Origin of the sequence: Streptomyces sp. CB01635 (assembly GCF_002803065.1) — a bacterium.
In the GTDB taxonomy this organism is placed as follows: domain Bacteria; phylum Actinomycetota; class Actinomycetes; order Streptomycetales; family Streptomycetaceae; genus Streptomyces.
The window spans coordinates 35,781-91,105 of the sequence record NZ_NNBL01000023.1 but is presented as its reverse complement, the minus strand read 5'-3'; the positions used below and the strand labels follow the sequence as shown (position 1 = coordinate 91,105).

Genomic DNA, 55,325 nt, shown 5'->3' with positions numbered 1-55,325 from the left:
CCCGTGAGGCGGACGGTGATCTGTTCGGTGGGCAGGTCGCCGGTGTTGCGCAGGACCACGGGGTAGCCGACGGACTGGCCGGGCGTCAGGCCGGACCTGGCGGGCAGTGCGGCGACCTGGATCTTCGGGGAGCCGATGACGACCTTGGAGGTCTCGGTGTCGGGGGTCGCCTTGTCCGCCGTGACCTCGTAGCGCAGCGTTCCGGTGTCGCCGGGCTTCGTGCCGGCGACCGCGCTGAGCGTGAAGGGTTCGAACGGGCCGTGCAGATTGCCGTTGTCCAGGCACGTGACGACGGCGCCGACCGCCGTGCACTGGTCGTTCTCGGCCTTGATCGTGGCAATGCCCTTGAGGCCGCTCGCGTCGATCACCAGCTTGGCGTTCTCCGGCAGCGGGAGCCCGTCCACGCCGTCGTCGGCGAAGCCGTAGCCGACCCCGGGGGCGATGGACGTACCCGACGCCGGGACGGCTATCTGTGCGGGCGCCGTGATGACTGCGTAGGACTGCGTGGGAGGCGTGGGGTCCGCGGCCCAGGCCGTGGCACCGGTGAGACCGACCCCGGTCAGCGCGATGGCCGCCGTCGCAGCCGCCAACTGTCTGCCCTTACGCCACATTTCGCCCCACGTCCATCGCATGCCGACTCGTGCCCCGTCTCTGCGGAGACGAGCGAAGCGTACGAACGGTTGCACCCTTCGCGCACGCCTTGTCGAAAGTCCGTGCGCGAAGGGGCAGTTGGGGCGCAGCCGAAAGGGCGCGTAGCCGAAAGAGGCGTCAGGAGCGGGAGACGTTCCGCTCGTAGACCAGGCGCAGGCCGATCAGGGTGAGCCACGGCTCGTGCTCGTCGATCACCGCGGCCTCACCGAGCACCATGGGCGCAAGACCCCCGGTGGCGATGACGGTCACGTCGTCCGGGTCGTCGGCGAGTTCGCGCGCCATGCGGGTCACGACGCCGTCGACCTGGCCCGCGAAGCCGTACAGGATGCCGGACTGCATGGCCTCGACGGTGTTCTTGCCGATGACGCTGCGCGGACGGGCGATCTCGATCTTGCGGAGCTGGGCGCCCCTGACGCCCAGCGCCTCCACGGAGATCTCGATACCGGGGGCGATGACGCCGCCGGCGTACTCCCCGCGTGCGGAGACCGCGTCGAAGGTGGTCGCCGTGCCGAAGTCGACGACGATGGCGGGCCCCCCGTAGAGCTCGACCGCCGCCACCGCGTTGATGATGCGGTCGGCGCCGACCTCCTTGGGGTTGTCCATGAGGATCGGGACGCCGGTCTTGATGCCGGGTTCGACCAGGACGGCGGGGACGTCGCCGTAGTAGCGGCGGGTGACCTCGCGCAGTTCGTGCAGGACCGAGGGGACGGTCGAACAGATGGCGATGCCGTCGATGCCGTCGCCGAGCTCGTCGCCGAGCAGCGGGTGCATGCCCATCAGGCCCTGGAGGAGCACGGCGAGTTCGTCGGCGGTGCGGCGGGCGTCGGTGGAGATGCGCCAGTGCTCGACGATCTCCTCCCCGTCGAACAGGCCGAGGACGGTGTGCGTGTTGCCTACGTCGATGGTGAGCAGCATGGCGACTACTCCGCCGCGCGCAGGTCGAGGCCGATGTCCAGGATCGGCGACGAGTGGGTCAGCGCGCCCACCGCGAGGAAGTCGACGCCCGTCGCGGCGTACTCGCGCGCGTTCGCCAGGGTCAGCCGTCCCGAGGACTCCAGGAGGGCGCGGCCGGCGACGATCGCGACGGCCTCCTGGGTCTCGGCCGGCGTGAAGTTGTCCAGGAGGATCAGGTCGGCGCCCGCCTCCACGACCTCGCGCAGCTGGTTCAGGGTGTCGACCTCGACCTCGACGGCGAGGTCCGGGAAGGACTCCCGTACGGCCTTGAAGGCCTGTGCGACGCCGCCGGCGGCGACCACGTGGTTGTCCTTGACCAGGGCCGCGTCCGAGAGCGACATGCGGTGGTTGACGCCGCCGCCCATGCGGACGGCGAACTTCTCCAGGGAGCGCAGGCCGGGCGTCGTCTTGCGGGTGTCGCGGACCTTCGCCGTGGTCCCCTCCAGCGCGTCCGCCCACGCGCGCGTGGCGGACGCGATGCCGGACAGGCGGCACAGGATGTTGAGGGCGCTGCGCTCGGCGGTCAGCAGGTCGCGGGTGCGGGTGGTGACGCTGAGGAGCTTCTGCCCGGCGGTGATCCGGTCGCCGTCCTCTGCGTGCCGCTCGACCTCGAACTCGTCGGTGCAGACCACGGAGAGCACGGCCTCGGCGACGCGCAGGCCCGCCACGACGCCGTCCTCACGGGCGGTGAAGTCGGCGGTGGCGACGGCGTCCTCGGGGATGGTGGCGACCGTGGTGACGTCCACGCCGCCGTCCAGGTCCTCGGCGATGGCCATGTGCGCGATGTCCTCGACCTCCACGGGGTCGAGCCCCGCGTCGGCCAGGAGCTGGGCGAGGGCGGGGTCGAGGCCGCACTCCATCATGTCGGCGTCGGCTCCGCCGCAGCCGCAGCCGTCGCCGCAGCCGCCGCTCTCGGCGAGGGGGAGGTCGGGGGTGCTCACGTCTCTCACTGCTCCTGCTGGTGTGTACGGCACTCGGGGCGGGTCGGGGGGAATTCTGCGGTGGGCGTGGTGTGCGCGGCCAGCGTCCGGTCGGGATTCAGCCGTACGACGATGTGGCGGCGCCATGCCGCGTCATCGCGGTCGGCGTGGTCCTCGCGCCAATGGCAGCCGCGGGTCTCCTCGCGGCGGCGGGCCGCGGCGACGAGGACGCGGGCGACGCACAGGAGGTTGGTGGCCTCCCAGGTGTCGACGCCGGGCTCCGCGGTCTTGCCGTTCTCCGCGAGGGCGCCCGCCGCCTCGGCGTGGATGCGGCCGAGTCCCGCGGCGGCCTCGGCGAGGGAGTCGGCGGAGCGCAGCACGCCCGCGCCCTGCGTCATGACGCGCTGGATGGCGAACCGTGCCTCGGGCGGCATCAGAGGGTGGGTCGGGATCTCCGGGTGCGGCACAGGGGCCGGCACGCGCGCGTGGAGGCCGTTTTCCCGGTGGCTCGCGGCGATGTCGTCCGCGATGCGCTCGGCGTAGACCAGGCCCTCCAGGAGGGAGTTGGAGGCGAGCCGGTTCGCGCCGTGGACGCCGGTGCAGGCGACCTCTCCGCACGCGTACAGGCCGGGGACCGTCGTGCGGCCCTGGAGGTCCGTGCGGACGCCTCCGGAGGCGTAGTGGGCGGCGGGGGCCACGGGGACGGGCTCGGTGACCGGGTCGATGCCGTGGGCGCGGCAGGCGGCGAGGATCGTGGGGAACCGGTTCTCCCACATCTCGGCGCCGAAGTGCCGGGCGTCCAGGTACATGTGCTCGGCGCCCTGCTCCTGCATGCGGCGCGTGATGCCCTTGGCGACGATGTCGCGGGGCGCGAGCTCGGCCAGTTCGTGCTGGCCGACCATGAAGCGCACCCCGTCGGCGTCGACGAGGTGGGCGCCCTCGCCGCGTACGGCCTCGGAGACCAGGGGCTGCTGGCCCTCCGCGTCCGCGCCGAGGAAGAGCACCGTCGGGTGGAACTGCACGAATTCGAGGTCGGACACCTCGGCGCCCGCGCGCAGGGCGAGCGCGACGCCGTCGCCGGTGGAGACGTGCGGGTTGGTGGTGGCCGAGAAGACCTGGCCCATGCCGCCGGTCGCGAGGACCACGGCGGGGGCGAGCGCCGCGCCGACGCCGTCGTGCTGGCCCTCCCCCATGACGTGCAGGGAGACGCCCGCCGTGCGGCCGTCGGCGTCCGTGAGGAGGTCGAGGACCAGGGCGTTCTCCACGGTCCTGATGCCCCGCGCGCGTACCGCCTCGACGAGGGCGCGGGAGATCTCGGCGCCGGTGGCGTCGCCGCCCGCGTGCGCGATGCGGCGGCGGTGGTGGCCGCCCTCGCGGGTGAGCGCGAGGTCGCCGTCGGCCGACTCGTCGAAGTGCGCGCCGGTCGCGATGAGGCGGCGTACGGCGTCGGGGCCCTCCGTGACGAGGGTGCGGACCGCTTCCTCGTCGCACAGGCCCACGCCCGCGACGAGCGTGTCCTCGAGATGCTGCTCGGGGGTGTCACCGTCGCCGAGCGCCGCGGCGACGCCGCCCTGTGCCCAGCGCGTGGAGCCGTCGTCGAGACGGGCCTTGGTGACGACGACGGTCCGCAGTCCGGCCGCCTGGCAGCGCAGGGCCGCGGTGAGACCGGCGACGCCGGAGCCGACGATCACGACATCGGCGGTGACGGACCAGCCGGGCGCGGGCGCGTGCAGGCGTATGCCGGTCGCCGTGCCGGTGACTGTGGTCCCTGTGGCACTCATACGGGAGCTCCGAAGGTCAGGGGGATGTTGTCGATCAGCCGCGTCGAGCCGACCCTGGCGGCGACGGCGAGCACGGCCTCTCCGATGTGGCCGCGCTGCACGTCCGTGAAGTCGGCCGGGTCGACGAGAGCGAGGTAGTCCAGCGTGAGCGGCGGCCGGACGCGGGCGGCCTCGTCGAGGACCTGGCGGGCCGCGGCGCGGACGGCTTCGGGGCCGCCGGGCGAGGCCTTCGCGACGGCGTGCGCGTCGGCGGCGGCACGGGCCTCGCCTATCGCGTTCAGGGCGTCGGCACGCGCGTGCGTGGAGGGCGCTTCGTGGGCACGCGCGCGCAGGGCCTCCTGGGCGGCGTGCCGGTCGCGGCCGGCGAAGAGCGCCTGGGAGAGGGCGAGCGCGGTGCGCCGCTCGTCGGCGGAGAGGTAGCGGTTGCGGCTGGAGAGGGCCAGGCCGTCGTGCTCGCGCACGGTGGGCACGCCGACGATCTCCACGGCGAAGTTCAGGTCGCGCACCATGCGGCGGATCAGAGCGAGCTGCTGGGCGTCCTTCTGCCCGAACAGCGCGATGTCGGCCGCGGTCAGGTGGAGCAGCTTGGCGACGACGGTGAGCATGCCGTCGAAGTGGCCGGGCCGCGAGGCGCCTTCGAGGCGCTCCCCCATGGGGCCGGCGGTGACGCGGACCTGGGGTTCGCCGCCGGGGTAGACCTCGTCCGCGGAGGGCGCGAACACGACGTCGGCGCCCGCCTGTTCGGCGATCTTGATGTCGGAGTCGAGGGTGCGCGGATAGCGGTCGAGGTCCTCGCCCGCGCCGAACTGGAGCGGGTTCACGAAGACCGTCGTCACCACTTCGCCGTCGGCGCCGGCGAGCGAGCGCGCCGTGCGGATCAGTTCGGCGTGGCCGTCGTGCAGCGCCCCCATGGTCATGACGACGGCGCGGCGGCCCGCACGCGCGCGCGTGCGGAGTTCATCGGCGGTGTGCAGCACGGTGGTCATCGCTGGTCTCCCTCGGCGCCGTCGGCCAGAACCCCCAGGAGGTCCTCGGCGAGTTCGGGCTTGAGCAGGCCGTGCGCGAGGGCACGGTCGGCGGTGGCGCGGGCCATCGCCAGATACCCGGCGACGGTCTGGGGCGCGTGCTCGCGCAGCTCGGCGACATGGGCGGCGACCGTGCCCGCGTCCCCGCGCGCGACGGGCCCGGTGAGCGCGGCGTCACCGGACCTGAGGGCGTTGTCGAGGGCCGCGCCGAGCAGCGGGCCGAGCATCCGGTCGGGGGCCTCGACGCCCGCGGCCCGCAGCAGTTCCATGGACTCGGCGACCAGCGTGACCAGGTGGTTGGCGCCGAGGGCCAGCGCCGCGTGGTACAGCGGGCGCGACTCCTCACGGATCCACTCGGGCTCGCCGCCCATCTCGATGACGAGCGCCTCCGCTGCGAGCCGCAGCTCCTCGGGCGCGGTCACGCCGAAGGAGCAGCCGGCCAGCCGCTGTACGTCTACGGGGGTGCCGGTGAACGTCATCGCGGGGTGCAGCGCGAGCGGCAGGGCGCCGGCCCGCAGTGCGGGGTCGAGCACCTTGGTGCCGTAGCGCCCCGAGGTGTGCACGATCAGCTGTCCCGGGCGTACGGAACCGGTCTCGACGAGCCCCTCCACGAGGCCGGGCAGCGCGTCGTCGGGCACCGTGAGCAGCACGAGTTCGGCGCGCGCGAGGACCTCGGCGGGCGTCACGACGGGGACGTCGGGCAGCATGAGGCCGGCCCGGCGCACGGATCCCTCGGAGACCGCGGAGACGGCGACCGGGCGGTGTCCCGCGAGGGCCAGAGAGGCCGCGAGGGCGGGGCCGACACGGCCCGCGCCGACCACTCCGACGGTCAGCCGGGCGGGGCGGTCCCTGGGGTCGGTGGGTTCGGGTCGAGGAGGTGCGTTCACAGGACGACGGCCTTCCGTTCCAGTCCGCTCGGGGTACCGGACGATTTCTCGTCATGTTAACGCGATCTGCTCCGCGGGCTCCGTCCCATCCAGAGGCTGTGGGCAACCGCACGCGCGTACGACATGATCGGTGGATGACGGAGAGCGAAGAGCGGGAGAACACCGCAGAGGACGACGCGACGAAGGCGCGGGCCCGCCGCGCCGCGGCTCTGCGGGGTGCCGAGCGGATCCTCGGCGTGCACGGCCTCGACGCCACCATCGGTGAGCGTCTGACGGCGCTCACGGAGGCTGCCTGGTCCGTCGCCGACCCCGGCCGGACCAGCGATCTGTACGGCGACGGCATCGTCGCCGACCTGGAGGAGCGCGTCGCGGGGCTCCTCGGCACGGAGGCGGCGGCCTACTTCCCCACCGGCACGATGGCGCAGCAGGTCGCGCTGCGCTGCTGGGCGGGCCGTACGGGCAACCCGACGGTCGCCCTGCACCCGATGGCACACCCGGAGCGGCACGAGCGCGGTGCCTTCGGCGCCCTGAGCGGCCTGCGCACCGTCCACCCGACGAGCGAGCCGCGGCTGCCGAACGCCGACGAGGTGCGCGACTTCGCCGAGCCCTTCGGCGCGCTGATGCTCGAACTGCCGCTCCGGGACGCCGGTTATGTCCTGCCCACCTGGGACGAGCTGGTCGCCGTCACCGAGGCGGCCAGGGAACGGGACGCCGTCGTGCACTTCGACGGAGCGCGCCTGTGGGAGTGCACCACCCACTTCGGGCGCTCCCTGGCCGAGATCGCCGATCTCGCCGACAGCGTGTACGTGTCGTTCTACAAGACCCTCGGCGGCCTCAGCGGAGCGGCGCTCGCCGGGCCCCGGTCGTTCGTCGAAGAGGCGAAGACCTGGCGGCACCGCTACGGCGGCCAGCTCTTCCAGCAGTTCCCCGCGGTGCTCTCGGCCCTGGTCGGCCTGGAGCGGGAGCTGCCGCGCGTGCCCGACTACGTGGCCCACGCGCGCGTGGTCGCCGAGGCGCTGCGCGAAGGGTTCGCCGAGGCCGGGGTGCCCTGGGTGCGGGTGCACCCCGAGGTGCCGCACACGCACGAGTTCCAGGTCTGGCTGCCGTACAGCTCCGAGCGGCTGGACGAGGCGTCGGTGACGCAGGCCGAACAGACCCGGACGTCGCTGTTCCGGCGCTGGTGGGAGCAGGGCCCTCCGGGGCTCTCGGTCACCGAGGTCACGGTGTCCGCGCGCGGGCTCGAATGGACCGCCGACGACGTCCGCGCGGCCGTCGCGGACTTCGTGGCACGGATCCCTCCGGAGACCGCCGACGGGGACGCCTGACCGGCGCCGCCCTACCTGCGCCCGTCAGAGGCCGGCCGGGTCAGCAGCCCGCCGCGCGGCGCTGCGGGTGGATCAGGCGGGCCAGGGCCGCCCGGATCCGGCCGTGCGCCGGGCGGCCGGCGATGACCGCGCGGAAGCGGCGGTAGTCGCGCAGCTCGCGGACGGCGCTCCAGTCGTGGACGCCCGGCGCCGGCGGGGCGGGCTCCCCATGCAGGGAGGCGCGGTAGACATCCAGTGCGTATTGCTGATTGACGCTCATGACGTACCCCTCGCTGGTCTTCTCATTGTCACGCCATGACAAGAAATGCGGCTATTCAGAGAGCTTTATGTGTTTTGCAGGGCTTTATGGCACTGCTTGACATTCATTGCCCTTTGCCGCTTCGGTCCGACCTGAAGAAGACTCCGCCCGGCGGCCCCGCCCGGTCACGTCGATTGACGGGAGACGTCAATCGAGAACTCGGTTGTCAGATCCTGCGTGCACCATGGGGTCATGAGCGTGAGCATCGACATCAGCGGACTGGCCCCGGAGCGGATCAGCGTCGTGCCCTCGCCCCTGTCCGAGCTGGGCATGGCGCTGCACGCGCTGGCCGAGCCCGCGCACCACCCGGGGCTCCAGGGCTGGACGACGGCGGTGTCCGCGCGCCTCGACCCTGGCCTCGCGGACCGGCTGTGCGAGGCGGACTTCCTGTGGCGGACGACGTTCTCGGACGTGTTCGCGCCGTTCGCCGGGATCCCGGGCCGGGCCGCCCTGCCCGGCGCCACCCTCGCCGAGGAACTCGACCTCCTCGACAAACTGACCGACCGTCAGTTCGTGGACGCGGCACTGGAGTTCACCTGCCAGAACAGCTACGCGTTGCGCGAGGCCAACCCGCTGGAAGACCCGGACATGCACCGCCGCGCCCTGGACCTCGCGGCCACGCGCGGCCTGCCCCAGGTCCAGTTCACCCAGCGGCTCCTGGACGACCCGCCCGCGGTGCGCGCCTGGTTCCGAAGGCTCGTGGAGGACTGCGAGGAGGCGTTCTTCGCGGACATCTGGGCCCGCGTCCACCACCAGCTGGCCGCCGACGCGCGGCACAAGACCGAGCTCCTGAGGCGCAAGGGCCTGGCCGAGGCGCTGACGGCGGTGTCGTCTGTCGTCACGCTCGACGAGCCGGCGAACCTGATCACGGTCGACAAGATCACCGTGGGCCGTACGACCACGGAGGACGGCGGCCTCGTTCTCGTGCCGACCAGCCTCGGCTGGCCGCACCTCATGGTGCTGCACCGCTTCGGATGGCAGCCCGCGATCACGTATCCCGTCGGCTCACCCGGCCTCACCACACCGGCCACCGTCGAGCAGCTCACGCGCCGGATGACGGCCCTCGCGCATCCCGTACGCATGCGCCTGTGCCGCCACCTCGCCCGCGGCGCGTACACGACGAGCGAGCTCTCCGACGCGCACGGGATGACGGCGCCGGAGATATCCCGGCATCTGACCGTGCTCAAGAAGGCGGGCCTGATCACCACGCGCCGCCGGGGCCGCTACGTCCAGCACCAGCTGGATCTGACGGCCGTCGCCCGCCTGGGCAGCGACTTCATCGAGGGCGTACTGCGCTAGGGGCTTTCGTTTGGGTCAGGCCCGGCGCGCATGGACCGTCAGGCTGCCCCGCCGCCGGCCCGTACGAGCCCCGTCTCATAGGCGAGTACGACGACCTGGACGCGGTCGCGCAGGTTCAGCTTGGTGAGGATGCGGCCCACGTGCGTCTTCACCGTCGCCTCCGACAGGACGAGCCGGGCGGCGATCTCGCCGTTCGACAGGCCCTGCGCGACGAGGATCATGACCTCGCGCTCGCGCTCGGTCAGCCGGCCGAGCTCGGCGAGCTGCGGCTCCTTCCCGGAGCTGGGCAGCATCGGCGCGAAGCGGTCGAGCAGCCGCCGCGTCGTCGACGGCGCGACCACGGCGTCGCCGCTGTGCACGGCCCGGATCGCGCCGAGCAGTTCGCCGGGCGGCACGTCCTTGAGCATGAACCCCGACGCCCCGGCCTTCAGCCCCGAGAAGGCGTACTCGTCGAGGTCGAACGTCGTCAGGATGAGTACCTTCGGCGGGTTGTCCTCCAGGCAGATCCGCCGGGTCGTCTCCACGCCGTCCAGCTTCGGCATGCGGACGTCCATCAGGACCACGTCGACCGCCGTTCCGCGCAGCACCTCAAGGGCCTCGACCCCGTCGCCCGCCTCGGCGACGACCTCCATGTCCGGCTGGGCGGCGAGCACCATCCGGAAACCGGTGCGCAGCAGCACCTGGTCGTCGACGAGCATCACGCGGATCGCCATGAAGGGGGTCCCTTTCGGTACGTGTACGGGGTCGGGTTCGGTACGTGTGCGGCGTCAGTGGGCGGGCTTGAGCGGCAGCAGCGCGCTGATCCGGAATCCGCCGCCGGGGCGCGGTCCCGCGTCGAGCGTCCCGCCGACCATACCGACGCGCTCCCGCATGCCGATGAGCCCGTGCCCGCGGCCGTCGGCGCCCCCGTCCTCGTACAGCTCGTGCGGGGCGCCCTTGCCGTCGTCCTCGACGAGCAGGCCGAGGCCGTCGTCGAAGTAGACGAGCCGGACGCTCGCGCCCGCGTTCGCGCCGCCGTGCTTACGGGTGTTGGTGAGCGCCTCCTGCACGATGCGGTACGCGGTCAGCTCCACGCCGCTGGGCAGCGGGCGCGGGGTGCCCTCGACCTTGAAGTCGACGGGAAGGCCCGCGGTGCGCACCTGCTCTATCAGCTCGTCGAGCTGCTCGACGTCGGGCTGCGGCACGTACTCGCCGCTCTCCTGGTGCTCGCCGGTGCGCAGCACTCCGAGGAGGCGCCGCATCTCGGCGAGCGCCTGCCGGCCGGTCCCGGAGATCGTCTCCAGGGCCTTCCTGGCCTGCTCGGGAGCGGTGTCCATGACGTACGCGGCGCCGTCCGCCTGCACCACCATCACCGACACGTTGTGCGCGACGACGTCGTGCAGTTCGCGTGCGATCCGGGCCCGCTCGGCGGCGACCGCGACCTTCGACTGGGCCTCGCGCTCCGTCTCCAGACGGGCGGCGCGCTCCTCCAGCTGCGCCAGGTAGGCGCGGCGCGTGCGGACGGAGTCGCCGAGCACCCAGGCGAGGGCGAACGGCACCATCTGGAAGATGGTGATCAGCACGTTGCCCGCGCTGCTCGTCTCGTGCATCGGCCAGCGCAGCTGCGAGAGCGGCGCCGCGCACAGGCCTCCGACGAGCGCGAATCTGGAAGCCCAGCGGGGGCTGTCCGCCGCCACGGTGTAGATGATCACCAGCATGGCGAAGTCGGCCGGCTGCACGCGGACGTTCGCGACGAGCTGGAAGACGCCCACGACGGCGATGAGGATCAGCATCCGCTCGGGAAGACGCCTGCGCAGGGCGACGGCCAGGCTCAGCGCCAGGACGACGGGGACACCCAGGAGGCGGGCGTCTCCCTGCATGTCCTGCTGCCCCGCGACCAGACTCATGCCGGAGACCCCGAGGAGGACGACGGCCCAGAAGCTGTCGACCCACGTCGGGTGTCGGCGGAAGAAGTCGTAGAGGCGCTGCACGTAACCCAGCGTAAAGAAGCGTGCAGTGTGCAGGGGTCAACCGGAGGTTCGATCCGAGTGCCACCGGCGTACTCCCCAAGGTGGAGGCCGCCCCCTTCTCCGCACCTAGCCTTTCCCTGTGACGAACGAGCAGTGGGGTGCGGGGCGCGGTTGGCGCGAGGCGACGGAGGAGGCGCTGTACGGGCCCTGCGGCTTCTATCGCAGGCCCGAGGGACCCGCGGGGCATTTCCGCACTTCGGTGCATGCGTCGCCGTTGTTCGCCGGGGCCGTCGCGCGGCTTCTGTGCCGGGTGGACGAGGCGCTCGGGGCCCCGCCGGAGCTCGCCTTCGTCGACATGGGCGCGGGCCGCGGCGAGCTGGTGACGGGCGTCCTGGGGGCGCTGCCCGCCGACGTGGCGGCCCGCACGCGCGCGTACGCGGTGGAGCGGGCGGAGCGTCCCGCCGGCCTCGACCACCGCATCGAGTGGTGCGCGCACCCCCCGAAGGGGGTCACCGGACTCCTCTTCGCGAACGAGTGGCTCGACAACGTCCCCCTGGACGTCGTCGAGGCCGACGCCTCCGGAGAGCCGCGCCACGTCCTCGTGCACCAGGACGGGACCGAGGAGCTCGGAGAGCCCATGGGTGACGGTCCGGAGGCGGACTGGCTGGCCCGGTGGTGGCCGCTCGCCGGTGAACCGGGGCTCCGCTCGGAGATCGGCCTCCCCAGGGACACCGCCTGGGCCGCGGCCGCGGGGATGCTGGAGCGCGGCGTGGCGGTCGCCGTCGACTACGCGCACTCCCGGGATGCCCGGCCGCCCTTCGGGACGCTCACGGGCTTCCGTGAGGGCCGTGAGACCCCGCCGGTGCCGGACGGCTCGTGCGACATCACGGCCCATGTGGCGCTCGACGCGTGCGCGCTCCCGGGCGCCCTGCTCCTCTCGCAGCGCGCGGCCCTGCACGCCCTCGGGGTGAGCGGCGGCCGTCCTCCGCTGTCGCTCGCCGCCGGCGATCCGGCAGCCTACGTGCGGGCCCTCTCCGCAGCCGGCGAGGCCGCCGAGCTGACCGCTGCGGGCGGACTCGGCGACTTCGGGTGGCTGGTGCAGCCGGTGGGCGTACGGGCGCGGGACCTGCTACTTGTCGATGTCGCCGACGACGAAGAACAGTGACCCGAGGATCGCCACCATGTCCGAGACGAGCGTGCCGGGCAGCAGCTCGGTGAGCGCCTGGATGTTGTTGTAGGAGGCGGACCGCAGCTTGAGCCGGTACGGCGTCTTCTCGCCCTTGCTGACCAGGTAGTAGCCGTTGATCCCCAGCGGGTTCTCGGTCCACGCGTACGTGTGGCCCTCGGGCGCCTTGAGTACCTTCGGGAGGCGCTGGTTGACGGGGCCGGGCGGCAGCTCGGCGAGCCGGTCCAGGCAGGCGTCGGCGAGGTCCAGGGCGTTGTGGGTCTGCTCCAGGAGGACCTCGAAGCGGGCCAGGCAGTCGCCCTCGCTGCGCGTGACGACCTTCAGGGTGTCCTGGAGCTCCCCGTACGCGAGGTACGGCTCGTCGCGGCGCAGGTCGAAGTCGACTCCGGAGGCGCGGGCGATCGGACCGCTCACTCCGTAGGAGTGCACCGCCTCCGGGGACAGCACGCCCACGTCGCGCGTGCGGCCGCGGAAGATCTCGTTGCCGAGGACCAGGTCGTCGTACACGCCCATGCGCGAGCGGACCGAGGCGACCGCCTCACGCGCGCGGGTGGTCCAGCCGGCCGGGACGTCCTCCTTGAGGCCGCCGACGCGGTTGAACATGTAGTGCATGCGGCCGCCGGACATCTCCTCCATGACGTTCTGGAGTTCCTCGCGCTCCCGGAAGGCATAGAACACCGGGGTGATTCCGCCCAGTTCGAGCGGGTACGAACCAAGGAACATCAAATGGTTGAGGACCCGGTTCAGCTCCGCGAGCAGGGTGCGCAGCCACACCGCGCGCTCAGGGACCTCCATGCCGAGCATCCGCTCGACGGCGAGGACGACCCCGAGTTCGCTCGAGAAGGCGGAGAGCCAGTCGTGGCGGTTGGCCAGCATCACGATCTGCCGGTAGTCGCGGGCCTCGAAGAGCTTCTCCGCGCCGCGGTGCATATAGCCGATGACCGGCTCGGCCTGCTGGATGCGCTCGCCGTCGAGGACGAGGCGCAGGCGCAGCACCCCGTGCGTGGACGGGTGCTGCGGGCCGATGTTGAGCACCATGTCGGTGGTCTCGGCCGCGCCGCCGATGCCGACCGTCGTCTCCGTCGTGGGCGTCATGGGAACAGTGTCTCGTACGTAGGGTGGGTGCATGGAAACGGGGACTGAGGGGACGGCGGCTCCGAAGGCGGGAGCCGGGGCGGAGCCGGTGTGGACCGGGCTTCCCAGAGGGCTGCTGAAGGTGCGCAGGCTGCTGCTCGTGCTGTGGCTGGTGCCGCTGACGGTGGCGGTGGGGGTGCTGCTCGGGGTGTTCGCCGGCGGCGTGTGGGCGGCGTTCGCGCTGCTGCCGCTCGCCGGACTGCTGTGGGGATGGCCGATGCTCGGGCGCAACTGGCGTTCGTGGCGCTACGCCGAGCGCGCCGACGACCTGCTGATCAGCCGGGGCGTCCTGTGGCGTGAGGAAACGATCGTGCCGTACGGACGCATGCAGCTCGTCGAGGTCACGTCCGGGCCGCTCGAGCGGAAGTTCGGGCTCGCGAGCCTTCAGCTGCACACGGCGGCCGCGGCAACCGACGCCACCATCCCCGGCCTGACGCCCACCGAGGCCGAGCGCCTGCGCGACCGGCTCACCGAACTCGGCGAGGCCCGATCGGCGGGGCTGTGACGGCCCCGGACGTCCACGCGGACGTACGGGACCAGGACGCGACCGCCGAGGCGCCGGAGCGGCGCCTGCACCCGGTCACCCCGCTGCGCCGCGCCTGGGCGCCCGTCGCGATCGTCCTCGGCTGGGCGGTCCATGACCTGAACGAGGCGCAGCGCCGGCTCGCCCAGCTCACCGCGACCACCCTCCTCATCGGCATCGCCGTACTGATCCCGGCCGCCGCCCTCTACGGGTTCCTGACCTGGTGGTTCACGCACTTCTCCGTCACGGACACCGAACTGCGCATCCGTACGGGCCTGTTGTTCCGCCGCACCGCCCACATCCGGCTCGACCGGATCCAGGCCGTGGACGTCACCCAGCCGCTGCTCGCCCGCTTCGCGGGCGTCGCCAAGCTCAAACTGGACGTCGTCGGCGCGGACAAGAAGGACGAACTCGCCTATCTCGGTGAGCGGGAGGCCCGCGAACTGCGCGCCGAACTGCTCGCCCGCGCCGCCGGGTTCGCGCCCGAGACCGTGCGGGACGTCGGCGAGGCACCGGCCGAGCAGATCCTGCACGTGCCGCCCCGCATGCTCGCCGTCGCGCTCCTGCTCACCGGCGGGCCCTGGGCCATGCTGCTCGCCGCGTTCGTCGTGCCGACCCTGCTGTGGTTCGCCACCCACAACCTGTGGACGGTGCTCGCAGTGGCCATCCCGCTCGTGGGCGGCGCGGGCACGAACAGCGTGGGCCGCTTCATCAAGGAGTACGACTGGACGGTGGGCGAGTCGCCGGACGGCCTGCGCATCGACCACGGTCTCCTCGACCGCGATCACGAGACGGTGCCGCCGGGGCGGGTGCAGACCGTTCGGATCGTGGAGCCGCTGCTGTGGCGACGGCGCGGCTGGGTGCGCGTGGAGCTGGCCGTGGCCGGCTCGTCGAACTCCGTGCTCGTGCCGGTCGCGCCGCGCGAGGTCGCCCAGGGCGTGGTGGAGCGGGTGCTTCCGGGGGTGACGGTGCCCGGTGCGGAGGCGTTCGCCCGGCCGCCCAAGCGCTCGGCGTGGTGCATGCCCGTGTGGTGGCGGGGCAACGGGCTCGCGACGACCGACGCCGTGTTCGCGTCCCGGCACGGACTGGTGCGGCGGCGGCTCGCGCTGGTGCCGCACGCGAAGGTGCAGAGTGTGCGGCTCACACAAGGGCCCTGGGAGCGGTTCCGGGGCGTGGCCGACGTCCATGTGGACACGGGCGCCAACAAGACGGTGACGGCCCGGCTGCGGGACGCCGGGGAGGCGGCGGAACTCCTGCGCTCCCAGGCCGACCGCTCACGCACGGGACGGAAGGTGGCACGACCGGACCGCTGGATGGCTTCGTGAGGGCGACGGCATGACGACGGGGCGGGCCTCGGTGTGTGACACACCGAGGCCCGCCCCGTTCACGTCGTACGTGCTGATGTCTCCGCCGCAGGAACCACGCCCCCGCCGCCGGAACTTACGCCCGCATCGCCGATCGCAGCTCCGCCACGTCGATCTGTTCCGTCTCGTCGTGCGCGGTCAGGTCGATGACCTGGCTGACGCCCTCGCCCGTGGTCGTGGCGTCGGCCTGCTTGAACTCGGCCTCCGCGTCCGCCTTGTGGAGCGCGAGCGCCTCCTCGCCGACGACGTCCGCGAGATCCGTGTTCTGCACGGCCTCCAGGGCCGCGGGCGCCACGCCCTTCGTACCGAAGAAGTCGAATCCGCCCTCGACCAGGGGCCGCCGCACCGCCGCGGGCGGCACGACCGCCGCCGCGGCCGGGACGGTGAAGTGACCGGGGACGCCGGACGGCAGGGCGGCCACGTGCTGGTGCTCCTGTGCGCGGGCCGCCTCGGGCTTCCCCTGCGGCTCACCGCCCTCGGGTACCTCGGGCTTCGGGCCTTCGCCCCGCGGGGGGTTCGCGGCGCGCGCCATGCGGTCGAGCGCGGCGTTGGCCCGCAGATAGAGCACCGGGGACGTCACCGGTGCGCCGGCCGACGCGGCGCGCTGCGCCGGGACCAGCTCGGCGCCGGGAGCCGGGGAGGCGGCCGCGGGCAGCGCACGCGCCGGGGCCGAGGCCTCTATCGCGAGCTGCCTGCGGCCCTCCAGGGCGGTGGCCCGCTCCGTCTCCGCGGTCGCGTAGCGCCGCAGCAGAGCCGCGTGCTCGTTGCGCAGGGCCGCCAGCTCCGCGCGCTTGCCGCGCAGCTTCGCCTCCATCTTGAAGCGCAGCTCACGCGACTCCTCGAGGTCGGTCTCGAGTTCGGCGACCCGCTCGTCGTAGCGCCACTCGTCGCTCGCCCGCGCCCGGTTCAGCTCGGCGACGCGCTTGCCCGCGAGCCGGTCCCAGCGGCGCAGGACGACCGCCCCCACCACGGCGGCGCAGGCGGCGGCACCGGCCAGAGCGCGCAGCACGAGGGGCTCAGCGGTCAGCCAGGCGCCGGCCGCGCAGACGAGCGGGACGCCTGCGATCGCCGAGGGGGGAAGCAGCCTGTGCAGGGGTGGGGAATGGCGGTGACGTCCACGTGGCATGGCCAGAAACTTACCGCGCGTAGGCGAATCGTGGTGCCCCGGCAGCCAAAATCCCGTGGTCTTCTGTCCGGTCACTCCCATATCACCCCTGCACTCGGCGCCTTTGCCGATCAGTTCCTCCGCGGACCGTTCAGTTCTTCAGGAGGCCCTTCGACTGGAGATACTCCTTGGCCACATCGGCTTCCTTCTGGCGTTCCGCGTCGACCTTCCGGTTGAGCTCGACGAGATCGTCGGTCGTCAGCGTCTTGGTCAGCTTCCCGAGTGCGGCGGCTATCTCCTTGTCGCCCGCGTCCTTGGTGTTCACGACCGGAACGATGTTGTCCGCGTTCTGGAGCTTCTTGTCGTCCTCCAGGAGCACCAGGCCGAAGTTCTTCAGCGTGGCGTCCGTGGTGGTCGTCAGGACCAGCTGGTCCTCACCGTTCTTGACGGCCTGCTTGGCCTGCGTGGTGCCGACGCCCTTGGGGTCGATCCCGCTGATCTTGATGCCGTACGTCTTCTCGAGACCCGGGGCGCAGAAGGGCCGCTTCTCGCATTCGTCACCGGCCGCGATCTTGACTTTCTGGCCGGACTTGCCGAGGTCCGAAAGGGTCTTGAGGCTGTGCTGCTTCGCGTAATCCGCGCTCACCGCGAAGGCGTTCTGGTCGACGGCCTCTCCGGCGTCCAGCACGGTCAGTCCCTCGGGCCCGGCGAGTCCGCGCAGCGCGGTGACCGTCGCATCAAGATCACTTGAGGCGACGGGCTTGGCGTCCGCGCCGTTCTTCTTGAGATTGAGGAATTCCGCGAGCGTCGCCGCGTATTCGGGAACGACGTCGATCGCGCCCTTGGCGAGCTGGGGCTCGTAGATCTCGCGGTTCTCGACGGTCTTGACCGAGGCGGAGTATCCGGCGTCGGCGAGAACCTGCTTGTAGAGCTCCGCCATCACCTTCGACTCGGTGAACCCGGCGGCGCCGACGACGACCGTGCCCTTCTTGCCGCTCCCCGCCGAGTCGGAACCGGCCTTGTCGCTCTTGCCGCCCTCCAGGCTGTCCCCGCCGCACGCGGTGAGTCCGGTGGTGAGCGCGCCGACGGCGACCGCCGCCACGGCGATCCGTCGCGTTCTGCTGTTCATCGTTGTCCACCCAATCGAAAGCCGGAATGATCGAAAAGCCGTAACGAGATATCAAGTTGGCGTCCCGCCCGCCGGGGCGCCCGTCGGGGGTTCACCCCGCCGCGCCGCCCGGCCGGGGTTCAGCCCGCCGCGCCGGAGCGGCCCTTCATCGGATTCAGAACCCGCCCCGCACCGGCCAGGACGCCCTCCACGAGCAGTGCGAGCAACGCCACCAGGACGGCACCGGCGACCACCTGAGGGGTGTCCTGGAGGTTGAACCCGGCCGTGATGATCCGCCCGAGCCCGCCCTTGCCCGCCATCGCGGCGAGCGTCGCCGTGGCGATCACCTGCACCGCCGCCAGCCGGATCCCGGTCATGACCATCGGGTACGCCAGCGGGAGCTCGACGCGCCGGAACACCTGCCCCCCGCTCATCCCCATCCCCCGCGCCGCCTCCACGACGGCCCGGTCGACCTCGCGCATCCCGATGTAGGCGTTGGTCAGCAGCGGCGGCACCGCGAACAGCACGAGCGCGATGAACGTCGGCAGGTCCCCGTGCCGGCCCAGCGGCGTCAGCGTGAGCAGGACGAGCACCGCGAGCGTGGGCACCGCGCGGCCCGCGTTCGAGATGTTGACCGCGAGGCCGCCGCCCTTGCCGATGTGCCCGAGCCACAGCGCGAGCGGCAGGGCGATCAGGCAGGACACGGCCAGGGTGACGCCACTGAAGTACAGATGCTCGGCCAGGCGGTGCCACACCCCCTTGTCGCCCTGCCAGTTGGACCCCGTCGTCAGCCAGTCGTAGGCCCCAGATATCGCACTCATGCCGCCTGCGCCGCCTTCTCCGTACGTCGCTCCGCATCGCCGGAGCCGCCACCCGGGCGGTCCGGACTGCCGGAGCGGTCCGTGCGTCTGCGTATGCGGGACGTCCCGGACGCGACGCGGGTCCAGGGGGTCAGCCACCGCTGAATACCGAGCAGCAGCAGATCGGCGGCCACGGCGAGAAGCACGCACAGCACGGACGCCGTGAGCACTTGGGCCTTGAAGTCGCTGTCGAGCCCGTCCATGATCAGCGTGCCCAGGCCGCCGTAGTCGACGATCGCGCCGACCGTCGTCAGCGCGACCGTGGAGACCGTGGCGATCCGCACACCCGCGAGTATCGCCGGCAGGGCCAGCGGCAGTTCGACCTCCCACAGCAGCCGGGCCGGCCCGTACCCCATGCCGCGGGCCGCTTCTCTCGCCTCGTCCGGCACGGCCTGGAGGCCCGCCAGGAAGTTCCGCACCAGGATCGTCAGCGTGTAGAGGACGAGTCCGGTGATCACGAGTGAGGCGGAGAGCCCGAACAGCGGGAGCAGCAGCGAGAACATGGCCAGCGACGGGATCGTGTAGAGCACCGTCGTCAGACCGAGCACCGGGCCCGCGAAGGCGCGCCGGCGCCGGGCGAGGAGGGCCAGCGGGAAGGCGATCAGCACGCCGATCACGACGGAAGCGGCCGTGATGCCGATGTGCTGGACGACCGCGTCGACCAGCTCCTGTCTGCGGGTGCGCAGGTATTCCCCGCACACCCACTCATTGGCCACCATGCAATTGGGACTGCTCACCCGCCCCGCCTCCCCCGAATCCCCGTACATATGTCTGGAAACCGCTCGCGCGAGCGCCTGATTCCGACTGCCGACGACCCTAGCCCCCACCACTGACAATCGCCGAGACCCCTCGTCACGACGCAACATGGCCTTCACACAGCGGCCGCCCACAGGCGGCGGCTGCCCGGCACAATGGGGACCCATGATCCGGTTCGAGCACGTCACCAAGCGCTACGCCGACGGGACAACGGCCGTCGACGACCTGTCCTTCGAGGTGAACGAGGGGGAACTCGTCACGCTCGTCGGCCCGTCGGGCTGCGGCAAGACCACCACGATGAAGATGGTCAACCGGCTCATCGAACCGAGCGAGGGTCGGATATTCCTTGACGGCGACGACATATCCGGCATCGACCCGGTCCAACTCCGGCGCCGCATCGGCTATGTGATCCAGCAGGTCGGCCTCTTCCCGCACAAGACGGTCCTCGACAACACGGCGACCGTCCCGCACCTCCTAGGCGTCAAGCGCGCCAAGGCCCGCGAACGCGCCGCCGAACTCCTCGACCTCGTCGGCCTCGACCCGCGCACCTTCGGCGACCGCTACCCCGACCAGCTCTCCGGCGGTCAGCGCCAACGCGTCGGTGTGGCAAGGGCGTTGGCGGCGGATCCGCCCGTACTCCTGATGGACGAGCCGTTCGGCGCGGTCGACCCCGTCGTACGCGAACACCTGCAGAACGAGTTCCTGCGCCTCCAGCAGGCAGTGCGCAAGACGGTCCTGTTCGTCACGCACGACATCGAGGAGGCCGTCCGCCTCGGCGACCGGATCGCCGTGTACGGGCAGGGCCGGATCGAGCAGTTCGACACCCCGTCGACCGTCCTGGGCGCGCCCGCGAACGAGTACGTGGCCGACTTCGTCGGCGCGGACCGCGGCCTCAAGCGCCTGTCCGTCACGCCCATGGAGGAGAGCGACCTGGAACAGCCGCCGGTCGTGCATCTCGACGACCCGCTGCCGGCGAAGCTCGACGCCCCCTGGGCGGTGGTCCTCGACGGCGACAACAACCTGCACGGCTGGATCTCCGCGGAGCACGCGCGCGTGCAGAGCGGCACAGTCCGCGAGCACGCCCGCCGCATGGAGGCGTGGCTGCCCGTCGGCGCCTCTCTCAAGCAGGCTTTCGCCACGATGCTCCAGCACGACGCGGGCTGGATCGCCGTCATCGACGAGCACAGCGAGGGTCGCTTCCTCGGCGTCCTCACCCCGGCGCGTCTGCACGAGGCGCTGCGCCGCTCCACGGCGGCGGACGCCCGGGACATCCCGCGCGCGGAGGTCGAACTGGAGACGGTGGCGGGGGCCTGAGGGCGCGTGGGCCCCGAAACCTGAGGCCCCGATGCCGTCGGCGCCCCTACGCCGTGATGCGCGCGCTCAACCACACCAGCGTGGCCGGGATCTCGCGGCGCCAGGTGTTGAAGTTGTGGCCGCCGCTGTCCAGGACGATCGACGAGATCTCGGTGGGCGGCTTCACCTCGCGGATGAACCTCATCGTGTTCCCGTAGTTGCTCTCGCCGTGCTTGCTCGTGGTGACCAGCAACGACGTGGCGGGCGGCTTCCCGTGTCCCAGGGTCCACATCAGGTCGGCGCGCCGCTCCAGCGCCTCGTCGCCGTGGAACAGGTCGCCCGTGGTGGGGTCGGTCGGCGACTTGTAGTACGCGGACAGGCCCGCCCCCGCGCCGTAGACACGGGGGTGGTGGACGGCCAGCTTCAGGGCGCAGTAGCCGCCCGTGGAGTCGCCCACGATGCCCCAGCCGCCCGGCCTCTTGTTGACTCTGTAGTGCGCCGAGATGATCCGGGGCAGGTCCTGGGCGAAGAACGTCTCCGTCTGCGGGCCGTTCGGCACGTCCACACACTCCGTGTCCCGCGGCGGCGCCACGGTCGGGCGCATCATCACCAGGATCATCGGCCGCATGGCGCCCGCCCTGGCCTGCTCGTGGGCGGTGGTCGGGTAGCGCAGTCCCTTGATGAGCGCTTCGGCGGTGCCGGGGTAGCCGGTCAGGACGACCGAGGCGGGGAAAGTACGTGTCTTGTGGCGGCCCTTGAAGTACTCGGGCGGCAGATAGACGTACGCGGAGGTGGCGATGTGCGAGCGCTTCCCGACGATGTCGACCTTCTGGATCTGGCCGCCGACTCTGGGCCGTGAACCACCCGGCACGTTCACGACCCGCGTGCCCAGCACCTGCAGTGGCCCCCGGGTGCCGACCGCTCCGAAGTCGGCCACCACGCCCTGGCCCTGCTCCCGCCCGAGGAGGTCGTCCCACGAGGCGTAGAACCCGAACGCCTGGTTGACGGCCAGTACGGCCGAGAGGAACAGCGCGAGCTGCGTCGCGAACAGCAGGCCCACCCGCCCGGCGACGGATCCCCAGGTGCGGCACGCCAGGCGTGGCCACAGCCAGACCGTCCCGGCGAAGAGGAGCACGGCCAGAAAGACCGCAAGCGTAAGGACCTTGCTGCTCGTAAGACCCATCGTGCTGTACCCGCCTGCGCTTTCTGACTTACTGCACCTTTTCCGCCGGTTTACCTGGCCGAGTGAACCCGCCTCCCACAAGTCCCGTCCTAGAGGGCGCAATGTGACCGGATGCCGGAATTGACGCCGGTTTCGAGCCCTCTCGCGGAACTACGGGATGCGATGTCTGTCAGGATAGATGCCGATATGTCAGGCGGGGTTCCAGGCAGAACGCGGCACCTTCGCCGGATACTGCGCGGCCCCCGGCCCGAGGCCGTCCCCGTCCTGATCGCCCGCGCCTGCGTCCTCGTCGGACTCCTCGACGTCGCGGCGGGCGTCTTCCCACGGTTCCGGCACAGCCGCATGCACGCGCTGGCCGAGGTCCTGCCCGGCGCCCTCGGCCCGTTCGCGGCCGCGCTCGCCATCAGTACGGGTGTCCTGCTGCTCCTCCTCGGGCACGGGCTGCGCCGCCACAAGCGGCGGGCCTGGCGCGCGGCCGTGGTGCTCCTGCCGCTCGGCGCGCTCGCGCAGTTCGCGTACCGGCACTCCCTGCTCGGTGTGCTGATCCCGCTCGTGCTTCTCACGCTGCTGCTGCGCCACGGGAGTGAGTTCGCGGCGCTGCCCGACCCGCGCAGCCGCTGGCGGGCGCTCGCGAACTTCGTGCTCATGGGTGCCGGTTCCATCGTCATCGGCCTCGCCATCGTCAGCGCCCACCCCAAGAAGCTGGTGGGCGACCCGAGCCTGTCCGACCGTCTGGAACACGTCCTGTACGGCCTGTTCGGCATGGACGGACCCGTCGACTACGCGGGCCGCACCTCCTGGACCGTGGCGTGCTCGCTCGGCGCGCTCGGCCTGCTCACCGCGCTGACGACCATCTATCTGGCGTTCCGCCCCGAACACCCGGTCGCACGCCTCACCGCGGACGACGAGGCACGGCTGCGCGCCCTCCTGGACAAGCACGGCGCCCGCGACTCCCTCGGCCATTTCGCGCTCCGCCGCGACAAGGGGGTCGTCTTCTCGCCCAGCGGCAAGGCGGCCGTCTGCTACCGCGTCGTGTCGGGCGTGATGCTCGCGAGCGGCGACCCCGTCGGGGACGTGGAGGCGTGGCCCGGAGCCATCGAACAGTTCATGGACGAGGCCAAGGCCCACTCATGGACCCCCGCCGTCATGGGCTGCTCCGAGACGGGCGGCGAGGTCTGGACCCGCGAGACCGGCCTCGACGCACTCGAACTGGGCGACGAGGCGGTGGTGGACACCGCGGATTTCTCCCTGGCCGGGCGTGCGATGCGCAACGTACGCCAGATGGTCAAGAGGATCGAGCGCAATGGCTACGAGACCCGGGTGCGGCGCATCCGTGACCTCGGCGACCAGGAACTGGAGCGGATCCGCCGCGCCGCCGACGACTGGCGCGGCACCGACACCGAACGCGGCTTCTCCATGGCGCTCGGCCGCATCGGCGACGCGGCGGACGGCGACTGCCTGGTCGCCACAGCCCACAAGGCCGACGGCCCGGCCGGCCCGCACGGCGACCTGAAGGCCGTACTCCACTTCGTTCCCTGGGGCACCGACGGCGTCTCCCTCGACCTGATGCGCCGCGACCGCGCCGCCGACCCCGGCATGAACGAACTCCTCATCGTGGCCGCCCTCCAGGCCGCCCCGAAGCTCGGCATCACGCGGATCTCGCTGAACTTCGCGATGTTCCGCGCGGCCCTCGCGCGCGGCGACAAGATCGGCGCGGGCCCGGTCCTGCGGGCCTGGCGCGGACTGCTCGTCTTCCTGTCCCGCTGGTTCCAGATCGAGTCGCTGTACCGGTTCAACGCGAAGTTCCGGCCGCGCTGGGAACCCCGCTTCGTGGTCTACCGCTCCTCGCGCGACCTGCCCCGGATCGGCTTCGCCGCCATGCAGGCGGAGGGCTTCGTGAACCTGGCCATGCCGCGCCTCCTGCGACGGCGCAGGGCCGGGCCCCGGCCCTGCGCCCACGACGCCGGGCACGATGCCGGGCACGACGGCTCGCACGGCGGCTCGCACGACGACTCGCACGACGGAGGCCGGCGCGGGGCGCAGGCCGCCTGAGGCCCGTCCGCACTCCGGCCGTGGCACGGCCACCGGGCCGCCGGGCCTAGGCTTGAAGGCATGAGCACGTCGCAGGGCCGTCGAGGCCACGTCACAGGCCTTCCCGAATGGGACCGCTGCGCGGTCATGGGAGTCGTCAATGTGACGCCCGATTCCTTCTCCGACGGCGGCCGCTGGTTCGACACGACGGCCGCCGTGAAACACGGCCTCGACCTGGTCGCACAGGGCGCCGACCTGATCGACGTCGGCGGCGAGTCGACCCGCCCCGGCGCCACCCGCGTCGACGAGGACGAGGAGCTCAAGCGCGTCATCCCCGTCGTGCGGGGCCTGTCCTCCGAGGGCGTCGCCGTGTCCGTCGACACGATGCGCGCCTCCGTGGCCGAGCGCTCCCTGGCGGCCGGTGCCTCTCTCGTCAACGACGTCAGCGGCGGCCTCGCCGACCCGGCGATGATCCCCGCCGTCGCCGCGGCGGGCGCCCCCTTCGTCGTCATGCACTGGCGCGGCTTCCTGGAGGGAGGCAACGTCAAGGGCACGTACGAGGACGTGGTCTCCGAAGTCGTCGCCGAGCTCCACGCGCGCGTGGAGGCCGTCATCGAGGGCGGCATCGCCCCTGAGCGCATCGTCGTCGACCCGGGCCTCGGCTTCTCCAAGGAGGCCTCCCACGACCTGAAGCTCCTGGCCCACCTGGAGGAGCTGCGCGCGCTCGGCCACCCCCTGCTGGTCGCCGCGTCCCGCAAACGGTTCCTCGGCCATGTCCTGGCCGGCGAGCAGGGCGCCCCGCCCCCGGCGCGCGAGCGCGACGCCGCCACGGCCGCCGTCTCCGCCATCGCGGCCCACCAGGGCGCCTGGGCCGTCCGCGTCCACGAGGTCCGCGCGACGGCCGACGCGGTCCGTGTCGCCCGCGCCGTAGAGGGAGCCCAGTGACCCCACCGAGGGAGCCCGACGAGCCGCGCGGTGCGGCAGGCCGGCGCACCGACGCGGAGGCCGTGGACAGCGCCAACCGCGCCTTCTACGAGGCTCTGGAGCGAGCCGACTTCGAACTGCTGACGGCGCTCTGGCTCGCCCCCGAGGACGTCTCGTACAGCGAGGAGTCCGACGAGGCCGAGGACACGTCCATCAGCTGCGTGCACCCCGGCTGGCCCGTGCTCACCGGCCGCGGCGAGGTTCTGCGCTCGTACGCGCTGATCATGGCGAACACCGAGTACATCCAGTTCTTCCTCACGGATGTGCACATCAGCATCGTCGCCGACACGGCTCTGATCACCTGCACCGAGAACATCCTCAGCGGCGGCCCGGCCCCCGCGGAGGGCGACGAACTCGGCCCGCTCGTCGGCCAGCGCGTCGTCGCCACGAATGTGTTCCGTCGCACACGTGACGGCTGGAAACTGTGGTCGCACCACGCGTCGCCCGTACTGGCCGAGTCCGAGACCGAGGGCGACGACGGCGAGGAAAGCGACGAGACATCCTCCTGAGTGGCTCCTGACGGGGTAGGCGGGTCCACGTGGGCACCACGGGATTGCCGGAGCGGGCTGGTGGGTAGGGGCGGCTACCAGCGGTGGGCCGCCCTGTCCATAGCCCCCGCGGGCGAGCGCTGTCGGTGCCCGCAGGTAGATTCGATCGAGGCTGGTGTGCCGACCGCACTCGGTACGAACCCGCCGCTACCGACGATTGCAGGAGTGATTCGCGTGGATCGTGTCGCGCTGCGCGGCCTCAAGGCCCGCGGGCACCATGGCGTCTTCCCCAAGGAGCGCGAGGAAGGCCAGACCTTCATCGTGGACCTGGTGCTCGGACTGGACACACGCGCGGCCGCGGCCGACGACGACCTGGCGAAGACCGTGCACTACGGCATCGTGGCGGAGGAGGTCGTGGCCGTCGTCGAAGGCGATCCGGTCGATCTCATCGAGACGCTCGCCGAGCGCATCGCCGGGACGTGCCTGAAGCACGAAGGAGTCCTGGAGGTCGAGGTCTGCGTCCACAAGCCGGACGCCCCGATCACCGTCCCCTTCGACGATGTGACCGTCACCATCACCCGGAGCCGAGCATGACTGCATCTTTCACCGAGGGCCCCAGCGACCCGACCGTACAGCCGGTGCCCGCCTCCGTGGTGGAACAGGTGGACGCGGCCGACACCACACTCTCCAACCCCAAAAACGCGGTGATCGCCCTCGGCTCGAATCTGGGGAACCGCCTCGAGACGATCCAGGGCGCCATCGACGCCCTGGAGGACACCCCCGGCGTCCGCGTCAAGGCCGTCTCGCCCGTCTACGAGACCGAGCCGTGGGGCGTCGAGCCGGGCAGCCAGCCCGCGTATTTCAACGCGGTGATCGTGCTCCGCACGACCCTGCCCCCGTCCTCCCTCCTGGAGCGGGCGCACGCCGTCGAGGAGGCCTTCCACCGCGTCCGTGACGAGCGCTGGGGTGCCCGCACGATCGACGTCGACATCGTCACGTACGCCGACGTCGTCTCCGACGACCCGGTCCTCACACTCCCTCACCCTCGTGCGCACCAGCGGGCCTTCGTCCTCGCCCCCTGGTTCGACGTGGAGCCCGAGGCGCAGCTGCCGGGCCACGGACCCGTGGCCGAGCTGCTCGCCGCGGTCACCCGCGAAGGCGTCGCGCCGCGCGCCGACCTGGAACTCCAGCTGCCCGAATAGTCGTTAGGGTCATGCGGGCACACGAAGACAGCGCGGGGACTGAGGGGCGACCACCGGAATGAAGCAACTGCGCATCAGGACGTTGGCCGGCCTCTTCCTGGTCGCCGGTGTACTGAGCTGGGCGGGCGCCCGCCTGTGGGACTCGATCGGTACGCTGCCGCGGGTCCCGCTGGCGGCGCCGATCGTCCTCGCCGTGATCGCCGTCATCCTGCTGGCGACCGCGCTCTCCATCCGGGCCCGGCTGCGCGCCCAGCGCGAGCGGAGCCCCGGCGCCAAGGGAGTCGACCCGCTGATGGCGGCCCGCGCCCTCGTCTTCGGCCAGGCCAGCGCGCTGGTGGCCGCACTGGTCGCGGGGATGTACGGCGGCACGGGCGCGTTCCTGCTCGAACACCTCGATGTCCCGGCCCGCCGCGACCAGGCCATCTACGCCGGCTTCTCGGTCCTCACCGGCATCGCCGTGATAGCGGCCGCCCTCTTCCTGGAGCGCGTCTGCAAGCTCCCGGAGGACGACGACGAGGACCACGGCGGGGCCGCACCGGCGGCCTGACCGGCCCGGGGGCCGGCCGCGCGTCGGCCGGGGCTCAGCGCGCGATGATGAGGCTCATCGCCTCGTTGCGCGTCGCCGGGTCGCGCAGCTGGCCGCGCACCGCGGACGTGATGGTCTTCGCGCCCTGCTTGCGCACCCCGCGCATCGTCATGCACATGTGCTCGCACTCGACGACCACGATCACGCCGCGCGGCTCCAGGATCTCCATCAGGGAGTCGGCGATCTGCGTGGTCAGACGCTCCTGCACCTGCGGGCGACGGGCGTAGACGTCCACGAGGCGGGCCAGCTTCGACAGGCCGGTGATCTTGCCGTCGGTCGACGGGATGTAGCCGACGTGGGCGACGCCGACGAACGGCACCAGATGGTGCTCACAGCTGCTCTGGACCTCGATGTCCTTCACCAGGACCATCTCGTCGTGACCGAGGTCGAACGTCGTCGTCAGAACGTCCTCGGGCTTCTGCCACAGGCCCCCGAATATCTCCTTGTACGCCCGCGCCACCCGCGCCGGCGTCTGCTTGAGGCCCTCGCGGTCCGGGTCCTCCCCGACCGCGATGAGCAGCTCACGCACGGCGTTCTCAGCCCGCTTCTCGTCGAACTCGCCGATCGGACCCTCGCCGTCCAGCGTCACCGGGTCGGTCATCTGTGCCTCTTCCTAGAACAAAGAACCGCGTCCCCCACACCGTAAGGCGTGGGGGACGCGGTTATCCATTCCGGGGTGATCAGGCCTCGGGGCTGTCCGTAGGAGCGATGTCCAGCCCGGACTCGACGCCCGTTGCCGCGCCGTTCGAACCGTTCGTCAGTGACAGCTCCCTGGGGGAGAGCACCGGCGGGCGGGTCGACGGAGTGCGGCGGGAGGAGCCGGTCCACGCGGGGCGGGCCGGGCGCTTCACGATCGGAGCGAAGATCTCGGCGATCTGCTCCTTGTTCAGCGTCTCCTTCTCCAGGAGCGCGAGGACCAGGTTGTCGAGAACGTCCCGGTTCTCGACGAGGATCTCCCAGGCCTCGTTGTGCGCGGTCTCGATGAGCTTCTTGACCTCTTCGTCGACGAGCGCGGCGACCTCTTCCGAGTAGTCGCGCTGGTGCGCCATCTCCCGGCCGAGGAACGGCTCGGTGTTGTCGCCGCCGAACTTGATCGCGCCGAGCCGCTCGGTCATGCCGTACTGCGTGACCATGGCCCGCGCGGTCGTGGTCGCCTTCTCGATGTCGTTCGCCGCGCCCGTGGTCGGGTCGTGGAAGACCAGCTCCTCGGCCGCGCGCCCGCCCAGCATGTACGCCAGCTGGTCGAGCATCTCGTTACGCGTGGTGGAGTACTTGTCCTCGTCGGGCAGGACCATCGTGTAACCGAGGGCCCGCCCACGGGACAGGATCGTGATCTTGTGCACCGGGTCGGAGTTGGGCGAAGCCGCCGCGACCAGGGCGTGTCCGCCCTCGTGGTACGCGGTGATCTTCTTCTCCTTGTCGGACATGATCCGGGTCCGCTTCTGCGGGCCCGCCACCACGCGGTCGATCGCCTCGTCCAGCATCGAGTTGTCGACGAGCTTGAGGTCGCTGCGCGCCGTGAGGAGCGCCGCTTCGTTCAGCACGTTCGCCAGGTCGGCGCCGGTGAAGCCCGGGGTACGCCGGGCGACGGCGGACAGATCGACGTCGGGTGCGACCGGCTTGCCCTTCTGGTGAACCTTGAGGATCTCCAGACGGCCCTGCATGTCCGGGCGGTCGACCGCGATCTGCCGGTCGAAACGTCCCGGGCGCAGCAGCGCCGGGTCGAGGATGTCGGGCCGGTTCGTGGCGGCGATCAGGATGACGCCGCCCTTCACGTCGAAGCCGTCCATCTCGACGAGCAGCTGGTTGAGCGTCTGCTCGCGCTCGTCGTGACCGCCACCGAGACCCGCACCGCGGTGCCGGCCGACGGCGTCGATCTCGTCGACGAAGACGATCGCCGGGGCGTTCGCCTTGGCCTGCTCGAACAGGTCACGGACTCGGGAGGCACCGACACCGACGAACATCTCGACGAAGTCGGAACCCGAGATCGAGTAGAAGGGGACCCCCGCCTCACCGGCGACGGCGCGCGCGAGCAGCGTCTTACCGGTTCCGGGCGGGCCGTAGAGCAGCACACCCTTGGGGATCTTGGCGCCGACGGCCTGGAACTTCGCCGGCTCCTGGAGGAACTCCTTGATCTCGTGGAGTTCCTCGACGGCCTCGTCCGAGCCCGCCACATCGGCGAACGTCGTCTTCGGGGTGTCCTTGGTGATGAGCTTCGCCTTGGACTTCCCGAACTGCATGACTCGGGAGCCGCCGCCCTGCATCTGATTCATCAGGAACAGGAAGACGACGACGATCAGGACGAAGGGGAGCAGGGAGAGCAGGATCCCCACGAAGGCGTTCTGCTTCGTCGGGGCGACGGTGTACCCGTCGGGGATCTGCTTGTCCTCGAACTTGGCCTGCAGATCCTTGGCCACATCGACGCCCTGGTCGCCGATGTAGCTCGCCTGGATCTTGCTGCTGCCCTGGACCTTCTGGTCGTTCTTGAGCTCGACCTTGATGTTGTTTTCGTCGCCGGTGGTCAGCTTGGCCGACTGCACCTTGTTGTCGTTGATGGCCTGAATGACCTGGCCGGTGTCCACCGTCTTGTAGCCACCGGACGAACCGACGACCTGCATCAACACGACCACGGCAAGGACGGCCAGCACGATCCACATGACCGGCCCACGGAAGTATCGCTTCACGTCCATCCATACGGAGCGATGACGCCCCGTCCCTCCTGCCATAGTGAGTTTGATAAAGGCTGTTTTGAAGACTGTTCTTCGGACGGTACCCCAGCATTGTCACCCGCAGCCGCAGGGGATGACTGGGAATCTCGCCCACGCATGCTCCAACGGCGGGAAACCCGCAGGGGTTCCCGACCGTCTCACATCGCTTCGGCGACGGTTCAGCCGCCGTAGACGTGCGGAGCCAGAGTGCCGACGAACGGCAGGTTCCGGTACTTCTCCGCGTAGTCCAGGCCGTACCCGACGACGAACTCGTTCGGGATCTCGAACCCGGTCCACTTCACGTCGATGGCCACCTTCGCCGCCTCCGGCTTGCGCAGCAGCGTGCAGACCTCGAGGCTCGCGGGCTCGCGGGTGCCGAGGTTGGTGAGCAGCCACGACAGCGTCAGCCCGGAGTCGATGATGTCCTCGACGATCAGGACGTGCCTGCCCTTGATGTCGGTGTCGAGGTCCTTGAGGATCCGCACGACGCCGGACGACTGGGTGCCCGCGCCGTACGAGGACACCGCCATCCAGTCCATCGTGACGGGGGTGGACAGCGCACGCGCCAGGTCCGCCATGACCATCACGGCGCCCTTGAGGACACCGACGATCAGCAGGTCCTTGCCCGCGTATTCCGCATCGATCTTCGCGGCCAGCTCAGCCAGCTTCGCGTCGATCTCTTCCTTGGTGATGAGCACCGACTGGAGGTCGGTGCCCATGTCTTTCGCGTCCACCCGCATCACTTTCGGTCGTCCCACCGGCCGCTCAAGGACTCTCGTCCCGCGTCAGCCTTGCCGGATGACCAGTCTGCCACCCTGCCGCTGAGCCACGACCTTGCCGGGGAGGTTGATCTCCCCCTGGCCGCGCCAGCCGGTGATCAGACGGTCGACCTCTTCGATGTGCCGGGCGAACAGAGCGCCCGCCGGAGCGCCGGCCTCGATGGCCGCTCGGCGCAGTACACGGCGGCGTACGGCGGGCGGCAGCGCGTAGAGCTTGGCGCACTCCAGGAGCCCTGCGGGGTCCCGCACCATGGCTTCGGCCTGCGCGGCCCACGTGTCCAGGGCGTCGGCGTCGTCCCGGGACAACTGGGCCGTACGGGCGAGCGCCTCGACGACACCCTTGCCGAGCGCCTTCTCCAGGGCGGGCAGCCCCTCGTGGCGCAGCCGGGAGCGCGTGTACGCCGGATCGGTGTTGTGGGGGTCGTCCCAGACGGGCAGCGACTGGGCCATGCACGCCTTGCGGGCGGTCTGGCGGTCGAGGCGGAGGAAGGGCCTGCGGTAACGGCCGTCGACCCCCGAGGTCGCGGCCATTCCCGACAGGGAGCGGATACCGGAGCCGCGGGCGAGGCCGAGCAGGACCGTCTCTGCCTGGTCGTCGCGGGTGTGGCCGAGCAGGATCGCGGCGGCGCCGTGGTGGTCCGCGGCGGCGTCGAGCGCGGCGTATCTGGCGTCCCTCGCCGCGGCTTCGGGTCCGCCGTCGCGGCCGACGTGCACGGCCGCGGACTCGACGGGGTCGAGGCGCAGGGCGGTGAGCCGCGCGACGACTTCGGCGGCGCGGAGATCGGAGCCGGGCTGCAGACCGTGGTCGACGGTCACGCCACCGGCGCGGATGCCGAGCTTGGGGGCCTCGAAGGCGAGGGCGGAGGCGAGCGCCATGGAGTCGGCACCGCCGGAGCAGGCGACAAGCACCAGGGGCGGGGTGCGCGGGGCTTCTGGCGCCGGATGGGGGGCGCTGTGGTCGTTGAGTACGTCGTGGAGTACGCGGCGGACCGCCAGGCGTATCGCTGCGACCGCAGGATGGGGACCCATGTCCGGTTCCCTTCATGAAGTTTTCGGTGGGGGTGTAGCTCGGACCAGTCACTCAACAGCGACTCGTCGATTTCAGTCACTCAGAGTGCGTCGATGGTGACAGAGCCGAGCCGTTCCCCGAGCATTGCACGCCTACCCACGCCCCACGGTCCCTCGGATGGGTGATTACGGGGGCGTTCTCCTGCCGTTGGCCGTATTTGTTTCACGACCCTGCCTTACGGTGCACCCTCGGACTTGCGGTGCACCCGCGCGACCCAGTCCGCCGGTTTGGCGATCTCCGCCTTGGTGGGGAGCGTGTTCGGCGATGTCCATACGCGATTGAATCCGTCCATACCCACCTCGTTCACCACGGCCCTGACGAATCGCTCGCCGTCGCGGTACTGGCGCAGCTTCGCGTCGAGGCCCAGGAGCTTGCGCAGCGCCAGGTCCAGGCGGGACGCACCCTTCTGGCGGCGCTCCTTGAACTTCTCCCTGATCTCGCCCACCGACGGCACCACCGCGGGCCCGACCCCGTCCATCACGAAGTCCGCGTGCCCTTCGAGCAGTGACATCACGGCCGTGAGCCGGGCGAGGATCTCGCGCTGGGCCGGGGACTGCACGAGCTCGACCAGGGAACGGCCCCCGTCGTCGCCCTCGCCCTGCTCGCCCTCGGGGCGCGCGCCGGCCAGGGACTGGGCGGCCTCCCGGATGCGCTCCAGGAACGTCATGGGGTCGACATCGGTCTCGGCGAGGAATGACTGGATCTCGCCCTCGAGGTGGTCGCGCAGCCAGGGCACCGCCGTGAACTGCGTGCGGTGCGTCTCCTCGTGCAGGCACACCCAGAGCCTGAAGTCGTGCGGGTTCACATCGAGTTCGCGCTCCACGTGCACGATGTTCGGCGCGACGAGGAGCAGTCTTCCGCCGCCGTTCGGCGCGGCCGGCAGGTCTCGGGTGGCAGGGGCGAAGGTCTCGTACTGCCCGAGGACGCGGGAGGACATGAAGGACAGCAGCATCCCGAGCTCGACGCCCGTGACCTTGCCGCCTACGGCGCCGAGGACCGCTCCGCCGGGGCCGGAGCCGCGCCGCTCCTCCATCTTGTCCAGGAGGGGCTTGAGGAGTTCCCTGAACCCCGCCACGTTCGCCCGGACCCAGCCGGGGCGGTCGACGACGAGGACGGGAGTGTCGTGCACCTCCTCGGTGGCCATCCGCGTGAACCCGCGGACATGTTCCTCGGAGGCCTTGGCGTGGCGGCGCAGCTCCGCGACGATCGCCCGCGCCTCGTCCCGGCTCACCTCCGGGCCCGGCCGCACGAGTCGGGTCGCGGTAGCCACCGCGAGGTTCCAGTCGACCATCCCAGAAGCGCCACCGATGCTCGTCATGCGTCAACCGTACGTGCTCGGGTCCTGGTGCACAGGGGCTTGGCCCCGGACGGCGCCCGGGTTGTGCCCCCTAGGGGACGCGGCCGGGGCGGGTCAGCGGCAGCCGCAGTTCGCGACCGTCGACGCGAGCCGGTCCAGGGCCGCCTGGGCCTGTCCCGGGTTCACCGTGCCGTCCGTCATGAACGCGAAGACCAGCAGCCGCCCGTCCGCGTCGACGACCGTGCCGGCCAGCGTGTTCACCCCGGTCAGCGTGCCGGTCTTGGCCCGTACGAGGCCGATGCCCGCCGCGTCGGCCTCGTCGGTGTACCGCTTGCTCAGCGTGCCCGTGAATCCGGCGACGGGCAGTCCGGTGAGGACGGGACGCAGCCCCGGGCGCTCGCGCTCGACGGCGTGCGCGAGAACCTGGGTGAGCAGGTCGGCGGAGACCTTGTCGGCGCGGTCGAGACCGCTGCCGTCCGCGAAGTGGCTTCCGGAGAGCGGGATTCGGAGCTTCTCCAGCTCCTTGCGGATCCCCTCGCCCCCGCCCTCGAAGCTCGCGGCCTCGTCCGTGGCGAGGGCCACCTGGCGGGCCAGGGCCTCCGCGATGTCGTTGTCACTGTGCGTCAGCATGCGCTCGACCAGGGCCGATACGGGCGGCGACGACACCTTGGCCAGCTTCTCGGCGTCGCCCGAGGCATGGCGGGGGCCCGGCTCGCCCTTCGTCCTGATGCCGCGGTCGTGCAGCAGATCCGCGAACTTCCGCGCGGCGGCCGCGGCGGGGTCGGACTCGCGGGGAGCCGGACCGCTCGACGAGTCGTCCGTGCGCGCCTCGTCGGCCATGAGGGCGCTGACCGGCGCGATGTTCTCGTTCGGCCCGATGGGGTGCAGGAGCGGCCCCGAGTAGAGCGAGGTGTCGTAGGAGAGGGTGATCTCGTCCGTGTCCCGGCCCTTGAGCTCCTTGGCGGTGGCGTCGGCGAGGGCGCGCAGGCTCGCGTTCGGTCCGGCGTCCTTGCGGGCGGTGAGCGTGGGGTCGCCGCCGCCGACGAGGACGACCTCGTGCGCCTTCGAGCCGGGCTCGATCACGGTCTTCGTGTCGATGCGGTGGTCGGACCCCGGCATCGACAGGGCGGCGACGGCCGTGGCGAGCTTCGTGGTCGAGGCGGGAGTCAGTGCGTCGCCGGAGCTCTTGCCGTACAGCCGCTGACCGGTGGCCGCGTCGACGACGGCCGCGGTGCGCCGCTTGCCGAGGGCCGGGTCGTTCAGGAGCGGGTCGAGCACGTCGGCGAGCGCGCCCTTCGTGGGGCCGGGGACCGAGCCGCCCGGCGCCGCGAGCACCGCACGGGCGCTCGGGGCCGCGTCCGGTTCCCCGGAGCGCCCGTCACGGCCGTCGCGACCGTGATCTGCGCCACCCCCGGCCTCCTGGGAGGCGGCCCGGCGCGCCTCCGCCGTACGCTGACCGCTGGAGTCCCACGGACCGGCCGAGGCCACCGCCACGGCCGAGAGCGCCAGGCCCAGGGTGGCAGCGCCCGCTGTGAGCTGCCAGGTCTTGACCTTCGTGAGCACCTTCACTGCCTGTGAAACTGCCTGCGAAGCCTTGAGCTCGGGCACCACGGACCAGCCCCTTTCGCGATCACACACATGCGTGAGGGACACTTAATCACCAGTCGTATGTGTTGATCATGGAGGAGCCACCGGTGGAGTTCGACGTCACGATCGAGATTCCGAAGGGTTCGCGGAACAAGTACGAGGTGGACCACGAGACCGGTCGGATCCGCCTGGACCGTCGACTCTTCACCTCGACCAGTTACCCGGCCGACTACGGATTCGTCGAGAACACGCTCGGTGAGGACGGGGACCCGCTGGACGCGCTGGTCATCCTGGAGGAGCCGACCTTCCCCGGCTGCCTCATCAAGTGCCGCGCCATCGGCATGTTCCGTATGACGGACGAGGCCGGCGGCGACGACAAGCTGCTGTGTGTCCCCGCCTCGGACCCCCGCGTGGAGCACCTGCGGGACATCCACCACGTGTCCGAGTTCGACCGCCTGGAGATCCAGCACTTCTTCGAGGTCTACAAGGACCTGGAGCCCGGCAAGTCCGTCGAGGGCGCCGACTGGGTCGGCCGCACCGAGGCCGAGGCCGAGATCGAGCGGTCCTACAAGCGCTTCAAGGACGAGGGCGGTCACTGACCTCCCCCGCCACGCACGGGCCGTCCGACTCCTCCGGGGGTGGGGCGGCCCGTTCGCGTATCTGTGCTCATACTGAGGCGTACCGGGAGGTGCGCAAGCGTCATACGAAGGGCGAGTTGGTGACGGAGCGGGAGCCGGAGGCGGCCGAAGACCGCAAACCGCAGTCGGACGAGGCACGCAGCGCCTTCACCCCGCCGCAGGGAATGGTGCCGCAGACTCCGGTGCCCGAGCAGGACGAGTCGCAGACGACGTCCGAGTTCGCGCTCCCGGACGGGTTCAGCACCCCGGCAGCCGCGCCCGCCGACAGCAGCGGTTCGGCCTTCACTCCCCCGCAGACCTACAGCTCCCGGCACGCGCCCCCCGCGTTCACCCCCGCGCACGGCATCCCCATGGTCAAGCTGACCAAGGAGGCGCCCTGGCAGGACCGGATGCGCACGATGCTGCGCATGCCGGTCGCCGAGCGTCCGGCGGCCGAGCCCGTGCAGAAGCACGACGACGAGGGGCCGGCCGTTCCGCGCGTCCTCGACCTGACCCTGCGTATCGGCGAGCTGCTCCTCGCGGGCGGTGAGGGCGCCGAGGACGTGGAGGCGGCGATGTTCGCCGTGTGCCGCTCCTACGGCCTCGACCGGTGCGAACCGACGGTGACGTTCACGCTGTTGTCGATCTCGTACCAGCCGTCCCTGATCGACGACCCGGTGACCGCCTCGCGCACCGTGCGCCGGCGCGGCACCGACTACACACGCCTGGCGGCCGTGTTCCAGCTGGTGTACGACATCAGCGACGCGGAGGTCGACGTCTCCCTGGAGGAGGCCTACCGGCGCCTCGCCGAGATCCGCCGCAACCGCCACCCCTACCCGGGCTGGGTGCTCTCCACGGCGACCGGGCTCCTCGCGGGCGGCGCCTCGATTCTCGTCGGCGGTGACCTGATCGTCTTCGTCGCGGCGGCGCTCGGCGCGATCCTCGGCGACCGGCTGGCCTGGCTGTGCGCCGGGCGCGGGCTGCCGGAGTTCTACCAGTTCACCGTCGCCGCGATGCCGCCCGCCGCCATAGGGATCCTGCTGACCCTCGCGCACAACCTCGTGGACGTACGCGCCTCCGCGGTGATCACCGGTGGGCTGTTCGCGCTGCTGCCGGGGCGGGCACTCGTGGCCGGCGTGCAGGACGGCCTGACCGGCTACTACATCACCGCGGCCGCGCGCCTGCTCGAAGTCATGTACTTCTTCGTCGGCATCGTCGTCGGCGTCCTGGTCGTGCTCTACCTCGGCGTCCAGCTGCACGCGCAGCTGAACCCGGAGGCGGCCCTCCAGGTCATCGACCGCCCTTACTGGCAGATCGCCGCCTCGATGGCACTGTCCCTCGCGTTCGCCGTCCTGCTCCAGCAGGAACGCTCCACCGTGCTCGCGGTGACGCTGAACGGCGGTGTGGCGTGGGTCGTGTACGGGGCCATGCACGTCGTCGGCGGGATCTCGCCGGTCGCCTCGACGGCGGCGGCGGCCGGGCTCGTCGGCCTGTTCGGGCAGCTCTTCTCGCGGTACCGGTTCGCGTCCGCGCTGCCGTACGTGACGGCGGCGATCGGGCCGCTGCTGCCGGGTTCCGCCACGTACTTCGGGCTGCTGGCCATCGCGCAGAACGACGTGGACGCGGGCCTGGTGTCGCTCACGAAGGCGGCGGCTCTCGCCATGGCCATCGCGATCGGGGTGAACCTCGGGTCCGAGATCGCGCGGCTGTTCCTGCGCTCGCCCGGCGCGGAAGGGCGCCGGGCGGCGAAGCGGACCCGAGGCTTCTAGGACCCTGCAAAAGGGGCCGTGGCGCTCTAGCGCTTCGCGTGGCGGCCGCGCTGGCCCGGCGCCGGCGTCTGCGGCTGGGGCGTCGCCGCCGCGGCCTTCTTCGACTTGCTGCGCGCCCGCAGGAACTCGATCGCGATGGGGACCACCGAGATCAGGACGATCAGGATCAGGATCGCCTCGATGTTCTTGTGGACGAACTCGATGTTGCCCAGCCAGGAGCCGAGGAGCGTGACGCCCGCGCCCCAGAGCACGCCGCCGATGATGTTGAACGTGATGAACGAGCGGTACTTCATGCCGCTGACGCCCGCGATGATCGGCGTGAACGTACGCACGATGGGCACGAAGCGCGCCAGGACCAGGGACTTCGGGCCGTACTTCTCGAAGAACTCGTGGGCCTTGACCACGTTCTCCTGCTTGAAGAGGCGGGAGTCCGGGCGGTTGAACAGCGAGGGGCCGACCTTCTTGCCGAAGAGGTAACCCGCCTGGTCACCGAGGATCGCGGCGACGCAGATCAGACCGACGGCGCCCCACAGGGGGAAGTCCAGCGTGCCGGCGGTGATCAGCAGTCCGCACGTGAACAGCAGGGAGTCGCCCGGCAGGAAGAAGCCGATGAGCAGGCCGGACTCCGCGAACACGATCAGGAGCAGGCCCCAGATGCCGAACGTGTTGAGCAGGTGGTCCGGGTCCAGCCAGCTTGGTCCGAGAGCAAGCGTCGTCACGGTTCCGGACTCCTGAGGGGTGGTGAAGCAAGGGCAATGGCGGTGCAAAGTTATCAACGCCGGATGACGGCACCAGGTTCCAGCGGCCCTCTCAGGATGCACTGTGCGTCAACTGTGGCAAACCTGTGTGTATGGGTATCGAAGACTACGGCGGCGGCCAGAATCCGCAGACGGATGTGCTCGTCGTCACCACGAACGACGTGCCCGGCTACCGGGTGGAGAAGGTGATCGGCGAGGTCTTCGGCCTCACGGTCCGCTCCAGGCACCTCGGCAGCCAGATCGGCGCCGGCCTCAAATCGATGATCGGCGGCGAGCTGAAGGGCCTCACCAAGACGCTGGTGGAGACCCGTAACCAGGCGATGGAGCGGCTCGTCGAGCAGGCCCGCTCCCGCGGCGCCAACGGGGTGCTGATGTTCCGCTTCGACGTCACGGAGGCGGCGGACGTGGGCACCGAGGTGTGCGCGTACGGCACGGCCGTGGTGATCGCACCCCGGTAGCGCCGGTCAGACGTTGCGGACGGCGTTGGCGAGGATCGCGTCGCGCAGGTGCTCGGCGAGGCCGGGGCGCATGGACTCGTAGAACTCCTTGAAGCGTTCGTCGGCCACGTACATCTCGCCGAGACCGCAGTGGATCTCGAAGCCGCACTCGTAGAACCACTTGGTGATGTGCTGCCGGTGTTCCTCGGCCATGTCCATGGCCCGCTCGCCGGTCGCGGGCTCGCCGGCCGCCATCAGGGCGTCGTAGCGCTCGCCCCAGTCGGCGACCTCGGCCTGCATCCGCTTCCAGTCGTCCTTGGTGTAGCGGGCGGCGCGGCGCTGCGACTCGGCGTACGTGTCCGTGCCGCCCCAGCGCTCCTCCGCCTCCTGCGCGTACCGCTCCGGGTCCTTGTCCCCGAAGACCTCGAACTTCTCCTCGGGCGTGAGGTTGATGCCCATCTTGCGTGCCTCCATGGCGTGTTCCACGGCCTCGGCCATCTTCTGGAGCTCCCCGATCCGGGCGGTCAGCAGTTCGTGCTGGCGGCGCAGATGCGCGCGCGGGTCCGCGTCCGGGTCGTCGAGAAGGGCCGCGACCTCGTCGAGGGGGAAGCCGAGCTCCCGGTAGAACAGGATCTGCTGCAGCCGGTCCAGGTCGGCGTCGCCGTAGCGCCGGTGGCCCGCGTGGCTGCGCCCGACCGGCGCGAGCAGACCGATCTCGTCGTAGTGGTGCAGCGTGCGCACGGTGATGCCGGCGAACCCGGCGACCTGCCCCACGGAGTAGCTCACGGCTCCCGCCCCTCCCTGTCGTTGTCGGTACGGGTCCCAGCGTGCGGCCTCACGTCACGTGAGGTGCAAGCGGGAATTTCTCCGGGTGTTATGCCGCTTTCATCCGTTTATGGTGTGCCGGTGAGCACCGACGCGCAGGCCGAGCCTCAGGAGACCACCCCGGCACGGACGTTGCTGCCGCTGGTCGTCCCCGCGCTCGTCGTGGGCGTCGTGTGCAGCCTGCTGTTCCTCGGCGTGAGCTGGCTCGCCGAGCAGCTTCAGCACGTGCTGTGGGAGGACCTGCCCGACGCGCTCGGCATCGGCGGGTACTCCTCGGCATGGATGATCGTCATGCTGACCACGACCGGCGTCCTCGTAGGCATCGTCGTGTGGAAGGCGCCCGGTCACGCGGGGCCCGACCCGGCCACCGTCGGGCTCGAGAGCGCCCCGCTGCCGCCATATGTGCTGCCCGGGCTGCTCGTCGCGACCGCGCTGATGCTGGCCGGCGGGCCCAGCCTCGGCCCGGAGAACCCGATCATCGCGGCCAACATCGGCCTCGCGTTCTGGCTCGGCTCGAAAGCCCTGCCCGCCATGCCCGCCGTCCTGTGGGGCACCCTGGCCGAGGCGGCCACGCTCGGCGCGCTGTTCGGCACACCCGTCGCCGCCGCCCTCGTCATCTCCGAGGCCCTCGCGGGCAAGCCGATCAAGGGCTCTCTGTGGGACGCCCTGTTCGCGCCGCTCACCGCGGCGGCCACCGGCGCACTGACCACGAGCCTCATCGGACATCCCAGCTTCGACCTCGGCCTGCCCGCCTTCCCCCGGCCGGACTGGGGCGACCTCCTCTCCGTCCTGGTGGTCGCCTCCGCGGCCGCGGTCCTCGGCATGGCGGCCGTCTACGCCTTCCCTTACACGCACGCCGCGTTCGGACGCCTCAAGCACCCCATGCTGATGCTGCCCGTCGGCGGGCTCGTGCTCGGTCTGCTCGGCGCACTCGGCGGCCATCTCACGCTCTTCAAGGGCCTCAATGAGGTCGCCGCGCTGGCCCAGGACCCCGAGGGCTGGTCGGCCGGGCAGTTCGCCCTGATGACGGTGGTGAAGCTGGCGGCCCTGCTGATCGCCGCCTCCTGCGGCTTCCGCGGCGGCCGGATCTTCCCCGCGGTCTTCATCGGGACGGCCTTCGGCCTCCTCGCCCACGCGCTCGTGCCGGGCGTGCACCCCGCCGTCGGCGTCTCGGCGGGTGTCCTCGGCATCCTGCTCGCCATCACACGGCAGGGCTGGGTCAGCCTGTTCGTCGCGGCCATCCTCGTCGCGTCCCCGCCGATCCTCGTCCTGCTGTGCATCGCCTCGCTGCCGGCCTGGCTCCTGGTCACCGGACGCCCCCAGATGCAGCTCCACGACGACGGCACGGCCCTCCGCTGAGAGCGGCCGCCCCCGCCCGTCCGCCGATCCGTCGCCGGGCGGTACGCCCCACTCCTCCGTATCCTCGCGATGAGGCCACGACCGCGTATCGAGGGAGTCCGCGACAATGCCGCTGCACCACGGTCCCCACCCGCACGACGAGAGCCCGATGGCCGTCAACCCCTTCTACGGCGAGGCCAATCCGGTCGGCGGCATGACCGACGCCCCGCCCAAGCACCGGCTGCCCGACGACCCCATGCCACCCTCCACGGCGTACCAGGTGGTCCACGACGAGCTGATGCTCGACGGCAACGCACGGCTCAACCTCGCCACGTTCGTCACCACCTGGATGGAACCGCAGGCCGACGTCCTGATGGCCGAGTGCCGAGACAAGAACATGATCGACAAGGACGAGTACCCGCGCACCGCGGAGCTGGAGCGGCGCTGCGTGTCGATGCTCGCCCACCTGTGGAACGCACCCGACCCGGACGGCGCCGTCGGCTGTTCGACCACCGGGTCGAGCGAGGCGTGCATGCTCGCCGGGATGGCCCTCAAGCGCCGCTGGATGAAGCGGAACGCCGACCGCTACCCGTCCAAGCAGGCCCGCCCGAACCTCGTCATGGGCATCAACGTGCAGGTCTGCTGGGAGAAGTTCTGCAACTTCTGGGAGGTCGAGGCGCGCCAGGTCCCCATGGAGGGCGACCGTTTCCACCTCGACCCGCAGGCCGCCGCCGAGCTGTGCGACGAGAACACCATCGGTGTCGTCGGCATCCTCGGCTCGACGTTCGACGGCTCGTACGAGCCGATCGAGGAGCTGTGCGCCGCCCTCGACACTCTCCAGGAGAAGACCGGCCTCGACATCCCCGTCCATGTCGACGGTGCCTCCGGGGGCATGATCGCGCCCTTCATCGACCCCGAACTGGTCTGGGACTTCCGCCTGCCGCGGGTGTCGTCCATCAACGCCTCGGGCCACAAGTACGGCCTCGTCTACCCGGGCGTCGGCTGGGCCCTGTGGCGTACGGCGGACGACCTGCCGGAGGAACTGATCTTCCGGGTCAACTACCTGGGCGGCGACATGCCGACCTTCGCCCTGAACTTCTCCCGGCCCGGCGCCCAGGTCGTCGCGCAGTACTACACGTTCCTGCGCCTGGGCCGCGAGGGCTACCGCGCCGTGCAGCAGTCGACGCGGGACGTCGCCCGCGACATCGCCGAACGCATCGAGACCCTCGGCGACTTCCAGCTCATCACGCGCGGCGACCAACTGCCCGTCGTCGCCTTCACGACAGCATCCGACGTGAAGGCGTACGACGTCTTCGACGTGTCGCGCCGCCTGCGCGAATTCGGCTGGCTCGTACCCGCGTACACCTTCCCCGCGCACCGCCAGGACCTGGCCGTGCTGCGGCTGGTCTGCCGCAACGGCTTCTCTGCCGACCTGGCGGCGCTCTTCTTCGCCGACCTCGGGCGGCTGCTGCCCGAACTGCGCCAGCAGCGGCACCCGTTGACCAGTGACAGGGATGCGGCGACCAGCTTCCACCACTGAGCGCAGCGGTGCTCACGGACCCTGCTTGCTGATCCCTATTTACTGAGTGCCGCGAACTTCCGTACCGCCAGCGGGAAGAACACCGCGAGCAACGCGAGCGGCCACAGCACCGCCGCCCACAGGTGCCCCGGCTCCCCGCCGGGCCCGCCGAACAGGTCCCGTACGGCAGTCGCCGTGTGCGACATCGGGTTCCACTCGACGACCGTGCCCAGCCAGCCGGGCATCGAGCCGGGCTCGGCGAGCGCGTTCGACAGGAAACCGACCGGCCAGACGAGGATCTGCACGGCCTGCACCAGCTCCGGCTTCCCCGCCACCATCGCCAGGTGGATGCCGATCCACAGCATCGCGAACCGGAAGAGGAGCAGCAGGCCGAGCGCGCCCAGGAACGTCCCGGCCGAGCCGTGCGGGCGCCAGCCGATCACGTAACCGACGCCGGTCATCACGAGAAGCGCGGCGGCCGACTGGAGCATGTCGGCGGCCGAACGCCCCACCAGCACGGCGCCGTTGACCATCGGCATCGACCTGAACCGGTCGATCACTCCCTTGTTCAGATCCTGCGTCACCGCCAGCATCGTCGCCTCGAGCCCGAACGCCATGGTCAGCGCGAGCATGCCCGGCACCAGATAGTCGACGTACTCGCCCTCGACACCCTTGCCGCCGCCGATCAGGAAGCCGAACATCAGCAGCAGCATCACCGGGAAGGCCAGCCCGACCACGATCTGCGTGGGCTGCCGCGCCCAGTGCGCCAGCTCGCGCCGCGTCATGGTCCACGAATCGGCGACGGCCCAGCTCATCGGCGTACTCATGCCTTCACCTCCGGCCGGTCCGATACGTGTCCACGTTCCGCCGCGTCCTTTGGTCCCGGCCGTCCCGATCCCGTCAGATGCAGGAACACCTCGTCCAGGGTCGGTCTGCGCACCGCGATGTCCTCCGCCTCCACACCCGCGTCCTGGAGCGCCCGCACGACCTCCGTGAGCGCGGCCATCCGGTCGGCGACGGGCGCGCTGACCAGCCGGCGGTCCGCGTCGACCGTGGCACCGTCCGGCAACGGCCTTGCCGCTACGTCCAGCCGGGACCCGTCCCGCACGACGACGTCGATCCGGTCACCACCGAGCCGGGCCTTGAGCTCGTCAGCCGTGCCCCCGGCGACGACCCGGCCCCGGTCCACGACCGAGATGCGGTCGGCGAGCTGGTCGGCCTCCTCCAGATACTGCGTCGTCAGCAGCACCGTCGTACCGCCCCCGACGAGGGAGCGCACCGCGCCCCACACCTCGGCGCGCCCGCGCGGATCGAGGCCCGTCGTCGGCTCGTCCAGGAAGAGCACCTCCGGGTCCGTGATGAGCGAGGCGGCCAGGTCCAGGCGGCGCCGCATGCCGCCGCTGTACCGCCTGACCGCCTTGCGCCCGGTCCCGGCGAGCCCGAAGCGCTCAAGGAGTTCGCCGGCTCGCACCCGCGCGCGCCTGGCGCCCAGATGGTGGAGGCGTCCGAACATCTCCAGGTTCTGCCACCCGCCGAGCTCCTCGTCCACCGCCGTGTGCTGGCCGAGGAGCCCGATGCGGCGGCGCACCTCGCCCGCCTGCCGCCGCACGTCGTAACCCGCCACCTCGACCCGGCCCTCGTCGGCCCGCAGCAGCGTCGTCATGGTGCGGACGGCCGTCGTCTTGCCCGCGCCGTTCGGCCCGAGCAGCCCGTGCACGGTGCCGCGGGCGACCGCGAGGTCGAGCCCGTCCAGCGCCCATCTGTCCCCGTACCTCTTCCGCACGCCCTCGACGATGATCGCGTCGGTCATCCGGCTCCTCTCACCGAGAATCTCGGTACTCAAATTTGACTACGACGCGAAAGGTAGCCCCGCTCCGACCATTAGTCAAACTTGATTAATGGAAATTGACGACGCCTGGCGATGACTGGCGATGACTAACGAGGGTCCTCGGGGTGTGCCTCGCCCGTGGCGTAGGGATTCTCCTGCCCCTCGGCGAGCACCCCGACAAAGGGCTCGCCCTCGCCCGCGAACGTGTACGCGCCGCCCTCGATCCGGCCGATCAGGCCCCGCGTCCACTCCGCGCCCGCGTCGGCCGAGTGCACCCAGAAATTCATGATCTCGCCGATGTGCCCGAGCCGTTCGGGCCCGTCCTCGGGCGTGTAGTACTCGGTGACCGCGCGCCGCCACTCCTCGATGCCATCCACGCGCCGCCGCAGCAACTCCACCGCCTCCTGCCGCGGCAGATCGACGATGAAGCCCAGCGCGGCCGAGAGGATGTCCGGCTTCTGGTCGTACGCCACGAGCGCCTCACGCAGCAGCGTACGGAACTCCTCGGTGCCCTTGTCCGTGATCTCGTACTCGGTACGCGGCGGGCCGCCGGCCGTGGACGGCGCGATCTCGTGCGCGACGAGGAGTCCCTGCTTCGCCATCTGCTTGAGCGCGTGATAGATCGACCCGGGCTTGGCGTTCGACCACTCGTGCGCGCCCCAGTACTCGAGGTCGTTGCGCACCTGGTAGCCGTGCGCGCGGCCGTGCTGGCGTACGGCCCCGAGGACCAGGAGACGGATCGCTGACATGGGCCCCAGCGTAGGACGTCACTCCTGAGCCATCACGGCCAGTTCGTACGCCGTCTTCCCGTCGAGGGACTCGCGGACGATGTCCGCATGCCCCGCGTGCCGGGCCGCCTCCCGGATCAGGTGGAGCAGCATCCACCGCAGGGACGCCTCCCCCTCGTGCGGGGACCAGTCATGGCGGGGCAGCGGGAACGTGTCGTCGAGGCTCGGCACCGACCGGATGAACTCCTCGGTGGCCAGCGCCACCTTGTCCCAGTAGGCGAGCGCCGACTCGACACTCTCGTCGCCCACGAGCCGGAAGCTGTCGGCCCAGTTCGCCTCGGTGCGCTGCGTGTCGGGCGCGACCTGCCGGGCCCGCGCCACCCAGCCCTGCTCGGTCTCGGCGACGTGCTTGACCAGCCCGGACAGCGACAGCGCGCCGGCGCTCGGGGTCGTGGCGGCCTGCTCGTCACTCAGCCCGAGCACGGTCCGGCGGATGGCGCCGCGCTGTCCGGCGAGGCAGATCAGGAGGGTGCCGCGTTCGTCGCCGCGGACCTCCGCGTTCCCGTGAGTCGCCATCGTGGGCCGCCTTCCGTCGGTTTCGCTGCCTGCACTGACGAACGTAGAGGGGCTTGCGGTCAGCTCCCGCCCTCAAGTGGCACTAGCCGAGCCCGGACCGGGACCCGGGCCCCGGGCCCCGGGACCGTATCGCGTAGGAATTTTCCTACGTTTGACGCGTAGGAATATCCCTACCTATAGTCGGGGCATGACCAGCCCCACGAACATCACGCACGCCTCGTTCATCACACTCCCCGTCTCCGACCAGGACCGCGCGCTGCGGTTCTACGTCGACGTACTCGGCTTCGAAGTCACCGTCGACCGCGAGATGCCGCCGGGCCGCTGGCTCCAGGTCGCACCGGCCGGGGCGCAGACCGTCTTCACGCTGTCCGGCCCGGGCGTGGGGGATTTCACACCGGGTTCGGCGCGGGGGATCATGTTGGTGACGACCGACGTCGACGCCGACTGCGCGCGGCTCACCGCCGCCGGAGCCGAGGTCACCGGCCCCGACGACGTGCCGTGGGGACGCATGGCCGCCTTCAGCGACCCGGACGGCAATTCGCTGATGCTCATCACGGAGAAGGAAGGCTTCTGACGCCGATGGCGACGACGGGCGCGACCGACACCGCCGGCCAGGACCGGCTGTTCGCCGCGCTCGCCAACGGGACACGGCGCGAGGTGCTCCGCCTCCTCAGGGACGAGGGCCCGCAGCCCGTCCAGGCCCTGGCCGACCACTTCGCGATGCGCCGCCCGAGCCTCTCGGAGCACCTCAAGGTGCTGCGCGAGGCCGGCCTCGTATCGGAGGAACGAGCAGGACGGCAGCGCATCTACCGGCTCGAGGCCACCCCCCTGGCCGAGGTGCAGGACTGGCTCCATCCGTACGAGCGGTTCTGGCGCGGCCGCCTGAAGGGGCTCGCCGAACTCCTCGACCGCATGCCCGACGATGACGAGTCATGAGCCTGACGAGCATCACGGTCGACCAGTTCTTTCCCCACCCGCCCGCCAAGGTCTGGCGTGCCCTCACCGAACCCGAGCTGATCACCCAGTGGCTGATGGCGGGCAGTGAGGACTTCCGCCTCGAGGTGGGCCACCGGTACGTGTTGACGACCGTGCCGCGCCCCAACACCGGCTTCTCCGGCACCGTCGACGTCGAGGTCCTCGCGTACGAGGAGGAGCGGATGCTCAGCGTCCGGTGGCAGGACCGGGATCCGGCCAATTCTGCGGACTGGACCATTACGTGGAACCTGGAGCCAGAAGGCCGTGGCACGCGTCTCTTCCTAGTGCACGACGGATTCGATCCGGACGATCCGGCACAGATGATGGCGCGGAAGATCATGGATGGGGGCTGGCGTTCGCATGTCATGCGGGCGCTGGGGCAGACGCTCGAAGAGCTGTAACCGTGGGAACACCCCCCGTGCACGTGCATCTGCCCATGCATCGGCATGTGAACGCAGCTATGATCCAGGACAGTTGACCACTACACCTGACTGCCTCATAGGCCACAGCACGACCGGGGAGCGACCTGTGCACCACGTGTACAACGGCATGGCGGCCACGGAGCTTCACGGTGTGGTCTGGCAGAAGAGCAGGCACAGCAACTCGCAGGGCTCCTGCGTGGAGTTCGCGAAATTGCCGGGGGGCCGAGTGGCGATGCGCAACTCGAACTTCCCGGAGGGCCCGGCACTCGTCTACACGCCCGCCGAGATCGAGGCGATGCTGCTGGGCGTCAAGGACGGGGAGTTCGACCATCTGATAGCCGACGGGTGAACCGGTAACCGGTGACAGCTGGCAACTGCCGGGTGGCGAGTGACGGCTGACAGGTGACAGGTGACAGGTGACAACTGACGGATAACGACAAACGTCAGCCGTCAGATAGCAGTGGGAAGCTGCCAGTAACGAGTCGTCAGTTACCGGTACTCGGCGACCAGTTGCCCGCCCGCCCTCACAGCCGGAACAGCGCCCACACCACTTTCCCGTTCAGCGTGCCGGCCAGCGGATGCCAGCCCCAGCTGTCGCTGAACGAGTCGACGAGGAACAGGCCACGGCCCGATTCGGCGTTGAAGTCGTCGTCCGTCTCGCGGGCGACGGGGCTCTCGTCGCTGGGGTCGCGCACCGCGCACACCAGGCGTGAGGTCCAGCGCATCAGGTGCAGCCGCACCGGCGGGTCCTGTGAGCGCGGGGTGTCCGCGGGCAGCCCGTGCCGCAGCGCATTGGTGACGAGTTCGGAGACGACGAGGCAGACGTCGTCGAATCTCTCCGCCACGTCCCAGCCGTCGAGCGTCCCGCGCGTGAACTTACGGGCGCTGCCCACCGCTTCGTACCGTGCGGGAAGTGCGCAGGAGGCGGAGCTGGAGACGCCTGAAGGGTCGAGTGGCGGAAGCCCCTGCCTTAACGGCTCGAGCATGGCCGGTCCATTCGTCCCCATGCGAGGCACTCCCGGGATTCGCGGTACATAGCGATTGGAGCGGTGGTGCGTGGGCCATCGTTCCGAATGCGTACAGCAGATGCAAGGGCAGATGCACGTGCACGCGCCCGGCCTGTCCCCCCACGTACCACTTGTTGCTCATTTCTTCCCACGACTTCTTGTGGAGACCTTTCGCAACCTTTCCGTTTCTGTAACCGAACGAGTACGGGCCGGAGCGTTTTAATGGCAGACTTCGGCTGCTGGAGCGATCGGGAGGGTGGAGCGACGTGAGTGCGGGAGAGTCGAGCGGCTCAGTGGTGCGACGCATCCTGCTGGGCTCGCAACTGAGGCGCCTGCGCGAATCGCGTGGCATCACCCGGGAAGCGGCCGGCTACTCGATCCGCGCATCCGAATCCAAGATCAGCCGCATGGAGTTGGGACGGGTGAGCTTCAAGGCCAGGGACGTCGAGGACCTGCTGACCCTGTACGGCGTCGCCGACGAGGCGGAGCGCGGCGCGCTCCTCTCCCTCGTCAAGGAGGCCAACGTCGCGGGCTGGTGGCATACGTACTCGGACGTCCTGCCCGGCTGGTTCCCCACCTATGTCGGCCTGGAGGGCGCCGCGTCGCTCATCCGCGCCTACGAGGTGCAGTTCGTGCACGGGCTGCTTCAGACCGAGGGGTACGCGCACGCGGTCGTCGCGAGGGGCATGAAGGACGCACCGAAGGCGGACATCGACCGGCGCGTGGCGCTGCGCCTCGAGCGGCAGAAGCTCCTCGTCTCCGAGCGCGCCCCCGAGTTCCACGTGGTGCTCGACGAGGCGGCGCTGCAACGCCCGTACGGAGGACGGAAAGTGTTGCAGGGTCAGCTCCAGCATCTGATCGACGTCTCCGAGCGGCCCAACGTCACGCTCCAGGTCATGCCGTTCGGCTTCGGTGGCCACTCGGGTGAGACCGGCGCCTTCGCGATGCTCAGCTTCCCGGAGTCCGACCTCTCCGACATCGTCTACATGGAGCAGCTCACCAGCGCCCTCTACCTCGACAAGCGCGAGGACGTCACGCAGTACGCGCGGTCGATGAAGCAGCTCCAGTCGGAGTGCCCGACGCCGCAGGAGAGCGTGGACATCATCCGGGGCCTGCTGGCCAAGAACGGCTGACCGGGACTGGCCGAGAAGCACTGCTCCTGTCGCGTCTTACGACCGATGACGATCGGGTGGACGTCCTGTCCGGGCCACAACTCGACTGGTACAGACGTAAGATGACGAGCCATTAGGTGTCTGCCGGCAGCAGCAAGGGATCTCATGTCCTACTTCACCGAACTGGCCCAGCAATACATCGACGGTTCATGGCGTCCCGGCCGCGGGGCGTGGGACATCATCGACTTCAACCCGTACAGCGGTGACAAGCTGGCCTCCATCACCGTGGCGTCGGCCGACGAGGTCGACGAGGCCTACCGCGCGGCCGAGCGGGCGCAGAAGAGCTGGGCCGACACCAACGCGTACACGCGCCGCCTCGTCTTCGAGCGGGCGCTGCGCCTGGTCGAGGAGCGCGAGGACGAGATATCCGACGCGATCGTCGACGAACTCGGCGGTACGCGGCTCAAGGCCGGGTTCGAGCTGCATCTCGCCAAGGAGTTCCTGCGCGAGTCGATCCAGCTGGCGCTGCGCCCCCAGGGTCGGGTCATCCCGTCGCCCGTCGACGGCAAGGAGAACCGGCTCTACCGCGTTCCCGTCGGGGTCGTGGGGGTCATCAGCCCCTTCAACTTCCCGTTCCTGCTGTCGCTGAAGTCGGTCGCGCCCGCGCTGGCCCTCGGCAACGGCGTGGTGCTCAAGCCGCACCAGAACACCCCGATCTGCGGTGGCTCCCTGGTCGCGAAGATCTTCGAGGACGCGGGCCTGCCGGCCGGTCTGCTCAACGTGGTCATCACCGACATCGCCGAGATAGGCGACGCGCTCCTCACTCACCCCGTGCCGAAGGTCATCTCCTTCACCGGCTCCGACGCGGTGGGCCAGCACGTCGCGACGGTGTGCGCCTCCCAGTTCAAGCACGCCGTCCTGGAGCTGGGCGGCAACAGCGCGCTGACCGTGCTCGACGACGCGGACATCGACTACGCGGTCGACGCGGCGGTCTTCAGCCGGTACGTGCACCAGGGCCAGGTCTGCATGGCCGCCAACCGAATCCTGGTCGACCGCAAGGTGGAGAAGGAGTTCACCGAGAAGTTCGTCGCCAAGGTCAGGTCCCTCAAGGTGGGCGACCCCCGCGATCCGTCGACCGTCATCGGTCCCGTCATCAACTCCACACAGGCGGAGGTCGTTTCGGGCGTCGTCGACCAGGCGCTCGCGGAGGGCGCGACCGCACTGCTGCACGGCAAGGCCGTCGGCAATCTGGTCGAGCCGAGCATCCTGACGGACCTGCCGGCCGACTCCCCGGTGCTGCGGCAGGAGATCTTCGGGCCGGTCGCGCTCCTCATCCCGTTCGACGGGGACGAGGAGGCGGTGGCGATCGCGAACGACACCCCGTACGGGCTGAGCGGGGCCGTCCACACGCGGGACGTGGAGCGGGGCGTCGCGTTCGCACGGCGCATCGACACCGGGATGATCCACGTCAACGACGGGACGGTGCACGACGAGCCGCTCGTCGCGTTCGGAGGCGAGAAGCGGTCCGGGCTCGGCCGGCTGAACGGCGAGGCGACGGTCGAGGCGTTCACCACGCAGAAGTGGATCTCCGTGCAGCACGGCCGGAGCCAGTTCCCCTTCTGACGCCCGCCCGCTCCGGCGGTTCGGTCAGCGTGTGACGTACGGCAGCAGTGCCATCTCGCGTGCGTTCTTGATCGCCGCGGCGATCTGGCGCTGCTGCTGTGCCGTGACCCGGGTGACGCGACGGCTGCGGATCTTGCCGCGGTCGGAGATGAACTTCCGCAGCAGGTCCGTGTCCTTGTAGTCGATGTACGTGATCTTCGCATGGTCCAGGGGATTGGGGCGGGACTTGGCCGGCTTGCGGTCAGGCCTGCCGACGGGGTTGCGGGCAGGGTTGCGCGGGGGCATTCAGATCTCCAGGAGGGTGTCGAAGGCGCGGGGCAGGCCCTTCCAGGACTCGCGGCCCGCGCCGTACTCGGCGTCGGTGAGCAGGCAGGACTCGAGGATCTCGGCGAGGCCGTCGCGGTCGAGTCCGGGTGACGTGAAGACGAGGTGCTGGCAGCAGTCGCCGTGCTGCGGGTGCCAGTCCAGGGCGGCGGCCGCGCGGCGGACCGGCGGGACCATGTCCCAGGCGGCGTCCGGCAGGGACACCAGCCAGGGCCCCGCGCTCTCGACGCACAGCGCGCCGCCCGCCGCGTCCCAGTGCAGGAGCGTGTCGGGGCGGTCGGCGAGCCAGAACCGGCCGCGGCTGCGGGCCGCCGCGCAGGTCAGATCCTCCAGGGCCGCGTAGAGCCGCTCCGGGTGGAACGGCCGGTCGCGGTGCCAGACGAGTGTGGAGACACCCGCCTCGTCCGCGTCCGCGGGCAGCAGCGCGCACGCCGGATGCTGGGCCGCCGCTGCCGCGTCCACGTCGAATCCGCCGAGCGCGGCGCCCGCCAACTCGCCGTGACCGATCCGGACTTGGCGGGCTGTCGGGTGGAGCTGGGCGAGCAGGGCCCGGTCCGCGTCGTCGGCCTCGGGGGAATCCACGAGGGCGAGCACGGGAGCGTATTCGAGCTGCCTGGCCCAGGTGTCGGCGATGGTGCGCTGGTCGGTGGCGGCCGCCGCGAGTCCGGCGTCCATGAGGTCGTCGCCGTTCCCGAGGTACGGCAGCAGGAGCGCGGGGTCCACGCCGGTGATGACGCCGGTGACGGAGAGCTCGGGCCCGCCGTGCGCGGCGATGACCTCGGCCATCGCCTTGGGCTCGACGGAGTCCCACAGTTCGACGATCGCGATGGAGGTCCCCTCCGCCCGAGCGGAGCCGAGAGCTTGGGGGAGGGTGAGCCCGGCGTCCGCGAGCCGCTCCAGTTCGGGGACCAGGTCCTCGCGCAGGGCGCAGCACGCGCAGTCGTTGACGAGGGGCGCCTCGCCGGTGCCGAGGACCCCGGTGGCGTCGCGCAGGGTCCGTACGACTGTGCCTTGTACGGCAGTTGAGAGGTCGTGGTGGAGCGCGACGCTGCCCGGGACCGTGACGAGCAGTTCCTCGACGGCGGCCCGGCGCGCTTCCGCGTGCAGGCCGCCGACGATCACTACGGGCAGCCGGGTCACCGGCCACCCCTCTTCCCGAAGCGCCGCTCGAAGCGCTCCACGCGGCCGGCGGTGTCGAGGACGCGCGCGTTGCCCGTGTAGAAGGGGTGGCTCACGTTCGAGATCTCGACGTCGATGACGGGGTAGGTCCGGCCGTCCTCCCACTCGACGGTCTTGTCGCTGGTGGCGGTGGACCGGGTGAGGAAGGCGTGGTTCGCGGCGCGGTCGCGGAAGACGACCGGGCCGTAGTCGGGGTGGATGTCCTTGCGCACGGGGCTCAGCGCTCCTCTCGGAAGTCGACGTGACGGCGTGCGACCGGGTCGTACTTGCGCAGGGTCACGCGGTCGGGGTCGTTACGGCGGTTCTTGCGGGTCACGTAGGTGTGGCCCGTACCCGCGGTGGACCTGAGCTTGATCACTGGGCGGAGTTCGTTGCGTGCCATGTGGCTAGTATATGAAAATGAATCCCGTTTCCAAAACGATCCGGGTCACAGGGCCAGGGGGCCGCGCGGCCTTCGGGTCACAGCTCCGGGTCACGGGGCCACAGCCAACGAGAGAGGTACGTCGTTTTGTCCGCGCACTGCATGCTGACCGGGGCCGCCCCCGGCTTCGGCAACCGCATCTCCCACTCCCACCGGCGCACGTCACGCCGCTTCGACCCGAACGTCCAGCGCAAGCGCTACTGGCTGCCGAGCGAGGGCAGACACGTACAGCTGCGGCTGAGCGCCAGGGCGATCAGGACCGTCGACGCGATCGGCGTCGAGGCCGCCGTCGCCAGAATTCGTGCCCGTGGAGTGAGGATCTGATGGCCAAGAAGAGCAAGATCGCGAAGAACGAGAAGCGCCGGAGGGTCGTCGCCCGATACGCCGCGCGCCGGGCCGAGCTCAACGAGATCGTGCGCCGGCTGTCGTCCACCGACGCGGAACGGGCAGCCGCACAAAGGGAGTTGGCACGTCAGCCGCGGGACGCGAGTGCCACGCGCGTACGCAACCGCGACAGCGTCGACGGCCGGCCGCGCGGATATCTGCGCGCCTTCGGCCTCTCCAGGGTGAACCTGCGCGGGCAGGCGCATGCGGGCTTCCTGCCCGGGGTGCGGAAGTCTTCCTGGTGACGTGAGGGGCGGCTGGTAGCTTGCTGCGGGCCGGGCCACGTACCGGCAGTCACATCCGCAACGTAGGGGGATCTTGTGCTGAAGCGCGTACGGATCGGCGCCGCCGCGGCGGGAGTCGTCGCGGCGCTCGTGATCACCGGATGCAGCAGCGACAACGGTGACGGGGGCGACGGCGGCAAGTCCAAGGAGACGCCGCAGGCCTCGGCCACGGCGTCCACGGGCGGCGACACGAGTGGTTCCGGCTCCGGCGGGAAGTCCGGGAGTCTTCAGGGCAGTTGGGTCACCACGTCCCAGGGCAAGAGCGTCGCCCTGCTCATCAGCGGCAAGAAGGTGGCTCTGGTCGGCGAGCACGTGTGCAGCGGGACCGCCGGCGACGAGATGGGCATGCAGATGCTCACCCTGAAGTGCGCCGACGGGAACACCGACCGGAACATGGGGCAGGTCAAGTCCGTCGACGCCACGACCCTGAAGGTGTCGTGGGAAGGCTTCGGCGACGACACCTTCCGCAAGACGGACAACGGGAAGCTGCCGTCGGGGTTCCCGACGATGGGGCTGCCTACGTCCTGACGCGGGCGGGTTCCCTCGCTCCCTCGCGGCTGCCTCGTGAGCCGCTCTCCCGTCATCGGGCCGCTCGATCCTCCGGACCGGGCGGCCCTTCGGGTTTCTGAACCTCGGGTTTCCGGTCCTCGGGTTTCCGGTCCTCGGGTTTCCGGTCCTCGGGCGATGGGTCGGGCTTCAGGGTGATCGGGGGTACGTCGGTGTCGAGTGCGTCGGAGAGTTCCTCCAGGGCCTCGAGGAGCAGGCTCGCGCCCCTGCGTACGACCCGGTCCGGGACGCCCTCGCCGTCCCAGTCCGCGAGAGCGTCCCGTACCGCCTGCCACTGCGGCACCCGCCGCTCGCGCACCGCCCGCGCGCCGTCCTCCGTGGCGGTGTGCAGCGCCTTCGCGAGGCGGGCGGCCGCCGGGACCGGGGCCGCGTCACGTTCGGGGAGGTGGGCCTCCATCAGCATCTCGACCCGGCCGATGTGCCGCAGGGCGTGTTCGGCGTCGTCGGCCGCCGCGCGGGAGAGGCCGCGGTGGCGCACCGGTTCGGTCCGCGCCCTGGCCGCGGCCTCCTGCCAGGCGAGTTCGGCCGTGCGGGCGGCGAGCAGGGCCTCGCGCACATCGGGCAGGTTCCCGCCGCCGGGCTCCGCGTAGCGGCCGATCACGGCGGCGCCGTACCGGCCGAGGGCGAGCAGCCAGTCCGCGAGGCGCGTGCGCAAGCGGGGCGTCTCCCAGGCCGGGTACACCGCGTACGCCAGCATCGCGAGGAGGCCGCCGACGAGCGTGAGGACGACCCGCTCGGGGACCGTCTGGTCCCACGCCTCGCCGCCCATGCCGAGCAGGAACACGACGTACGCGGCGATGCAGGCCTGCGCGGCGAGCTGGCCCGTGCGCATCACGAGGTACATCAGACCCGCGCAGATGACGGCGAGCGTCGCGGAGAGGGCGGTGTCCGGGTGAACGACCTGGACGAGCCCGGTGGCGAGGGCGACTCCGATGAGCGTGCCGCCGAAACGGGCCACCGCGCGCGAGTACGTCTGCGAGAAGTCGGGGCGCATGACCATGACGGCGGCCATCGGCGCCCAATAGCCGTGGCCGAAGGGGAGGGCGGTGCCGATGAGGTAGCCGACCGCGGCGACGGCCGACACCCGGATGGCGTGCCGGAGAATCGGCGACCCGCGATGCAGCTCCTTGCGCATCGCTCCGGCCGCGATGGGGAGCAGCCGCACGAGGGTGGGGCGGGCGAGCTGGGGGTTCTCGTTGCGGGGCTCGGGATGCTGGGTGTCCGTCCGGGCGCCGGCGGTCTCCAGTACGTCCCTCAGGAGCGAGCCGAGGCGCGCCGCCGCGCGCTTCGCCGGGCCGGAGAGGATCGCCCCCGTGTCGGGGGTCTTGAACGTGGCGACCGCCGCCGGCGGCACCTTGACCGGGGCCCCGTGGCGGATCGCCCGCGCCGCCGCGTCCAGCATCGAGCCCGCCGCGCCCAGGAGTTCCCGCACGCGCTCGCGTTCGGGCCCCTCGTCCGGGACGCCGACGGCCGGGTCCGCGAGGGAGGCGAGGACCGGGCGGATGCGTTCGGCGATGCCGCGGGCCCCGCGCAGTTGGGCCGGGCGGGTGCGGGCCTGGCGCGGGGTGAGCGCGGCGGCGCTGCGCGCCAGCATCAGCGGTTCCCCGTCGAACGGGGCGACCGGGTCGTGGCGCAGCCGGCGCGCATAGTCGGCCTCGGCAGCGAGCGCGTCGGCCAGGGCGTCGCGGTGCGCGCCCCATCTGCGTACCGGGAAGAGGATCACGAGGGCGGCCTGGACGAGACCGCCGAAGACCATCATCGCGGCGTGCCCGGCGGCGGCCGCGACCGAGGTCGGCAGGGTGATCGTGACCAGCATCATCGCGACGTTCGACGACGCGATGATGCCGATCGTCGGGCCCGCCGCCCAGGCGAGGCCCGCAAGGAACGTCCACAGGACGAGGAGCGCGAGGAAGAGGACGAGGTGGCCGCCGGTGAGGTAGCCGAGGAACGTCGAGACGCCGAGGCTCGCGCCGGAGGCGACGGCCAGCTCGGGGCGGGGGCGCCAGCTGCGCTGGAACGTGGCGATCGCCGCCTGGAACGCGCCGAACGCGGAGCTCGCCGCGACCGCGGGGCCGAAGAACGTGAGGCTGATCGTGATCACGATGGCCAGACCGGCGGCGCCGCGCAGCGCGATCAGGGGTTCCAGGCGTTTCCGCTCGACACTCAGGCCCGAGCGGGTGGTGTCCTTCAGCGCCCGGAACCAGCTCACTCCGTCAGGATACGGGCGAGTCGGGCATATGAGTTGGAGTGGTTCGGTTCGGGGGTTGGTTCGGGGGTTGGTTCGGGGGTTGGTTCGGGGG

Annotated in this window: 58 protein-coding genes and 1 pseudogene (1 of these 59 only partly in view); 26 read left to right on the top strand and 33 right to left on the bottom strand. The window is 70.9% G+C overall.

The window, feature by feature from the left end; translation table 11 throughout:
• The 6 genes from CG723_RS35955 to CG723_RS35930 all read right to left on the bottom strand — a co-directional run.
• Window positions 1-590, bottom strand: partial view of a hypothetical protein gene (locus CG723_RS35955; RefSeq protein ID WP_100597732.1) — the 5' portion only. Its footprint begins 1,012 nt before the window's first position; 590 of the gene's 1,602 nt are visible here — the first part of the coding sequence; it begins with the start codon at window positions 588-590; its stop codon lies beyond the left edge, outside the window.
• A gap of 178 nt (window positions 591-768) precedes the next feature.
• Window positions 769-1,566, bottom strand: a complete 798-nt coding sequence (locus CG723_RS35950; protein ID WP_100597731.1) for a type III pantothenate kinase — start codon at window positions 1,564-1,566, stop codon at window positions 769-771.
• 5 nt (window positions 1,567-1,571) lie between these two features.
• Complete coding sequence (gene nadC, locus CG723_RS35945) at window positions 1,572-2,546, bottom strand: carboxylating nicotinate-nucleotide diphosphorylase (RefSeq protein ID WP_100597730.1); 975 nt, start codon at window positions 2,544-2,546, stop codon at window positions 1,572-1,574.
• 5 nt (window positions 2,547-2,551) lie between these two features.
• The gene (locus CG723_RS35940; protein WP_100597729.1) at window positions 2,552-4,306 is read right to left on the bottom strand and encodes an L-aspartate oxidase; all 1,755 of its coding nucleotides are present in this window, start codon (window positions 4,304-4,306) and stop codon (window positions 2,552-2,554) included.
• Window positions 4,303-5,292: a pantoate--beta-alanine ligase gene (gene panC, locus CG723_RS35935; RefSeq protein WP_100597728.1), complete on the bottom strand. Its 990-nt coding sequence runs from the start codon at window positions 5,290-5,292 to the stop codon at window positions 4,303-4,305. Before panC ends, CG723_RS35940 begins: the two co-directional genes overlap by 4 nt.
• Entirely contained in the window at window positions 5,289-6,218 is a 930-nt protein-coding gene (locus tag CG723_RS35930; RefSeq protein WP_100597727.1) for a Rossmann-like and DUF2520 domain-containing protein, read from the bottom strand. The genes panC and CG723_RS35930 overlap by 4 nt, the downstream gene beginning before the upstream one ends.
• A gap of 134 nt (window positions 6,219-6,352) precedes the next feature.
• Here CG723_RS35930 and CG723_RS35925 point away from each other — a divergent pair, with 134 nt between their 5' ends.
• The gene (locus CG723_RS35925) at window positions 6,353-7,543 is read left to right on the top strand and encodes a threonine aldolase family protein (RefSeq protein WP_100597726.1); all 1,191 of its coding nucleotides are present in this window, start codon (window positions 6,353-6,355) and stop codon (window positions 7,541-7,543) included.
• Window positions 7,544-7,583: 40 nt separating this feature from the next.
• On the opposite strand, the gene CG723_RS35920 is transcribed toward CG723_RS35925, so the two are convergent.
• Window positions 7,584-7,802, bottom strand: coding sequence for a hypothetical protein (locus CG723_RS35920; RefSeq protein ID WP_100597725.1), 219 nt, complete (start codon window positions 7,800-7,802; stop codon window positions 7,584-7,586).
• A gap of 231 nt (window positions 7,803-8,033) precedes the next feature.
• Here CG723_RS35920 and CG723_RS35915 point away from each other — a divergent pair, with 231 nt between their 5' ends.
• Window positions 8,034-9,140, top strand: coding sequence for a DUF5937 family protein (locus tag CG723_RS35915; RefSeq protein WP_100597776.1), 1,107 nt, complete (start codon window positions 8,034-8,036; stop codon window positions 9,138-9,140).
• 38 nt (window positions 9,141-9,178) lie between these two features.
• Here the strand turns inward: CG723_RS35915 and CG723_RS35910 are convergent, their stop codons facing one another.
• Together CG723_RS35910 and CG723_RS35905 are read right to left on the bottom strand one after the other, a co-directional pair.
• Complete coding sequence (locus CG723_RS35910; RefSeq protein WP_100597724.1) at window positions 9,179-9,853, bottom strand: response regulator; 675 nt, start codon at window positions 9,851-9,853, stop codon at window positions 9,179-9,181.
• A 54-nt stretch (window positions 9,854-9,907) separates the two neighbouring features.
• Entirely contained in the window at window positions 9,908-11,110 is a 1,203-nt protein-coding gene (locus CG723_RS35905) for a sensor histidine kinase (protein ID WP_100597723.1), read from the bottom strand.
• A gap of 118 nt (window positions 11,111-11,228) precedes the next feature.
• On the opposite strand from CG723_RS35905, the gene CG723_RS35900 reads away from it, so the two are divergent.
• Window positions 11,229-12,254, top strand: a complete 1,026-nt coding sequence (locus CG723_RS35900) for an SAM-dependent methyltransferase (RefSeq protein ID WP_100597722.1) — start codon at window positions 11,229-11,231, stop codon at window positions 12,252-12,254.
• Here CG723_RS35900 and CG723_RS35895 read toward each other — a convergent pair.
• Window positions 12,219-13,370 carry an NADH-quinone oxidoreductase subunit D gene (locus CG723_RS35895; protein ID WP_100597721.1) on the bottom strand — a complete coding sequence of 384 codons (1,152 nt, stop codon included), beginning with the start codon at window positions 13,368-13,370 and terminating at the stop codon, window positions 12,219-12,221. The two genes, CG723_RS35900 and CG723_RS35895, sit on opposite strands and share 36 nt — an antisense overlap.
• 31 nt (window positions 13,371-13,401) lie before the next feature.
• Here CG723_RS35895 and CG723_RS35890 point away from each other — a divergent pair, with 31 nt between their 5' ends.
• Both CG723_RS35890 and CG723_RS35885 read left to right on the top strand, forming a co-directional pair.
• On the top strand, window positions 13,402-13,914 hold the full coding sequence (locus CG723_RS35890) for a PH domain-containing protein (protein ID WP_100597720.1): 513 nt from the start codon (window positions 13,402-13,404) through the stop codon (window positions 13,912-13,914).
• Window positions 13,911-15,257: a PH domain-containing protein gene (locus CG723_RS35885; RefSeq protein ID WP_100597719.1), complete on the top strand. Its 1,347-nt coding sequence runs from the start codon at window positions 13,911-13,913 to the stop codon at window positions 15,255-15,257. Before CG723_RS35890 ends, CG723_RS35885 begins: the two co-directional genes overlap by 4 nt.
• A gap of 115 nt (window positions 15,258-15,372) precedes the next feature.
• On the opposite strand, the gene CG723_RS35880 is transcribed toward CG723_RS35885, so the two are convergent.
• The 4 genes from CG723_RS35880 to CG723_RS35865 all read right to left on the bottom strand — a co-directional run bounded on the left by CG723_RS35880 (window position 15,373) and on the right by CG723_RS35865 (window position 19,106).
• Entirely contained in the window at window positions 15,373-16,422 is a 1,050-nt protein-coding gene (locus tag CG723_RS35880) for a hypothetical protein (protein ID WP_100597718.1), read from the bottom strand.
• A gap of 130 nt (window positions 16,423-16,552) precedes the next feature.
• Window positions 16,553-17,530: an ABC transporter substrate-binding protein gene (locus CG723_RS35875; RefSeq protein WP_100597717.1), complete on the bottom strand. Its 978-nt coding sequence runs from the start codon at window positions 17,528-17,530 to the stop codon at window positions 16,553-16,555.
• A gap of 119 nt (window positions 17,531-17,649) precedes the next feature.
• Entirely contained in the window at window positions 17,650-18,330 is a 681-nt protein-coding gene (locus tag CG723_RS35870; RefSeq protein WP_100597716.1) for an ABC transporter permease, read from the bottom strand.
• Window positions 18,327-19,106 (bottom strand): ABC transporter permease, encoded by a 780-nt coding sequence (locus CG723_RS35865; RefSeq protein WP_100597715.1) that lies wholly within the window; start codon window positions 19,104-19,106, stop codon window positions 18,327-18,329. The genes CG723_RS35870 and CG723_RS35865 overlap by 4 nt, the downstream gene beginning before the upstream one ends.
• A 184-nt stretch (window positions 19,107-19,290) precedes the next feature.
• On the opposite strand from CG723_RS35865, the gene CG723_RS35860 reads away from it, so the two are divergent.
• Window positions 19,291-20,439 (top strand): ABC transporter ATP-binding protein, encoded by a 1,149-nt coding sequence (locus tag CG723_RS35860; protein ID WP_100597714.1) that lies wholly within the window; start codon window positions 19,291-19,293, stop codon window positions 20,437-20,439.
• 46 nt (window positions 20,440-20,485) lie between these two features.
• Here the strand turns inward: CG723_RS35860 and CG723_RS35855 are convergent, their stop codons facing one another.
• Window positions 20,486-21,601 carry an alpha/beta hydrolase gene (locus CG723_RS35855; protein WP_100597713.1) on the bottom strand — a complete coding sequence of 372 codons (1,116 nt, stop codon included), beginning with the start codon at window positions 21,599-21,601 and terminating at the stop codon, window positions 20,486-20,488.
• Between the two features lie 186 nt (window positions 21,602-21,787).
• Between CG723_RS35855 and CG723_RS35850 the strand changes: the two genes are divergently transcribed.
• The 6 genes from CG723_RS35850 (at window position 21,788) to CG723_RS35825 (ending at window position 26,853) form a co-directional block, all read left to right on the top strand.
• Window positions 21,788-23,653, top strand: coding sequence for a phosphatidylglycerol lysyltransferase domain-containing protein (locus CG723_RS35850; RefSeq protein ID WP_100597712.1), 1,866 nt, complete (start codon window positions 21,788-21,790; stop codon window positions 23,651-23,653).
• Window positions 23,654-23,713: 60 nt separating this feature from the next.
• The gene (folP, locus tag CG723_RS35845; protein WP_100597711.1) at window positions 23,714-24,577 is read left to right on the top strand and encodes a dihydropteroate synthase; all 864 of its coding nucleotides are present in this window, start codon (window positions 23,714-23,716) and stop codon (window positions 24,575-24,577) included.
• Entirely contained in the window at window positions 24,574-25,125 is a 552-nt protein-coding gene (locus tag CG723_RS35840) for a nuclear transport factor 2 family protein (RefSeq protein ID WP_100597710.1), read from the top strand. The genes folP and CG723_RS35840 overlap by 4 nt, the downstream gene beginning before the upstream one ends.
• A gap of 213 nt (window positions 25,126-25,338) precedes the next feature.
• Window positions 25,339-25,698, top strand: coding sequence for a dihydroneopterin aldolase (folB, locus tag CG723_RS35835; RefSeq protein WP_100597709.1), 360 nt, complete (start codon window positions 25,339-25,341; stop codon window positions 25,696-25,698).
• The gene (gene folK / locus CG723_RS35830; protein WP_100597708.1) at window positions 25,695-26,306 is read left to right on the top strand and encodes a 2-amino-4-hydroxy-6-hydroxymethyldihydropteridine diphosphokinase; all 612 of its coding nucleotides are present in this window, start codon (window positions 25,695-25,697) and stop codon (window positions 26,304-26,306) included. The genes folB and folK overlap by 4 nt, the downstream gene beginning before the upstream one ends.
• Before the next feature lie 58 nt (window positions 26,307-26,364).
• Window positions 26,365-26,853 carry a DUF3180 domain-containing protein gene (locus tag CG723_RS35825; protein WP_100597707.1) on the top strand — a complete coding sequence of 163 codons (489 nt, stop codon included), beginning with the start codon at window positions 26,365-26,367 and terminating at the stop codon, window positions 26,851-26,853.
• A 34-nt stretch (window positions 26,854-26,887) separates the two neighbouring features.
• Here CG723_RS35825 and folE read toward each other — a convergent pair whose 3' ends face one another.
• The 6 genes from folE to dacB form a co-directional block, all read right to left on the bottom strand.
• Window positions 26,888-27,493, bottom strand: coding sequence for a GTP cyclohydrolase I FolE (gene folE, locus CG723_RS35820; RefSeq protein WP_100597706.1), 606 nt, complete (start codon window positions 27,491-27,493; stop codon window positions 26,888-26,890).
• Between the two features lie 79 nt (window positions 27,494-27,572).
• Window positions 27,573-29,582: an ATP-dependent zinc metalloprotease FtsH gene (gene ftsH, locus CG723_RS35815; RefSeq protein WP_100597705.1), complete on the bottom strand. Its 2,010-nt coding sequence runs from the start codon at window positions 29,580-29,582 to the stop codon at window positions 27,573-27,575.
• 197 nt (window positions 29,583-29,779) lie between these two features.
• The gene (gene hpt, locus CG723_RS35810; protein WP_100597704.1) at window positions 29,780-30,340 is read right to left on the bottom strand and encodes a hypoxanthine phosphoribosyltransferase; all 561 of its coding nucleotides are present in this window, start codon (window positions 30,338-30,340) and stop codon (window positions 29,780-29,782) included.
• Window positions 30,341-30,385: 45 nt separating this feature from the next.
• Window positions 30,386-31,408 (bottom strand): tRNA lysidine(34) synthetase TilS, encoded by a 1,023-nt coding sequence (tilS, locus tag CG723_RS35805; protein WP_100597703.1) that lies wholly within the window; start codon window positions 31,406-31,408, stop codon window positions 30,386-30,388.
• Window positions 31,409-31,623: 215 nt separating this feature from the next.
• Complete coding sequence (locus CG723_RS35800) at window positions 31,624-32,766, bottom strand: zinc-dependent metalloprotease (RefSeq protein ID WP_100597702.1); 1,143 nt, start codon at window positions 32,764-32,766, stop codon at window positions 31,624-31,626.
• Window positions 32,767-32,859: 93 nt separating this feature from the next.
• Window positions 32,860-34,353, bottom strand: coding sequence for a D-alanyl-D-alanine carboxypeptidase/D-alanyl-D-alanine endopeptidase (gene dacB, locus CG723_RS35795; protein WP_100597701.1), 1,494 nt, complete (start codon window positions 34,351-34,353; stop codon window positions 32,860-32,862).
• Window positions 34,354-34,439: 86 nt separating this feature from the next.
• On the opposite strand from dacB, the gene CG723_RS35790 reads away from it, so the two are divergent.
• Together CG723_RS35790 and CG723_RS35785 are read left to right on the top strand one after the other, a co-directional pair.
• Window positions 34,440-34,931: an inorganic diphosphatase gene (locus tag CG723_RS35790; protein WP_100597700.1), complete on the top strand. Its 492-nt coding sequence runs from the start codon at window positions 34,440-34,442 to the stop codon at window positions 34,929-34,931.
• Between the two features lie 89 nt (window positions 34,932-35,020).
• Window positions 35,021-36,718 carry a threonine/serine ThrE exporter family protein gene (locus CG723_RS35785; RefSeq protein WP_234374689.1) on the top strand — a complete coding sequence of 566 codons (1,698 nt, stop codon included), beginning with the start codon at window positions 35,021-35,023 and terminating at the stop codon, window positions 36,716-36,718.
• 59 nt (window positions 36,719-36,777) lie between these two features.
• Here CG723_RS35785 and CG723_RS35780 read toward each other — a convergent pair.
• Window positions 36,778-37,437 (bottom strand): annotated as a pseudogene (locus CG723_RS35780) (DedA family protein); the annotation flags it as partial.
• A gap of 131 nt (window positions 37,438-37,568) precedes the next feature.
• Here CG723_RS35780 and CG723_RS35775 point away from each other — a divergent pair.
• Complete coding sequence (locus CG723_RS35775; protein ID WP_100597698.1) at window positions 37,569-37,934, top strand: YbjQ family protein; 366 nt, start codon at window positions 37,569-37,571, stop codon at window positions 37,932-37,934.
• Window positions 37,935-37,940: 6 nt separating this feature from the next.
• Here CG723_RS35775 and CG723_RS35770 read toward each other — a convergent pair whose 3' ends face one another.
• A complete protein-coding gene (locus tag CG723_RS35770; RefSeq protein ID WP_100597697.1) occupies window positions 37,941-38,699 on the bottom strand; it encodes a MerR family transcriptional regulator in 759 nt (252 codons plus the stop codon).
• Window positions 38,700-38,819: 120 nt separating this feature from the next.
• Between CG723_RS35770 and CG723_RS35765 the strand changes: the two genes are divergently transcribed.
• Window positions 38,820-40,097 carry an ion channel protein gene (locus CG723_RS35765; protein ID WP_234374688.1) on the top strand — a complete coding sequence of 426 codons (1,278 nt, stop codon included), beginning with the start codon at window positions 38,820-38,822 and terminating at the stop codon, window positions 40,095-40,097.
• Window positions 40,098-40,203: 106 nt separating this feature from the next.
• Window positions 40,204-41,616 (top strand): glutamate decarboxylase, encoded by a 1,413-nt coding sequence (locus CG723_RS35760; protein WP_100597695.1) that lies wholly within the window; start codon window positions 40,204-40,206, stop codon window positions 41,614-41,616.
• A 35-nt stretch (window positions 41,617-41,651) separates the two neighbouring features.
• On the opposite strand, the gene CG723_RS35755 is transcribed toward CG723_RS35760, so the two are convergent.
• The 4 genes from CG723_RS35755 to CG723_RS35740 all read right to left on the bottom strand — a co-directional run bounded on the left by CG723_RS35755 (window position 41,652) and on the right by CG723_RS35740 (window position 44,727).
• Entirely contained in the window at window positions 41,652-42,422 is a 771-nt protein-coding gene (locus CG723_RS35755) for an ABC transporter permease (RefSeq protein WP_100597694.1), read from the bottom strand.
• Window positions 42,419-43,405, bottom strand: coding sequence for an ATP-binding cassette domain-containing protein (locus tag CG723_RS35750; protein ID WP_100597693.1), 987 nt, complete (start codon window positions 43,403-43,405; stop codon window positions 42,419-42,421). The genes CG723_RS35755 and CG723_RS35750 overlap by 4 nt, the downstream gene beginning before the upstream one ends.
• 125 nt (window positions 43,406-43,530) lie before the next feature.
• Window positions 43,531-44,172 (bottom strand): PadR family transcriptional regulator, encoded by a 642-nt coding sequence (locus tag CG723_RS35745; protein ID WP_100597692.1) that lies wholly within the window; start codon window positions 44,170-44,172, stop codon window positions 43,531-43,533.
• Window positions 44,173-44,190: 18 nt separating this feature from the next.
• Window positions 44,191-44,727, bottom strand: a complete 537-nt coding sequence (locus CG723_RS35740; RefSeq protein ID WP_100597691.1) for a DinB family protein — start codon at window positions 44,725-44,727, stop codon at window positions 44,191-44,193.
• A 187-nt stretch (window positions 44,728-44,914) separates the two neighbouring features.
• Between CG723_RS35740 and CG723_RS35735 the strand changes: the two genes are divergently transcribed.
• From CG723_RS35735 to CG723_RS35720, 4 genes are all read left to right on the top strand, one after another.
• Entirely contained in the window at window positions 44,915-45,301 is a 387-nt protein-coding gene (locus CG723_RS35735; protein WP_100597690.1) for a glyoxalase superfamily protein, read from the top strand.
• A gap of 5 nt (window positions 45,302-45,306) precedes the next feature.
• Entirely contained in the window at window positions 45,307-45,663 is a 357-nt protein-coding gene (locus tag CG723_RS35730; protein WP_100597689.1) for an ArsR/SmtB family transcription factor, read from the top strand.
• A complete protein-coding gene (locus CG723_RS35725) occupies window positions 45,660-46,103 on the top strand; it encodes an SRPBCC family protein (protein WP_100597688.1) in 444 nt (147 codons plus the stop codon). Before CG723_RS35730 ends, CG723_RS35725 begins: the two co-directional genes overlap by 4 nt.
• Before the next feature lie 127 nt (window positions 46,104-46,230).
• On the top strand, window positions 46,231-46,473 hold the full coding sequence (locus CG723_RS35720; protein ID WP_100597687.1) for a DUF397 domain-containing protein: 243 nt from the start codon (window positions 46,231-46,233) through the stop codon (window positions 46,471-46,473).
• Between the two features lie 175 nt (window positions 46,474-46,648).
• Here CG723_RS35720 and CG723_RS35715 read toward each other — a convergent pair whose 3' ends face one another.
• The gene (locus CG723_RS35715; RefSeq protein ID WP_199842023.1) at window positions 46,649-47,131 is read right to left on the bottom strand and encodes an ATP-binding protein; all 483 of its coding nucleotides are present in this window, start codon (window positions 47,129-47,131) and stop codon (window positions 46,649-46,651) included.
• A 266-nt stretch (window positions 47,132-47,397) separates the two neighbouring features.
• On the opposite strand from CG723_RS35715, the gene CG723_RS35710 reads away from it, so the two are divergent.
• Window positions 47,398-48,264: a helix-turn-helix domain-containing protein gene (locus CG723_RS35710; protein WP_100597685.1), complete on the top strand. Its 867-nt coding sequence runs from the start codon at window positions 47,398-47,400 to the stop codon at window positions 48,262-48,264.
• Window positions 48,265-48,408: 144 nt separating this feature from the next.
• The gene (locus CG723_RS35705; protein WP_100597684.1) at window positions 48,409-49,866 is read left to right on the top strand and encodes an aldehyde dehydrogenase family protein; all 1,458 of its coding nucleotides are present in this window, start codon (window positions 48,409-48,411) and stop codon (window positions 49,864-49,866) included.
• A gap of 24 nt (window positions 49,867-49,890) precedes the next feature.
• On the opposite strand, the gene rpsR is transcribed toward CG723_RS35705, so the two are convergent.
• The 4 genes from rpsR to rpmG are packed head-to-tail and all read right to left on the bottom strand — an operon-like array spanning window position 49,891 to window position 51,751.
• On the bottom strand, window positions 49,891-50,151 hold the full coding sequence (gene rpsR, locus CG723_RS35700) for a 30S ribosomal protein S18 (RefSeq protein ID WP_100597683.1): 261 nt from the start codon (window positions 50,149-50,151) through the stop codon (window positions 49,891-49,893).
• Window positions 50,152-51,330: a CobW family GTP-binding protein gene (locus CG723_RS35695; protein WP_100597682.1), complete on the bottom strand. Its 1,179-nt coding sequence runs from the start codon at window positions 51,328-51,330 to the stop codon at window positions 50,152-50,154.
• Complete coding sequence (locus CG723_RS35690; RefSeq protein ID WP_100597681.1) at window positions 51,327-51,581, bottom strand: type B 50S ribosomal protein L31; 255 nt, start codon at window positions 51,579-51,581, stop codon at window positions 51,327-51,329. Before CG723_RS35690 ends, CG723_RS35695 begins: the two co-directional genes overlap by 4 nt.
• 5 nt (window positions 51,582-51,586) lie before the next feature.
• Complete coding sequence (gene rpmG / locus CG723_RS35685) at window positions 51,587-51,751, bottom strand: 50S ribosomal protein L33 (RefSeq protein ID WP_100597680.1); 165 nt, start codon at window positions 51,749-51,751, stop codon at window positions 51,587-51,589.
• 126 nt (window positions 51,752-51,877) lie between these two features.
• Here rpmG and rpmB point away from each other — a divergent pair, with 126 nt between their 5' ends.
• From rpmB to CG723_RS35670, 3 genes are all read left to right on the top strand, one after another.
• The gene (rpmB, locus tag CG723_RS35680; RefSeq protein WP_100597679.1) at window positions 51,878-52,114 is read left to right on the top strand and encodes a 50S ribosomal protein L28; all 237 of its coding nucleotides are present in this window, start codon (window positions 51,878-51,880) and stop codon (window positions 52,112-52,114) included.
• On the top strand, window positions 52,114-52,419 hold the full coding sequence (rpsN, locus tag CG723_RS35675) for a 30S ribosomal protein S14 (RefSeq protein WP_100597678.1): 306 nt from the start codon (window positions 52,114-52,116) through the stop codon (window positions 52,417-52,419). The genes rpmB and rpsN overlap by 1 nt, the downstream gene beginning before the upstream one ends.
• Window positions 52,420-52,494: 75 nt before the next feature.
• Entirely contained in the window at window positions 52,495-52,986 is a 492-nt protein-coding gene (locus CG723_RS35670; RefSeq protein WP_324906227.1) for a hypothetical protein, read from the top strand.
• A 52-nt stretch (window positions 52,987-53,038) separates the two neighbouring features.
• Here the strand turns inward: CG723_RS35670 and CG723_RS35665 are convergent, their stop codons facing one another.
• Complete coding sequence (locus CG723_RS35665) at window positions 53,039-55,234, bottom strand: FUSC family protein (RefSeq protein WP_100597677.1); 2,196 nt, start codon at window positions 55,232-55,234, stop codon at window positions 53,039-53,041.
• Window positions 55,235-55,325: the final 91 nt, after the last annotated feature.

Bases quoted from the DNA above. Each gene is read 5' to 3' on its own strand.
- panC (WP_100597728.1), bottom strand. From the start codon at position 5,292: ATGACCACCGTGCTGCACACCGCCGATGAACTCCGCACGCGCGCGCGT.
- CG723_RS35755 (WP_100597694.1), bottom strand. From the start codon at position 42,422: ATGAGTACGCCGATGAGCTGGGCCGTCGCCGATTCGTGGACCATGACG.
- CG723_RS35825 (WP_100597707.1), top strand. From the start codon at position 26,365: ATGAAGCAACTGCGCATCAGGACGTTGGCCGGCCTCTTCCTGGTCGCC.
- CG723_RS35895 (WP_100597721.1), bottom strand. From the start codon at position 13,370: ATGACGCCCACGACGGAGACGACGGTCGGCATCGGCGGCGCGGCCGAG.
- CG723_RS35870 (WP_100597716.1), bottom strand. From the start codon at position 18,330: ATGAGTGCGATATCTGGGGCCTACGACTGGCTGACGACGGGGTCCAAC.
- CG723_RS35850 (WP_100597712.1), top strand. From the start codon at position 21,788: ATGTCAGGCGGGGTTCCAGGCAGAACGCGGCACCTTCGCCGGATACTG.
- CG723_RS35875 (WP_100597717.1), bottom strand. From the start codon at position 17,530: ATGAACAGCAGAACGCGACGGATCGCCGTGGCGGCGGTCGCCGTCGGC.
- folP (WP_100597711.1), top strand. From the start codon at position 23,714: ATGAGCACGTCGCAGGGCCGTCGAGGCCACGTCACAGGCCTTCCCGAA.
- CG723_RS35940 (WP_100597729.1), bottom strand. From the start codon at position 4,306: ATGAGTGCCACAGGGACCACAGTCACCGGCACGGCGACCGGCATACGC.
- tilS (WP_100597703.1), bottom strand. From the start codon at position 31,408: ATGGGTCCCCATCCTGCGGTCGCAGCGATACGCCTGGCGGTCCGCCGC.
- CG723_RS35735 (WP_100597690.1), top strand. From the start codon at position 44,915: ATGACCAGCCCCACGAACATCACGCACGCCTCGTTCATCACACTCCCC.
- CG723_RS35855 (WP_100597713.1), bottom strand. From the start codon at position 21,601: ATGGGTCTTACGAGCAGCAAGGTCCTTACGCTTGCGGTCTTTCTGGCC.
- CG723_RS35925 (WP_100597726.1), top strand. From the start codon at position 6,353: ATGACGGAGAGCGAAGAGCGGGAGAACACCGCAGAGGACGACGCGACG.
- CG723_RS35920 (WP_100597725.1), bottom strand. From the start codon at position 7,802: ATGAGCGTCAATCAGCAATACGCACTGGATGTCTACCGCGCCTCCCTG.
- rpsN (WP_100597678.1), top strand. From the start codon at position 52,114: ATGGCCAAGAAGAGCAAGATCGCGAAGAACGAGAAGCGCCGGAGGGTC.
- CG723_RS35715 (WP_199842023.1), bottom strand. From the start codon at position 47,131: ATGGGGACGAATGGACCGGCCATGCTCGAGCCGTTAAGGCAGGGGCTT.
- CG723_RS35915 (WP_100597776.1), top strand. From the start codon at position 8,034: ATGAGCGTGAGCATCGACATCAGCGGACTGGCCCCGGAGCGGATCAGC.
- CG723_RS35750 (WP_100597693.1), bottom strand. From the start codon at position 43,405: ATGACCGACGCGATCATCGTCGAGGGCGTGCGGAAGAGGTACGGGGAC.
- folK (WP_100597708.1), top strand. From the start codon at position 25,695: ATGACTGCATCTTTCACCGAGGGCCCCAGCGACCCGACCGTACAGCCG.
- rpsR (WP_100597683.1), bottom strand. From the start codon at position 50,151: ATGCCCCCGCGCAACCCTGCCCGCAACCCCGTCGGCAGGCCTGACCGC.
- CG723_RS35725 (WP_100597688.1), top strand. From the start codon at position 45,660: ATGAGCCTGACGAGCATCACGGTCGACCAGTTCTTTCCCCACCCGCCC.
- CG723_RS35950 (WP_100597731.1), bottom strand. From the start codon at position 1,566: ATGCTGCTCACCATCGACGTAGGCAACACGCACACCGTCCTCGGCCTG.
- folE (WP_100597706.1), bottom strand. From the start codon at position 27,493: ATGACCGACCCGGTGACGCTGGACGGCGAGGGTCCGATCGGCGAGTTC.
- hpt (WP_100597704.1), bottom strand. From the start codon at position 30,340: ATGCGGGTGGACGCGAAAGACATGGGCACCGACCTCCAGTCGGTGCTC.
- CG723_RS35760 (WP_100597695.1), top strand. From the start codon at position 40,204: ATGCCGCTGCACCACGGTCCCCACCCGCACGACGAGAGCCCGATGGCC.
- CG723_RS35740 (WP_100597691.1), bottom strand. From the start codon at position 44,727: ATGGCGACTCACGGGAACGCGGAGGTCCGCGGCGACGAACGCGGCACC.
- CG723_RS35880 (WP_100597718.1), bottom strand. From the start codon at position 16,422: ATGCCACGTGGACGTCACCGCCATTCCCCACCCCTGCACAGGCTGCTT.
- CG723_RS35890 (WP_100597720.1), top strand. From the start codon at position 13,402: ATGGAAACGGGGACTGAGGGGACGGCGGCTCCGAAGGCGGGAGCCGGG.
- CG723_RS35910 (WP_100597724.1), bottom strand. From the start codon at position 9,853: ATGGCGATCCGCGTGATGCTCGTCGACGACCAGGTGCTGCTGCGCACC.
- ftsH (WP_100597705.1), bottom strand. From the start codon at position 29,582: ATGGACGTGAAGCGATACTTCCGTGGGCCGGTCATGTGGATCGTGCTG.
- CG723_RS35745 (WP_100597692.1), bottom strand. From the start codon at position 44,172: ATGTCAGCGATCCGTCTCCTGGTCCTCGGGGCCGTACGCCAGCACGGC.
- CG723_RS35860 (WP_100597714.1), top strand. From the start codon at position 19,291: ATGATCCGGTTCGAGCACGTCACCAAGCGCTACGCCGACGGGACAACG.
- CG723_RS35730 (WP_100597689.1), top strand. From the start codon at position 45,307: ATGGCGACGACGGGCGCGACCGACACCGCCGGCCAGGACCGGCTGTTC.
- CG723_RS35705 (WP_100597684.1), top strand. From the start codon at position 48,409: ATGTCCTACTTCACCGAACTGGCCCAGCAATACATCGACGGTTCATGG.
- rpmG (WP_100597680.1), bottom strand. From the start codon at position 51,751: ATGGCACGCAACGAACTCCGCCCAGTGATCAAGCTCAGGTCCACCGCG.
- CG723_RS35775 (WP_100597698.1), top strand. From the start codon at position 37,569: ATGGGTATCGAAGACTACGGCGGCGGCCAGAATCCGCAGACGGATGTG.
- CG723_RS35800 (WP_100597702.1), bottom strand. From the start codon at position 32,766: ATGACGAGCATCGGTGGCGCTTCTGGGATGGTCGACTGGAACCTCGCG.